This window comes from Pseudomonas gingeri, assembly GCF_013385425.1.
GTDB classification, from domain to species: Bacteria; Pseudomonadota; Gammaproteobacteria; order Pseudomonadales; family Pseudomonadaceae; genus Aquipseudomonas; species Aquipseudomonas gingeri_D.
Genome location: NZ_JACAQA010000002.1, coordinates 1 through 57,489 on the forward strand (window position 1 = coordinate 1; position 57,489 = coordinate 57,489).

The following is a 57,489-nucleotide window of genomic DNA, read 5'->3' on the forward strand; positions in this document are numbered from 1 at the left end:
GAAAATCGGTGGCGATATTCACCTGCTGGTTGCAGGCCAGGGCGTGGGTGCCGTGGCTGAAGCTGCCGCGAAAATCGCTGGCGTGTCGAAAGTGCTGGTGGCTGACAACGCCGCCTACGCACATCAACTCCCCGAGAATATTGCCCCTCTGGTGGCAAACCTGGTGCTTGAACAACACACGATTTTCAGCCATGTCCTGGCTTCGGCCACGTCAAACGGCAAGAACATCCTGCCACGGGTTGCCGCGCAGTTGGACGTCGACCAGATCTCCGAGATCATCTCGGTGGAAAGCGCTGACACCTTCAAGCGTCCGATCTATGCCGGTAACGCCATTGCCACCGTGCAATCGAACGCCGCCGTCAAGGTCATCACCGTGCGTGCCACCGGTTTCAACCCGGTTGCCGCTGAAGGCGGTTTGGCCGCGGTTGAAGCCGTCGCCGCGGCTCATGATGCAGGCAAGTCGTCGTTCGTCTTTGAGTCGCTGGCCAAGTCCGACCGTCCTGAACTGACCGCTGCCAAGATTGTCGTTTCCGGCGGTCGTGGCATGCAGAACGGTGACAACTTCAAGCACCTATATACCCTGGCCGACAAGCTCGGTGCCGCGGTGGGTGCTTCCCGTGCTGCGGTCGACGCCGGTTTCGTACCGAACGACATGCAGGTCGGCCAGACCGGCAAAATCGTCGCGCCACAGCTGTACATCGCCGTCGGTATCTCCGGCGCGATCCAGCATTTGGCCGGTATGAAGGACTCCAAGGTGATCGTCGCGATCAACAAGGACGAAGACGCACCGATCTTCCAGGTGGCCGATTACGGTCTGGTGGCGGACTTGTTTGAGGCTATCCCTGAAATGGCCGCCCTGGCCTGATCACAGGCCGACAGGAGCAATGTGTATGAGCAATATAGATTTTTCGACCTGGATCGGCCGTCGTCAGGAAAGCCAGGATCGGATCAGCTTCAACCTGGTAAAACGCATAGCCGCGACTTTGGGCGAGGAGCCCCCCCTGCCGGGTGAACCGTTGCCGCCCTTGTGGCACTGGGCGTTCTTCCAGGAACCAGTTGTCGCAGGCGAACTGGGTCCTGACGGCCATCCAGCGCTCGGTGGTTTCCTGCCTCCGGCTCATAACCGTAATCGCATGTGGGCGGGTAGCCGACTGGAGTTTTACCAGCCATTACTGGTAGAGGCCAAGGTATCTTGCATCTCGACCATCACCCATGTTGAAGAAAAACACGGGCGTACCGGTTCCTTGCTGTTTGTCACCGTACGCCATGAGTATTTCCAGGACGGCCAGCGTGCCCTGCAGGATGAGCAGGACATCGTCTACCGGGAGCCCTCGCCACCCAAGCTCAGCGGCGCCGAAGCGCTGCCCGAAGGGCAGTGGCAGGAACCGGTCGAGCCCTCCCCGACCTTGCTGTTCCGCTACTCCGCGGTCACCTTCAATGGCCACCGCATTCACTATGACTGGCCTTACGTCACAGAGACTGAAGGTTATCCGGGCCTGGTGGTGCACGGCCCGTTGATCGCTACCCTGAACTTGCAGGCCTTTACCAAGGCGCACCCGACCGCACACCTGAAGCGCTTCAGTTTCAGAGGTGTACGCCCCCTCATTTCACCGCAACCTTTTGAGGTGGGCGGACGATTGCTCGACAGCGGCAAGGCGCAAGTCTGGGCAGGCAATCAGGACGGCACCGCACAGATCGGAGAAATCGAGTTCAGCGAGGAAGAAGCACCATGAGTACGTCGATTGTCCGCTCCGCCCTGTTTGTGCCGGCCACACGTCCAGAACGCATCCCCAAAGCCATCGCCAGCGGCGCGGACCGGGTCATTGTCGACTTGGAGGATGCCGTGCAGGAAACCCTCAAGGAGCAGGCCAGAGACAACCTGGAGCGTTTTCTGAGCGACAGCCCCGAAGTACGTATTCTGGTTCGTGTGAATGCCCCGGGGCACTGGGCGCATGCTGCGGATCTGGACCTGTGCCGACGCCATGCGGGTGTAATCGGTATCTTGCTGCCCAAAGCCGAAAGCGCGGCGCAAGTGCTCACTGCGGGCCAGACCGGCAAACCGATCTGGCCGATCATCGAGAGTGCCAGGGGCTTGGTTGCTCTCAGCTCCATTGCCAGCGTCCAAGGCGTTGAGCGCTTGTCGTTTGGCAGCCTCGATCTGGGACTGGACCTGAGTTTGACCACTGGCAGCCGTGCCGCAGAAGAAATCCTTGGCCAGGCCCGCTATGCCGTATTGCTGAACACTCGAGTGGCTGGACTCTCCCCGGCACTGGACGGCGTATTTCCGTCCATCCAGGACAGCGCAGGCCTGCACACCGCCGTCCAACTTGCCCGTGACATGGGCTTTGGTGGTGCGCTGTGTATCCATCCGACCCAGGTGACCATTATCCATCAGGCGCTGAAACCCAGTCGTGAGGAATTGGTTTGGGCACAACGCATCCTCGAGGCCGCCGGCTCAGGTGAAGGCGTCTTCGTACTGGATGGGCAAATGATCGATGCGCCGGTCATGGGCCGCGCGCAATCCATTCTGGCCCGCGCGACCTGATTCCACAGAGCCCCACGATATAGCCCAATGCAAGATTAATATTCATTTTAAGTATTACAAATCAATTTTATAGTGCGTTTAAATCTATTCAGTCTTTTTAAACAACTGCCTGAGTAATCGCCTTTGAAAAAAACAGTCCTTCTACCGCTGGGTCTCGCTCTGCTTGCGAACTGCTCACTGGCACTGGCCGGCTCCACCCTTGATCGAGTGACAAAAAAAGGCGAGCTCGTCGGTGTCTTGATGGAAAGCTACCCGCCCTTCTCCTTTCTCAACGATCAAAACCAGCTGGATGGTTTTGACGTCGATGTCGCCAAGGCCGTGGCACAGCGTCTTGGGGTGAAGCTGCATCTGGAAACCCCTTCATGGGATGTGATCGCGGCAGGCCACTGGAGCGGACGCTATGACATATGCGTCTGCTCGATGACCCCGAGCAAGGCACGCGCTGAAGTGTTTGATTTCCCGGTGGAGTATTACCAGTCGCCGGCGGTCATTGTGGTGAACGCCAAGAACAATGACATCGCCTCGGGCAAGGACCTCTCGGGCAAGAAAGTCGGCGTGATCAGCGCCTCGACCTACGAGGCCTACCTGAACAAGGATCTGGTGATCGAGGGTGCCGAGGACAAACCCCTGAAGTACCCATTCGATCAGGTCCAGGTCGCGCCCTACGACAATGAAACGGTGGCCTTCCAGGACCTCGCCCTGGGAACCGGCGTGCGTCTTGACGCCATGGTCACCAACCTCATCACCGCCCGCGAACGGATTGCCCAGGACCCTCGTTTCAAGATTGCCGGCGACACCTTGTATGCGGAACCCAACGTCGTGGCCGTCGAAAAAGGCGATGCGCAATGGAATGCCAAGATCACTCAGATCGTTGCCCAGCTTAAAGCCGACGGGACACTCAGCAAGATTTCGCAGAAGTGGATCGGTACCGATATCAGCCAATGACAGCCTTTGAGCCAACACCCACGCCCGTGACTTCGGCAAGCGAAAGCAAGCAGCGCCGCTGGCACCCTCTATTGAGTTTCCGGGCCCGGCTGTATCTGACCTGGGCGGTCATGCTCGGACTGTGCGTGCTGTTTTTCATGAGCTTCGATCTGAAGTTCTCGATCATTCTGGATAAATGGCCGAACCTGGTCGGCCTGCGCCTGGGACCGAACGGCTTTCTGCAGGGGGCGGCACTGACGTTGTTCCTGTGCTTCTGTTCGATCTGGCTGTCGCTGCTACTGGGCTTCGTGACGGCCTTGGCACGCTTGTCATCCAGCGCGGTAGCCTTCGGCGTGGCCAGTTTCTACGCCTCGTTTTTCCGCGGTACGCCCCTGCTGATCCAGATACTGCTGATCTACCTGGGCCTGCCGCAACTGGGTGTGGTGCCCGGGGCGATCAGCGCGGGCATCATTGCGCTTTCGCTGAACTACGGCGCCTACCTCAGCGAGATCTTTCGCGCGGGCATCATGGCCGTGGCACCCGGTCAGCGGGAAGCGGCAGCCGCCCTCGGCCTGCGCCCCACGGCGACCTTCCTGCACATCGTCCTGCCGCAAGCGATGCGCACGATCATTCCGCCGACCACCAGCCAGTTCATTTCCATGCTCAAGGACTCCTCGCTGATCTCGGTCATGGGCGTCTGGGAAGTGATGTTCCTGGCGCAGTCGTATGGCCGCTCCTCCTATCGCTATATCGAAATGCTCACCACCGCCGCAGTCATCTATTGGCTGCTCTCCATCGGTCTGGAGCTGATACAGGTACGCCTAGAGCGCCATTACGGCAAAGGGTTCAAGAACCAGCGGTGAGTCCACCCCTTCAACGACTTTTTCAGGAACGAAGATGTCCGATCCAAAACCTCTATTGTTTGCCCTCTACGAACAAGCCAGTGTCGGCTGCGGCGGTGCGCCAAGTCTCTGGACGCACCCGGCCGACGAACGCCTGGCCATCAACTCCCTGGGCTACTGGACAAACCTGGCGCGCATTGCCGACCAGGCCAACCTCGACATGCTGTTCTTCGGCGATGTGCTGGGCTTCTACGACGTCTTTGGCGGCAACGCCGATGCCGCGATGAAATGGGCCGTGGAGGCGCCGGCCAACGATCCGCTGATGATCATTCCGGCCCTGGCAGCGGTCACCGAGCATCTGGCCTTCGGTGTCACGGTCACCACCAGCTACGAACACCCCTTCACCCATGCCCGGCGCTTCAGCACCCTGGATCACCTGACCAACGGCCGCGTGGGCTGGAACATCGTGACCTCCTATCTCTCCAGTGCCGCGCGTAATTTCGGCCTGGAACAGATGATCAAACACGATGACCGCTATGAACGCGCCGAAGAGTTTCTCGATGTGGCGTACAAACTCTGGGAAGGCAGCTGGGCCGACGATGCCGTGGTGGCCGACAAGGCTCGCCAAGTGTATGCACGGGGTGACCGGGTACGACCGATCAATCACGTGGGCGAGCATTATCGAGTGGCCGGACCGCATCTGACCTCGCCGTCGCCACAGCGCACACCGCTGCTGATCCAGGCCGGCTGGTCGGGTCGGGGTCGTGAATTCGCGGCCAAGCATGCCGAGCTGATTTTCATCGCCAAATCCAACCCCCATGAAATTCGTCAGGGGCTGGAAGACATCTGGGCCAAGGCCCAGGCACGCGGCCGTGAGCGTGAGGATGTGAAGTCCCTGACCGTGCTGCGGATTGTCACCGCCAAAAGCGAGATTGAAGCCCAGCGCAAATATGATGTTTTGCAAAGCAACTACCATCTTCAGGCGCAACTGGTCAGCTATGCCGGCGACACCGGTATCGATATCAGCCGCTATGCCGACAGTGATGCACTGTCGACCCATACCGAAGGCTTGACGTCCTACGTCATGCACCCCGATGGCAGTGGCAAACCTTTGACGGCAGGCGACGTAAAACAGCGCTTTGCCAAGGTCACCCGCGGCAGCGACCTGATCCTGGTCGGCACCCCGCAACAGGTCGTCGACCGGATCGAGGAGCATGCACGTATCTCCGGCACCAGCGGCTACATGATCAATCCGTTGATCAGTCCCGGCTCGCTTGAAGACTTCGTGGAGTTGATCATTCCTGAATTGCAAAAGCGCGGCCTCTACAGAACCCAGCCCCATAGCGGAACCTTCCGGTCCAGGCTGAGGGAAGATGGCAGCAACCATTTACCCGACTCGGCCTACGGAGCATCATTTCGTTTCGGCAGGAAGCTCTAGGGCATAGGAAGGTACGACTCATGGCTAGCGACCCCGGACTCGAAGAACTGATGCGTGACCAACTTTCCATCGTGGAAGGATTGTCGGAAAAAGCCATGTTCGGGGGGCTGGCCTGGTTGATGAACGGCCATTTGTTGTGCGCCGCGCGGAATGACGGCGCGCTGATCCGGCTGGGCAAGGATTACGACCGAGAGGTACTGGCTATCAGCGGCATCACCCCGATGATCTCAAGAGGACGCATCATGGAGGGTTGGCTGCGCGTTGAATCGGAAACCTTCGCTGACGACTTGCTGGCACAGAAGCTTTTGGCAGAGGCTGTCGCGTTTGTCCGAACCCTTCCTCGGAAGAAATAAGCGTCCCGACCCACCACGCAAAGCAAGGACGGCTAAATTCGATCGATGCCCCATGCTCCTGCGCAGCGCGCTTGCGCAGTACCAGGCGCGTCGGCATAAGAAGGCTCAGAGACCTTACTGGTTGTCCTGGCGAAACGGTTCCTCAACACTCGCCACTGGAACCTGAAATGCCAAAGCTTGGAGCCATGGGTGGGCACCACGAGCGAAAGACCTCGGCCATCACACAGGCAGTAGCTACATTTTTGAGGTCTGGCCTGCCGAACGAGAACAACCTTGAGCGGTTAGCAAAATCATCCGCGCCCGACGAACGTCGCGCGGACTGATCTTATGCGCCGACTCAGTTCAATTTGTTCGTCTTCCCTGAGCACGATGCCCTGAGAGCTCATGTGATCACTAGTCATCCCAACATAGAAAAAGCGACTACTAGTATTTTCTTTACAATTTGTGGATCCTCACCACGAGAGATCTGTGACGAAGCATTACTTAACTGTGCATCGATATAGGCAGATGCAAACTCTGATGACATGTCTGCAGAAAACTCACATTTGGCCTTTGAACGTTCCACCCATTTCCAGTAAGCAGTTGATGCTTGCGCCTGAATGAAATCAATTTGTGCTCGTGCTGCTTCACCCAAGTGCGTGCGTGATTCGCGCATTTTTATCAAAAGGCATCCCTTTGGGATCTCCTGACTATCACTAACCGAGGTGGCAAATGACACTAAGTTGTCAAGCGCCTCTCGAAACGGCATTTCTGTATTTAACATCTGCAGCACAGGATCTAGCACCTGCTCCTGATATTTAAGAATAACAGCTTTCATCAAGCCATCTTCATTCCAAAATTCACGATAAAGACCTGGCTTCGATATATCACATCTTCTGCAAATTTCATTAAGGGATAAGTTGCCTATGCCCTCTTTCCAATAGGCATCCATTGCCACATCCAAAACGTGATCACGGTCCAGGGTCTTAGGTCGTCCCCTTGAAGGCTTTGTTGGATTTGAGCTCATTTCGTACCACCTGGTATTTTAACTTGACATGCGATGCCCTGCCACCTTATTGTACCAGTCGGTATTTAATTGACAAGCCACCAGGAAAGAAAATATGAGTGACGCACAAAAAAACGTAATCATCACAGGTAGCAGCAGTGGATTTGGCCTAAAAGCAGTGAAAGATTTTGCAGATAAGGGCTACCGAGTGTTCGCCACCATGCGTGGCACAGAAGGCAAGAACGCCGCAGTCAAGACCGAGCTGGAAGCGTATAGCAAGCTCATCCATGTTGTAGATATGGATGTCACCAGCGACGAATCCGTCAAAACAGCCATTGAAAGTTTGCTGGCTAAAGCGGGCAAGATTGATATTTTGATTAACAATGCAGGCGTAATGTACCTTGGCATTACGGAGGCATTTAGTATTGCCCAAGCCAGGGAACAGATGGAAACCAACTACTATGGCGCTATGCGCATTATACAGGCTGTCTTGCCCGCTATGCGGGAAGCCAAGTCCGGTCTGATCATTAACACCTCATCAATGGTCGGCCAGATTTCGGCGCCGTATTTCTCTACATACGCCGCCACCAAGCATGCTTTGGAAGGCTACGTCCAAGGCTTACGTTACGAAGTGGCGCCCTTCGGCATTGATATTGCCATCGTGCAACCAGGCCCGTTCCCTACAGGTCTAAGTGCAGGAGGGCAAGAGCCTTCCCGTATTGACGTGCTGGACAGCTATGGTGAATTAGCAAAGATACCTGCCGCTATGTTCGCAGAGTTCGCGAAATTTATGCAGTCTGACCAAGCACCAGATCCACAGTTGGTCGTAGATACTTATTTAGCGCTAGCAGATATGCCTGCTGGCAAACGCCCTACACGCACAGCGGTCGGCATGGTTTGGGGTGTTGATGAAATTAACGCTGCCAAGCAACCCATTCAAGACCGTGTTTTAAAAGAAATGCAACTAGAAAATATTTTAGGCGGTGCTGACGTCTAATCTCCAGTATCAGGGCAAGCTGTTTCTTGCCCTGTATCAGCCATATTACAATCGCATTCTTCCTCGGGAGGCGTTCAGTAGCAGTTCTAAGGCAAGATGACTCGGCAATGGCACACCTATAGAGAGCTCGTAAAGAGCAAGGTTGGACAAGGTCGCTGGCATCCATTTCGCCTTATGGGATTAGCCGTTCAGCCATAAGACAGACCTAGAACCGAGTCCGTGGTCAAACCCGCGACCACAGACTCGTTGTCAGATTGCGGCCCTCTGCACGCACCTCTCCGCGATTGGTTTGCCAGATCCCTCACGGGCAAATGCGGAGAAAAAGCGCAGGTCTTCCCAATCAAGCAAATTGAACCCCAGGCAGAGGCATGGGGGGACCGACGCACGAGGATAGCGATCAAAAGTTCGCCGGTGTGTTGGCGCTGATGATCTCGGCTTCATCCTGGCCGATGTTGCGAAAGCTATGGGGGAGCGTCGTCGGAAAGTAATACCCGTCCCCGGCCGTCAGCACGCTGATCTTGCCGTCCACCGTCAGCTCAATCGTGCCGCGCGTGACCAACCCGCACTCCTCGCCGATGGCATGCACGATCGGCTCTGCCCCTGAGCCTGCCCCGGGGGCGTACTGCTCGCGCAACATGCGCATTTGCCGACCAGGCACCTGGGCACCGACCAGCAGCAACCTGAGTCCGTCACGGCCCAGATCAGGTTGTTCGTTGGCGCGGAAGATATAGCGCTGCTCCTCCACGGGCTGATCGAAGGAGAAGAAGTCCGCCAAGGTCATGGGAAACCCTTCGAGGAGTTTTTTCAACGAACTGACCGAGGGGCTCACGCGATTTAATTCGATCAACGAAATCGTTCCATTGGCCAGGCCACTGCGCCTGGCCAGCTCCCGCTGGGATATCTTGTAACTTTCTCGTACAAGCTTGAGTCGTGAACCGGTATCCATGACAGCCCTATTCAGAACCTGAGGGTTGCGAGGGGCGGCCTGCTGGTGTCGTACGAAAATATTTCCGCGCCCCCAAATTGTCGCCTGATTAGACCATGTTTGCAGGCGCGGAACCTAGCCGCCCGACTCATGTCATGGTTCGACGAACGGCATGCGCAGACGCTAAAGCCCGGCGCTTTCGTCAGGATTGTTGGGGTTTGCTCTCTTCCTGCCACAATAAGTCGGTGTCTTTGAACCTGTAGCGCTGGACAGGCACACGCGTACAGATCCGGTCCTTCTGCAACGGATCACTCAGGTCCACGAGTTTGGGTGTTATATGGACATTCAAGACCGGCACATAGAACAGCTTCACCTTGGGGGTCAAGAGCGAATGACTGTTCTGTTCAACAACAACGCCAATGCGGCCACTTTTCAGTTGAACAAGCGACCCCACGGGATAAATACCCACGCACTTCAAGAAAGCTCGAAATACTTCATCGTCAAAGTGCCCTTCCCACGATGACATTTTCTGGACCGCAACGGCTGGATCCCAGCCCTCGTTATAAGCACGATCGGAGGTGATCGCGTCATAGACATCACAAACAGCGGCCATCCGGGAAAAGAGGCTGATCTGCTCACCGGCCAATTGATGCGGGTAGCCCTGGCCATCGAACCTTTCGTGATGGTGCAGGCATACATCCACAACCATTTCGCACACCTGCGAGGTGGCCGACAGTGTTTTTTCTCCTTCCAGAGGGTGGGTACGAACCAACTGCAATTCCTCGTCGGTCAATCGCCCGGGTTTGTTGAGGACGGCGCCAGGGATGGCCATTTTTCCAATATCGTGCAACAGGCCGGCGAGCCCCACTCTGCGGATCAATGCTTCAGGCAGGCCCAGTTGATTGCCCAAGGCGATCATCAGGGCGCAGACGGCAACCGAATGCATATAGGTGTAATCATCGAGACTTTTCAGACGAGCCAGGCTGATAAACGCGTCGGGGTGGCGTGAAATCGAACTGGAAATGTCATCGACAAGTGCACCGATGCTTTCCAGTTCCAGGGCACGGCCCATGCGCGCGTGCCTGAACATCTCAACCACGGCGGCGCGGGATTTTGCGCAGAGGCTCCTGGCGGCAACCAGCTCGTCGTTCATCGCTATTCGCGGGGGCTGCGGGGAACTGGAAGCGTCATGGGGAGAGGCTGAGGCTGATAAAACGCTGCTGTCTGGCGTTTCACTGGCGCACCCCATCACGCAATCAACTTCCAACTCGGAGTGAGTGGGTCGATCCCTCCAAAAAGGCCTTGCCTCGCTGTCGGGCGCCGCCTGACAGAACTCATGACATTTCAACATGACCTGCCCTCGTTGAATTTTATTCTATGGCACTTCTAACAGTATCAAAGCCGGGGTAGGTCATGCCTTTTCGCCCACCGCCGCTCTCTCGGTCGGGGCATCTCCTTGTCGGCGTACCGACATCTCGACTACCTGGGAAAGATACTGGCCCAACAATGGCACCCTCACCATCGGTGAATCCCTATTCCGGGATAGGAACAACGGAAACAGGCTAGGAAAATCCCTACACCACCGTGAAAATCCGCTTATCGACAAGCTGTAAATCATTATCGAATGTATATAGATGCGGGACAATTCGCGCCTGATAGTCAGGCAGGGTCGAGACGGGCAAAGCGGGCAAGCGCTACGACACCACGCACGCGCAAGACACGACATCGGGATCGACCTCAACAAGGCATTGTTGATTTAGCTCAATGATTTTCCGGTGCTCAGGCGTAGAAAAGATTGACGGGTTCTCGCGACCCTCCCCCGTGCATCAGCCAGAGGACACCCTCATGAGCGATTTGAGTCTGCGCAATACCATAATGGAAGAGCTTGAGTTCCACCCCGAAATCGACGCCGCCAATATTGGCGTGGCGGTGGACAACGGTGTTGTCACGCTCTCCGGTCATGTCAAAAGCTACGCTCAGAAAGTCAGCGCCGAACAGACGGTCAAAAGCGTCAGGGGCGTTCGCGCGGTGGCGGAAGAAATACAGGTACGGCTGGCCAAAGGCGCCGGCATGGACGACGACACCATCGCCAACCGCGCCTTGAATATCATCACCTGGAGCTCCGATATTGCCGAAGACGCCGTCAAGGTCATTGTGCAGAAAGGCTGGATCACCCTGGAAGGCGAAGTGGACTGGCAGTATCAGAAAGAAACCGCTGAACGGGCCGTGCGCAAGCTGTCCGGTGTGCTGGGTGTGAACAACCAGATCACCCTGCGCGCGCGGGTGGACGTTGTCGATATCCAGCAACGCATCGAAGAAGCCCTCAAGCGCAATGCCGAGCTCGATGCCAAGGGCATTCACGTCGAGGTCGATGGCGATGTCGTGAAGCTCGAAGGCAAGGTTCATCTATGGCGTGAACGCCAGTTGGCCGCCCGGGCAGCCTGGTCGGTGCCCGGCGTGAGAAAAGTACAGGATCACTTGCTGATTGCCTGATTCAATCGCCCGGAGGACAGCCATGCCGGATGCAGTCGTTCACTTGAGCCGTGTCAGCATCGAGTTCAGCCAGGAATGTGGCGTCCCGGTGGTTGGATGCTTATGGGCAACCCCATGAACAACATGGCCGGCTTCTCGAACCTGGGGGTCATCGTGTCAGTACGGGGCAGCGTCGTCGATATTCACTTCGAGTCCCTGCTTCCGCCGATACACTCGCTGTTGCATGCCGGAGTGGACGGCAAGGTTTTTATTGAAGTCTTTGCCCAACTCGATGCACAACGGGTGCGTGGCATCGCCCTGACCCCCACCCAGGGACTCGCCCGGGGTATGCCGGTCGCGGATAGTGGCGGGCCGCTATTGGCCCCCATTGGCAAGGAAATCCTGTCACGGATGTTCGATGTCTTCGGCAACGCCATCGACCGGCTGCCGGCACCCGAGGTGGATTGGCGCAGCGTGCATTGCCCACCGCCCCCGCTCGCGCACCGTACGACCCAATCCGAAGTGTTCGAGACCGGCGTGAAAATCATTGACGTCCTGATGCCACTGGAACGTGGCGGCAAGGCCGGGTTGTTTGGCGGTGCGGGAGTCGGCAAGACAGTGCTGCTGACCGAGATGATCCACAATATGGTCGGCCAGCACGAAGGGGTCAGCATCTTCTGTGGCATTGGCGAGCGCTGTCGCGAGGGCGAAGAGCTTTATCGCGACATGAAGTCGGCCGGCGTGCTCGACAACATGGTGATGGTGTTCGGCCAGATGAACGAGCCACCGGGTGCCCGCTTCCGGGTCGGCCATGTGGCGCTGACCATGGCCGAGTATTTCCGCGACGATGAACACCGTGACGTGCTGTTGCTGGTCGACAACATCTTCCGCTTCATTCAAGCCGGCATGGAAATCTCCGGGCTGATGGGGCAGATGCCCGCCCGCCTGGGCTATCAGCCGACCCTGGGGACCGAGCTGGCCCAACTGCAAGACCGTATCGCCAATACCGACTCCGGTGCCATCACCTCGATCCAGGCGGTGTACGTCCCGGCGGACGACTTCACCGATCCGGCCGCGATGCACACCTTCTCGCACCTGTCGGCGTCCATCGTGCTTTCGCGCAAACGGGCCAGCGAGGGGCTCTATCCCGCCATAGATCCACTACAGTCAAACTCGAAGATGGCGACGCCCGGGGTTATCGGCACGCGACATTACGCACTGGCCCAGGAGATCCGCCGCACGCTGGCGCAATATGCCGATCTCAAGGACATCATCGCCATGCTCGGCCTCGAACAATTGTCGAGCGAAGACCGCAATGTGGTGGCGCGTGCACGCCGGCTGGAGCGTTTTCTCACCCAGCCGTTTTTCACCACGGAACAGTTCACCGGCATGCAGGGCAAGCTGGTCAGCCTCAAGGACGCCCTTGACGGCTGCGAGCGTATCCTGCGAGACGAGTTCAAGGATGTGCCGGAGGCGGCGTTGTACATGATTGGCCGTATCGACGAAGCCATGGACAAGCACGTCCCGGAGGTGGGAAATGCCGTCAACCCGCATGCATCTTAAGATTCTGCTGCCCTTCAAGGTCTTCGCCGAGGAGCACGAGGTCCTGCGCATCGTTGCCGAATCACTCAGTGGCGCCTTTGGCCTGCTGCCCAACCGGCTCGACTGCGCCGCGGCCCTGGTGCCGGGCATCCTGACCTATGAAACGAGGGAGGGAGGCGAAGTCTGCCTGGCGGTCGACGAAGGCGTGCTGGTTAAAACCGGTGGCGAAGTCCTGGTGTGCGTGCGCGATGCGATCGGCAATATGGACCTTGCGCAGCTGCGCCAGGTGATCGAACGGGAGTTCCTCAGCCGGCACGAGCAAGAGCAAAGCGTTCGCTCGGCCTTGGCTAAACTGGAAAGCAGCTTCATTCGCCGCTTCGCCGCCCTGCATCATGAGTGACGACGAGAAAAAGCCGACACCCGGCGAAAAGGCCTTCAGCCAGCAAGTCGGCAGCAAGGCGGCCCGCAAACTCAAGGCTCAACGCCATAGGACGCGGACCGTCTGGTCAGGCCTGGGGATGATGGGGCTGATCGGCTGGTCGGTGGTGATTCCCACCCTGCTCGGCGCGGCCGCCGGCCTGTGGCTGGATGACCGCTACCCGGGCGGGCGCTCATGGACGCTGGCACTCATGGCCGCCGGCCTGGTGCTGGGCTGTTTCAATGCCTGGCATTGGGTCGCCAAGGAAGAGCGCGAAATACACGAACAGGAGACCGATGACGATGAATGAACTAAACCTCTTGGCGCCCCTGCTGGCCGGTGTGGTGCTGGGTGTCGTGTTTTTTGGCGGCCTGTGGTGGACGGTTCGGCGGGCGATGGCGTCGCCGTGGGTCGGGCTGTGGTTTTTTGCCAGCCTGCTGGTGCGTACAACCATCGTGCTGGTGGGCCTCTACCTGGCCTGCGGCGACACCTGGCAACGCTGGCTGGCCGCCTTGTCCGGCTTTGTCGTGGCACGCCTGCTCATTATGCGGCTCTCGCGCCCGGCAGTGGTGAACCTGGAGGGTGACCATGCACCTTAGTCCGGACGACATCGTGCTGTGGCAATACGGCCTGTTCAAGATCAACGCGACCATCGCCTTCACCTGGGGCCTGATGCTGGTGCTGACACTGGGTTCCCATCTGATCACCCGACGTCTGGCGACAGGGCTGGAGCGCAGCCGCTGGCAGAATCTGCTGGAAATTGTCGTGACCGGCATCGTCACGCAGATCGGCGAAGTCGGCCTGGTCCAGCCGCGCAAATACCTGGGGTTTCTCGGCACCCTGTTCCTTTTCGTGGGAACGGCCAGCCTCTTCACCATCGTGCCCGGCTACGAGCCACCAACCGGCTCCCTGTCGACCACCGCGGCACTGGCTATTTGCGTGTTTATCGCCGTGCCGTTGTTCGGTATCGCCGAAAGCGGCCTGGCTGAATACCTGAACGCCTACCTGAAACCGACGGTGATCATGCTGCCGTTCAATATCGTCAGCGAATTGTCGCGCACCCTGGCACTGGCGGCCCGGCTGTTCGGCAACATGATGAGCGGCACGATGATCCTGGCCATCCTGCTGACCATCACCCCCTTCATCTTTCCCGTGCTCCTGAGTGCCCTGGGACTCTTGACCGGCATGGTCCAGGCCTACATTTTCAGCATCCTGGCGGCGGTCTACATCGCCGCGGCAACCCGCTCGCGCAAATCACCCAGAACCCCTGAACCTGCCTCAACCACATGACCCCCCCGGAAGGCGTGACCATGGACAGCATGACAATTATCGCAGTGGCTTCGATCATTACCTCGGGCCTGACCATCGCCATCGGCAGTATCGGCCCGGCGCTCGGCGAAGGTCGCGCGGTGGCCACCGCGCTCAGCGCCCTGGCGCAACAACCCGACGCATCGGCCACCATTACCCGCACCCTGTTTGTCGGCCTGGCGATGGTCGAGTCGGTGGCCATCTATTGCTTCGTCGTCTCGATGATCCTGATTTTCGCCAATCCATTCTGGAGCCACGCCATCGCCCAGGTCGCTGGAAAGTAGATCATGCTTATCGACTGGTTCACTGTCGGCGCACAGATCCTCAACTTCCTGATTCTGGTCTGGTTGCTCAAGCGCTTTCTCTATCGTCCGATACTCAACGCCATCGACGCCCGTGAACAGCGTATCGCCAGGGAACTGGCGGAGGCCGATGCGAAAAAAGCCGAGGCCGGACAGGAGCGTGAAGCATTCCAGCGCAAGAACGCCGACTTCGACAGGGAACGCGCGGCATTGCTCAGCCAGGCAACCGACGCGGCGAACAACGAGCGCCAGCGTCTGCTGGATGCCGCACGCCAGGAAGCCATCAACCTGGGCGCCCGGCAACAGGACAGCCTGCGCAGTGAGGCCCAGGCCCTGCACCAGGAAATCTTTCGCCGTACGCAACAGGAGGTCTTCAGCATTGCGCGCAAGGCATTGAGCGATTTGTCCGGCGTGACGCTGGAAGAGCAAATGGTCGCCACTTTCATAAAGCGCCTGCAGACCCTAGGTTCAGATGAAAAGCAAAAGCTGGCCGGCGCCCTGCGGAACAAGGCCCTGCCGATAGTCGTGCGTAGCACCTTCGAGCTATCGGCGGCGCATCGCGCCAGCCTCGAAGCGGAACTCCAGGCACTGCTCGGAAGCGCCACCCAGGCCCGTTTCGAAACGGCTCCGGAGCTGGTCAGCGGCATCGAGCTGTGCACCGACGGACAAAAGGTGGCGTGGAGCATCGCGCACTACCTGACGGAGTTGGAAAGCAGCGTCGGCGATCTGCTCGCGGTCAATACCCCGGCCAAGGTTCTCTCCGACAAGGAAGCCCCCCATGCCCGATGAACGGCTGGAGAATGTCCTGGAGCAGACCTTTGCCCGCATACGGGAGGCGACCGAGGCGTTTGTGCCGCCGCTGGCCCCCCGAGAGATCGGGCAGGTGCGCAGCGTCGCTCCGGGGATCGCCAAGGTGAGCGGCCTGCCCGGTGTCGGTTTCGAGGAGGTGCTGATATTTCCGCACGGGATCAAGGGCATCGCCTTCAATATCGACGAAGATGAAATCGGCGTGGTCCTGCTCGGCGACTACTGGGAGCTGCAGGCCGGCGACCCGGTCGAGCGTGGCGGGCATGTCGTCGATGTGCCGGTCGGGGAGGCACTGCTGGGACGTACCATCGATCCGACAGGACGCCCCCTGGATGGCCTCGCGCCGCTACCGCCAGGACCGCGCCTGCCGCTGGAACGACCGGCCGCGCCGATCATGGACCGGGCTCCGGTCAGCGTGCCGCTGCAAACCGGCATCAAAGTGATCGATGCGCTGATTCCGGTCGGGCGTGGGCAACGGGAACTGATTCTCGGCGATCGGCAGACCGGCAAGACGACCATTGCGCTCGATACCATCATCAATCAGCGCGACAAGAACGTCATTTGTGTCTATTGCGCCATTGGCCAACGTGCTTCCGGCGTCGCCAAACTTATCGACACGCTACGGGAAAAGGGCGCCCTGCCCTACACCGTGGTGATCGTCAGCGAGGGCAACAACGCCCCCGGGCTGGCCTATATCGCCCCCTACGCCGCAACCAGCATTGCCGAGTACTTCATGGAACAGGGCCGCGACGTGCTGGTGGTCTACGACGACCTGACCCAGCACGCGCAAGCCTATCGGGAGCTGTCACTGCTGCTGCGCCGGCCCCCTGGGCGTGAAGCCTTTCCTGGCGATATTTTCTATATCCATTCGCGTCTGCTCGAACGCAGCACCCATCTGCGTCCGGAACTCGGCGGGGGTTCGCTGACCGCCTTGCCGATCATCGAAACCGCCGCCCAGGACATTTCCGCTTATATTCCGACCAATCTGATTTCCATCACCGACGGCCAGATCTATCTGTCGCCTTCACTTTTTGAACTCGGGGTGTTGCCGGCGGTGGATGTCGGCAAATCGGTTTCACGGGTCGGTGGCAAGGCGCAAAGCGCCGCCTACCGGGCCGTCGCCGGCGACCTGAAACTGGCCTACGCCCAGTTCGAGGAACTCGAGACCTTCGCCCGCTTTGGCGCCCGCCTCGATGAGGCCACCCGCAAGCTGATCGAGCATGGCCGGCGTATTCGCGCCTGCCTCAAGCAGCAGGAGTTCTCCCCCTTGTCGACCTCCGTGCAAATCACCGTTTTACTGGCCTTGACCGCGGGACTGTTCGATCCGGTACCGCTGACCCGGATGGCGGATGCCGAGCAGGCCGTCCGGGCCGCGGCCGCCACGCTTCCCGCCGCGCTCGGCGCGAGCCTGGCAGGCACCGATAAACTGAGCGATGCCGACAAACAGCTGATGACCGAACTCGCCAGGCAGGCCGTGGCGCAATTCCTGGCGACGCCCGATAACCCGGTGTCGTCATGAGCGACACCGGCGCCAGCCTGCGGCGCAAGATCGCCAGTGCCGGCGATCTCGAATCCGTGGTGCGCACGATGAAAGCGATGGCGGCGTCGAACATCAGTCAATATGAGAACGCCGTGCGCTCGCTGGAGGACTATGACCGAACGGTGCAACTCGGCCTGCTGGCCTGTTTCCGCCAGCGCCAATCCGGCGCTTTGGGCCAGCGCAAACAGCAGGACCCGGGGACGGTCTGCGCGGTGGTGTTCGGCTCCGATCAGGGACTGGTCGGCCAGTTCAACGATGCGCTCGCCGAGTTTGTGCTTGAAACACTGGATCCACTGCCAAACAGAAAAATGCTCTGGGTGGTGGGCGAGCGTATCCAATCACGCCTTGCCGACAGTCCATTGAACACTTCCAGCCGCTTTATCCTGCCGAACGCTATCGTCGAGATCACACCCCTGGTCAGCCAGATTCTGCTTGAGCTTGAAAGCCAGCGTGAACGGGGCGAAATCGGCCAGGTCTACCTTTTTCACAACAGACCAAAACCTGGGGCACTCTACGAATCGGTCAGCCAGCGCATGCTGCCATTGGACGATGCCTGGCAACGCCAGCTGGCCAGCAGGCCCTGGCCCACCAATAACCTTCCCGAAGTACAGCAAAACGGCGAGCAGGTTTCGCTCGCGTTTATTCGCGAGTATCTGTTTGTCTCGCTGTTCCGTAGCTGCGCGGAGTCATTGGCCAGCGAAAATGCCAGCCGTCTGGCGGCCATGCAGCGGGCGGAGAAAAACATCGGCGAACTGCTGAAAACCCTGGGGGACGATTTTCACCGACTGCGCCAGGACAGCATCGACGAAGAGCTGTTCGATGTGGTCTCCGGCTTCGAGGCCTATGACCACTGACCGGGCCTCAACGCTGCCAGGCGATCAGCGCATTTTCCGCCGGCAGAAAGGCCTCCGGGTGCCAGGCGCGAACCCGTGGGGTGTAATCCTCCAGGGGTCGCGTGACAGCCATCGAGAGGGAAAAGATATAACCGTGAACGGCGCCGGGAATCGGGCCGCTGGCGGTCATCGGCAGGCACAGCGCCGGGGACTCGTCGCGCAAGGCGGCACAGAGCTCCACCTTTACCCATTCCGGGGCGATCTCCCCCAGATAGACAGGCACGCTGATATGTAGCTGATCGCCGTCGCGATGTGCATCGAGCGTACCAAAATGTATGTTGTCCCACCCCGCGCTCAGCGCCTTCTGCCACGCCTGAAGCCCACGGGCGAGCCCGGCCTGGTCCTCGCGGCGGCGTCGGAACGCCTGAATCGCCGGTTGGTAAAAACGCTCCAGGTATTCGAGCAGCATGCGGTTACTGCTGAATTGCGGCCCCAGTTGCGACATGCTGGCCCGCATGCGTTGCACCCAGGCACGGGGAATGCCCTGGGTGTCGCGGGTGTAGAAGGACGGCACGACTGCGTCCTCGAGCAAGCGGTACAGGCACTCGGCATCGACCACATCGTCGCTGGGCCCGTCAGTGCCGATGGCCCAGCCGCAATCGGGCTGGTAGGCCTCCGCCCACCAGCCGTCGCGTTCGGACAGGTTCAATCCGCCATTGACCAACACCTTCATGCCGCTGGTACCGCAGGCTTCCCAGGGGCGTCGTGGTGTATTGATCCAGACATCGACGCCCTGTACCAGATGCTGGGCCAGTTCGAGGTCGTAATCCTCCAGGAACACCACGTGCCGGCGCAGACCAGGACGATGAACGAAGTCCATCCAGGCCTGGATCAATTGCTTGCCCTGCTCATCATCGGGATGGGCCTTACCCGCGATGATCAGCTGGACCGGACGCTGCTCATCGGTGAGCAGACGCGTCAGGCGATCCGGGTCATGCAGCAGCAGATTCGGGCGCTTGTAGTCGGTAAAGCGCCGGGCGAAACCGAGCGTGAGGCAATTGGGATCGAGCACCTGCGCGGCCTCTTCAACCTGCTGCACGGACTCGCCACGCTGCCCAAGATGCCAGGCCAGACGCTGACGCGCGTACTTCACCAGATCAAGGCGTTGCTCGCCGGCCATGGTCCACAGGGCCTGGTCGTCGCTGTCGGAAAGCGGCCCGGGGAGCGACTCCACGCTACCGAGCCAACGCTCCTTGCCGCAGCAGGTGGTCCACAGGTGATCGGACCAGACCGAGTCCCAGGAAGGCACATGGACGCCGTTGGTCACATGCCCCACGGGTACTTCCTGAAACGGCCAGCGTGGATACAGATCGCTGAACAGACGACGGCTGACCTCACCATGCAGGCGACTCACCCCATTGCACTGGGCACAGCCACGCAAGGCGAGAAAAGCCATGTTGAACGGCTCGTCGTCATCCAGCGGATCACGCCGACCCAATGCCAGCAGTTCGCGCAATGAAAGATCACAGTCTTCGAGGTAGGGACGCGCGTACTTGCCGATCAGCGCGGCGGGGAAGACATCAAAACCCGCCGCCACCGGCGTATGCGTGGTGAAGACATTCCCGGCACGCGTCGCCCACCAGGCTTCCCGGAACGAAACGCCCATCTTGTGCATGAAGCAGCGGGCCCGCTCCAGCACCAGCAGTGCGGCATGCCCCTCGTTCAGGTGGCACACGTCCACGTCGATCCCCAGGGCTTCGAGTACCGTCCAGCCGCCGATGCCGAGCACCACTTCCTGGAGCAAACGCATTTGCGAACCGCCGCCGTACAATTTGGAGGTGATCCCGCGGTCGCCGGCGCCATTGAGCAGATCGTTACTGTCCAGCAGATACAGGCGTGTACGTCCGACGATGGCCTGCCACACCCGCAAATGCAACGTGCGCCCCGGAAGTTGCAGCGCGACTTTCAGCCAGGCGCCGTCGCTGCCAATAGCCGGCTGGATCGGCAGGCTGGTCGGGTCGTTGTAGGGATAGGCCTCATGCTGTCGACCGGCCGAGTCGATGCTTTGCCGGAAATAACCTTCCTGGTAGAGCAAGCCCACTCCGACTACCGGGGCGCCCAGGTCGCTGGCCGTCTTGAGATAATCCCCGGCCAGTACACCGAGTCCGCCGGCGTAGAGTGGAAAGGCCTCGCTCAGGCCAAACTCCATGCTGAAGTATGCGATCCGCGCCGAATCGGCGGGCGCCGACTGCTGTGCATACCAGCCCGGCTCACCGAGATAACGCCGGTGCTCTTCGATGGCCTGTGTGAGTGTCTGCGAGAACGAGGTATCCCGACAGAGCGCCTCAAAACGCTGCGGCGACGCGTTCTGCAGAATCATCCAGGGATTATGGGTACGCTCCCATAGCATTGGATCGATCGCTTCCCAGAGACCGTCGAGTGCGTGATTCCAGGTCCAGCGCAGGTTGAGCGCAAGCTCGGTCAATATGAAGAGTTGCTCCGGCAACTCCCGTGGCGAGAACGCGTACACATCGACACCTCAATGCAATAGTCGTTGCCAGGCACTGATGGAGTGCAAGCACGAGCGCACACTATCGGAGTCGGAGGACTTTCCGGCTTGATCTACATCAAGTCGAATGGATCCCATGAGCGACTCGAGGGTTTGAGCCGCCCTGCGCGTCACCTGCGGGTCAAGGGCCTACCCTAGTACCCGATGACTCAGCCGTCTTGCCGTCCAGGCCACTGCGACTGCAATGGCCCCGGCGATCAGTCCCACGGTGGCCTGGATCAAATAGTTCTCCAGCCAATGCTTGATGGCCGGCTTGACGATCCATTCAGGTCCACCGTGGACCGCTTCCGCAATGAACGCCCCTCCGACAAAAAACATGGCGATGGTGCCCACCCACGACAGCAGTTTCATCAGCTTGGGCGCGGCCGATATCAGCCAGCCGCCCATCCGGTGAAGCGTTGCCGAGAAATGACCGGGGTGGGTGATCTTGCGCAGCCGCAGTCCGAGGTCATCCAGCCGAACGATGCCAGCCACTAGCCCGTACACACCAAACGTCACCAGCAAGGAGATCAACACAAGCGTTATCAACTGCTGCACGAAAGGCGCCTCAGCCACGACATTGAGGGTGATCACCACGATCTCGGCGCTCAGGACAAAGTCGGTCACGATGGCGCCTTTCACCTTCTTCGCCTCGTAGACCTTTGCCTCGGCTTCATTGAGCCTCTTTACCTTTCGTGCTTCATCCTGGCCGCCATGGGGACTCAACTTCTCGATAAGCGACTCGATACCTTCATAGCAGAGGTAGATCCCGCCAATCACCAGCAACCAATGGACCAGCGCAGGGGCCAGGTAATTGAGCCCCAGCGCCAGCGGGACAAGAATCGCCTTGTTGACCAGGGAGCCCTTGCACACGGCCCACACCACTGGCAGCTCACGATCCGCCTTGAGCTCAACCACCTTCTCCGCGTTCACCGCCAGATCATCCGTCAGAACACTGGCGGTTTTCTTCACGGCGACCTTGCTCATCACCGATATGTCGTCCAACAAGGTTGCGATGTCATCGAACAACGCGAAAAAACTGCTACCTGCCATGGTTTCAACTCCTGAACCTAACCTGCCTGGACGGCGGGCCAAGTATAAGGTTCAGGGGCGTGATGAAGCGCTTTTTCTTCAATGCCTCTATAGGAAAATGGACCTATCGGGCATGCCTGATCATGTCCGCGGCTTTTTCACCGATCATGATGCACACCGAGTTGGGGTTGCCTGAAATCAACGTCGGCATGATCGACGCATCGGCCACCCGCAGCCCGTCAATGCCATGCACCTTGAGATCCGGCCCCACCACCGCGTATTCATCCACGCCCATGCGGCAGGTGCCCGAAGGGTGCAACGCAGCATGGGCCTCTTCGTGACAGAACTTCTTCATGGCCTCTCGCGACCGGACGCCGGCGTCAGGCACATGACGCCGCGCGACATAGGGTTTGAAGGCCGCCTGAGCCATGATCGCTTCCCCCACCAGGCAACCGTCCACCAGGCTTTCAATGTCGTAAGGATCGGAGAAATAGTTGGGCACGATGCGTGGCGGCGACATCGGATCGGCAGAATGAAGCTCGACATAACCCCGGGACCTGGGTCGTATCTGCCCCAGGTTCAAGGTGCAGCCATTGCCACCCGGAACAGAATCAACCCCCTCTTCGATGCCGGCACCTACCACCATGAAATACTGGATGTCCGGATGCTTGGCCGCTTTATCGCCCCACCAGAAGGCACCGCCTTCAATCAGGTTGGAGGCCGCCGGACCTTGTCGGAACAGCGCGTACTGCAAGCCCGCCATGATTTTCCATAGCGGTTTTTTGTACTTGTCGTAGCTGTGGGGCCCGGTCAACTCATACACCAGGGACACTTCGATATGGTCCTGGAGGTTCTGCCCAACCCCGGGCAAATCCTTGACCACTTCGATGCCGTGCTTTTCAAGCTGGGCGGCCGGCCCGATACCGGACAACATCAACAGGCGCGGTGAGTTGATGGCACCGGAAGAGAGCACGATTTCCTTGTCGGCGTGCATCACGCGGCGCACACCCTTCTCGAGGTATTCCACGCCGACGGCCTTGTTGCCCTTCAGCAAAATACGCAGTACCCGACAACCCGTCTTGACCGTCAGGCTCTTGCGGCGTTTGGCAGGCGCCAGGTAGGCCACTGCCGCGCTGCTGCGAAAACCATTTTTCGCGGTGATCTGGTACAGCCCGCACCCTTCGGGTTTGCCCGAGTTGAAGTCTTCGTTGTACGGCAGGCCGTACTGCTGGCAAGCACGCAGCCAGACCTTGGTCAGGGGGTGGATATTGATCGGATCAGACACCCCCAGCGGCCCACCGACGCCATGGACCTCGTTGCAGAAGCGCTCGTTGTCTTCCGCCTTCTTGAAGTAGGGCAATACGTCGTTGTACCCCCAGCCGGCGGCTCCCTGCTCGACCCAACCGTCGTAGTCGGCGGGCACGCCGCGGATGTAGATCATCGCATTGACTGAACTGCCACCGCCCAGCACGCTGGCCTGAACCATGGTCGGCGCTTCAGTGCGATGCTGGTCCTCGGTGGGTTCCCAGGCATAGCGCTTGAGCAGCGGGCCCTGGGCCGTTTTGTAGTAGGCACCGGGGATATGGATATAGGGGCTGCGATCGCGAGGCCCTTCTTCAAAAAGAACAACGGATGCACAAGAGTCTTCGCTCAGACGCGATGCGACCGTGCAGCCGGTCGAACCGCCTCCGATCACGATGAAATCCACCATGACGACCTCAGTTATTTTTAGTGTTCAGTGGGTAGTGAAAAGGCTTTGATCAACCAACCAATCGGGTCAAAAGCGCCTTCAGCTCTCTGGCGACTTCGTAGCTGTTTTGCTGCTGCTGTTTTTTGCAGAACAACTCACAACTCCACCAGCCGACGTAACCGGTGGCTTTTACCGCTGCGGTCCACTCGGCAAGATCCAGCACTCCGCTGCCCGTGGGGACATCCCTGAGGACTTCTTCATTGGGAATACCGCCCTCGAAGGCGAGCGAGTCACAGACATGCACGCCGTAGATAACGTCCTTGTTCATCCCCGCAATGTCCTGTGGTGTGACACCGGAGGTAAAGCAATGCCAGTAATCGACAACCATCCTGACGTTATCGCGCTCGGTGCGATCGATCAGCTGCAACTGGTGTTCCAGGCTGTTCAAGGGCGTCCAGGACAAGGCCTCAAGGTAAAGCAGCAGATCGTACTGCCGGGCCAGATCGGCCAGCGTTGCAAGGTTCCTCGCGGTCAAGGTGTACTGCTCGGATTCATCTCGGCCCAGCAAACCGCTGTAGTGCTCACGCTTGGCGCCTCGCTGAAAATCCAGCACGGCCTGTACGTTGATCGGCCCGGTGAGCACTTGCACGCCTTTGGCGCCGGCCAGCTTGGCCAGTTGAAAAAGCCGCTCCGCTTCCTTCAACAGGTCATCACGTTCGGCGCCCTGACGTTCGATATCCCTCAGGTAACCGATACCCGGAACGTGGACTCCTTTGAGCAGCTCCTGAAGTTCACGCTCGGAATAACCGGCCTGCAGATACGCTTCCAGTTTGGCGCTGTTGATCTCCAGCGCATCGAAACCCACGGCCTGTGCAATGTCGATATCCATCGCCAGGGTCGAATGTTTTGCGACTGTGGAATGCAGGACCAGAATGTTCGTTTGGGTTGCCATATGACTCTCCTACCGTTGTTACTGATTGTAGAGAGATGGGGTTCAACAAGAGATTTCGCAGTCCGGGTAAATTCGCCGCAACCTGACGCAGTGGCTGCGTCAGGTTGGATCATTGGCGACCCGCCAGGCGGTCAGCCAGGCTGGCAACAGACAACGCGGCGGCATCCAGTCTTTCCTGGGGCAAGGTGCCCAGGGCAACAGCGGTGACGATGGCCCGAACCATCTGCGCCATCTCCGGCATTGCCTTGGCGGAAATCAGCAGCAGATCCGCGCCGGCATTCAATGCCGCCACCGCCACTTCGCCGAGGGACAACTGGCCGATGGTGGAGCGGTGGTCCAGGTCGATGGTCATGACCAAACCCTTGAACCCCAGTTCCTGGCGCAGCACGCCGATCAGCTCGGGGGAAAGGGAGGCGGCAGCGGGCGGCGTGCAGGCACTGAAAATCGCCGGTCCCATCATCACCGCGTCCGCCCCGGCCTCGACTCCGGCCTGAAACGCGGGCCAGTAACGACGTAGCTGCTCCATGGATTCACCGACCACGGCCTCTTCAGTCGATGGCTGGCGCAGCAACACCGGATGCCCGGGGAAGTGCTTCAGCGTGCTGGCCAACCCGGCCCGCCGCACGCCACGGACATAGGCGCCAACCATTGCCGCGGCCTGCTCGATATCATCGGACAGCGTACGTCCCGCCAACCAGACATTGGTGCCACCGACCACATCGGCCGTGGGCGACAGCAGCAGGTTCACCCCGGCGTTGCGCACCGCGGTTGCCACCTGAAAGCAGGCCTCTTCCAACTCGACACTGTCCATGGACCTGGCCAGATCGGGCTGCGGCAAAGCCGGAGTTACCCCTTGCAAGCGGTGAACGGCGGAAATATCGGCATCCGCCGCCAGCAGCAGAGGACCGCCCTGCTCGGTTGCCGTGCCGGTGAAGCGTTGCCACTTTTCCAGGGTTTCCGATTGCAGGCGAGTCGTGCTCATTTTTCCGCTGACGTACTCCTCGGCCGTCTCGCCAAACAGCAGGCTGCGCCCGCCATTGCCGAGAAACCGGCGCACGTCATCGCTCAGCTCCAGCTCGAGCAATACCGGAAACAGGACGCTGTAGGCCTTGCTTTCATTGGTGCTCATGATCAACCCCATGGGTGGCGATTGCGAGCTGGCGAACCTTGGCGGCGGCGTCCAACAGTACCTGGCGCTCCAGGATGCCATCCTGCACGGCCATGACAATCGCATCGGCGATAGCGTCCAGACCGGACTCACTGGAGACCAGCAACAGATGCGCCCCGGCCACCAATGAAGCGACGGCGGTGTCAGTGATGGAATTGCCCCGCAGAATGGACACCGCGTCGAGGTCATCGGAAATGATCAGCCCACCGAAGCCAAGGGTGTCACGCAGCACACCAATAACCTTGGCCGAGGTTGAGGCCGAGTGATCAGGGTCGATGGCGGGGAACACCGCCGGCCCTGGCATCACCGCTTTCACACCGGTAGCGATGACTTCCTTGAAGACTTCGAGGTTGTCATGGAGCAACTCCAGAGGTCCCGGCACCGTGGCTTCAGCAATCGCCGGATCATGCTCAGTCACATAGTGCCCTGGGAAATGCTTGGCGGTGGCGATGACACCCGCGCGTTGCACCCCACGGATAAAAGCGCAGGACACCCGGCTGACCTCAACCGGGTCGGCGCCCAGGTGTCGATTGAGCAACCACGGGTTGGCACCGGTGACCACATCGACAATCGGTGCCAGGAACAGATTGAGACCCAGACCACGGGCCACGGTCGCCATCTCAAAGCAGCGCTGTTCGATGTCCTGGGCGCCGAGATCTTGAAGCTGTGTCCTGGAAGCGACAGCGGGTACCAAGTGGTGCAGGCGTTCAATCCCACCAAGCTCCTGGTCCACCGCAATCAGCACTGGCGCGCCGGCCAAGGCCGCCGCCTCCTGCACGACATTGATAAAGTCAGCCTGGGATTCGGCGGCCTTGCGCGCCGGGCTCATGTCTCGGCCGACATATTCATCCCGGGTTTCCCCCAGCAACAGGGAGACACCACCACGGCTCAGGTAACGGCGCACAGTGTCGTCCAGTTGCAAATCCCCGAATGCGGGGAGCAGTACCGAATACGCAGCGCGATGCAGTTCACTTGACATTGCTTTTCCTCAACAGCGTTAGGGTGAGCAGAATGCTCAACTTCGTGGATACGCGGGCGTGCCACGCATGGAATCAATCTGGAAAAGGCACCCAGGCACGCCGCCGATGGGACTCGACGCAGGCCTGGGACAACAGCACACCGCGCACGCCCTCCTGAATGTCCGGCAACGGCACACCGGTCGCGCTGCGCCAGCCCTTCCCGGCATCCAGGGCCTGGGCAAAGTCAGCGTAGAGAACGGCCAGCGCCTCCAGGTAGCCTTCAGTGTTACCCGCCGGCAAACTGGTGAAGGTCAAGGTCTGCGCCACGTTATCCCCCTGGCCACGCCGGTAGACACGGTCGGCACCATCGGTGGGTGTGAACAGCAAGGTTTCCGGCGACTCCTGGCACCACTCGAGCGAGGCCTTGCTGCCGATGACTTTGAAACGCAGGCCGTTACGATGACCCGGTGCCGCAAGGCTGGCCCATAACAAGCCATCCACGCCGCCTTCGAATTCCAGTTGCACCACGCAGGTATCGTCCAGCCCCCAATCGGGCACTACGGTGGTCAACTTCGCATTCAACTGCGTGCAGCGCCGTCCGGACAGGAACTCCAGCATATTGAAGGCATGGGTCCCGACATCGCCCAGGGCCCCGGTGGGGCCGGCTTTGCGAGGGTCACCGCGCCAGGCCAGGCTCTTGCTCAAACCCGTCACACCCGGTGCCAACCACTCCAGCAGGTATTCGACATACAGGAAGCGCACCTACCCCAACTCGCCGGCCTGGATACGGCTGCGGGCATCGCGAACCATGGGGTAGCCTTGATAGGTATAGGTCAGCGCAAAAAACGTATCGTGCCACGCGGCAATACTGGCCAGCTCCAAGGCTTCTTCTGGGTGGTTGACCAGGGGCTTGTCGCAGATCACCGGGACCCCCGACTCAAGGAACAACCGGCACGGCTCGAAATGCAGGTGATTGGGCGTGACGATAACCACCGCCTCAATGGGATCGGGCCGACGTGACTCGGCAGCCGCCATGGCCTCGAAAGACAGGTAGATACGGTCTGGCTCGAGGTTGAGCGCAGCCCCCGCCTCCCGGCATTTGTCCGCATCCGCGGAGAACGCTCCGGCGACGATGTCGAAGCGATTACACAGGCGCATCGCGGCACGGTGGTAACTGGCAAAGTAGGCGCCTTGCCCACCACCGACCATGCCGACCTTGAATCGCCTTTTCCCGGGAATATCACCGGTCAACCTTGCCATCGCTGAAACTCCACGGAGAGCCTGGAGCCGAGTATCAAGGGGGATGTTGTGTTTCTCCATTTCGCACACGGTCGATACCTGACGCGAACTGAAGCACCCCGCCACAACCCGCGGTGTTACCCACGAAAAATCAATCTGTTACTGACTGGGGTCGCGAGTAACCGGGAACATCCCGGCGAACGGATTTCGCCCCGAAAAACAGCAGCCCCTTGCGCATCAGCGTTGCCTGACAATGGGCAAAACCGCTTACAATCTGACGCATACACGGATGGATGAAAGTGCCCCGTGCCCACTATAAACCGGCATGAAACATGCTTTATCCATCACCAGGACGCTCAAGTGTTTGAGGAAGTTATGACGGTTAAGCAACAGGTTATTCGATAACCGCGCTATAACTTGCATAACTGGCGACTTAACCCAGCCCATCGAGAGAATAATGCCCCGTCGCGCAGACTCACCCACCCTGTCGTTAGCGGCCGCCACTTCGCACCCGGAGCGGCAGCAGGTACGCAGTGACTTGCAAGCCAATGTGCAAAAGAACCTGAGTACCCTGGTGGAGTCCTGCCGGTCCGTGGCCGACATGTGCCGCAAAGTTGATGTCAACCGCCAGCAGTTCAACAAGTACCTGGTGGGCCAACACGTCCCTTCACAAAAGATCCTTCAGAAAATCGGTCGCTATTTCATGATGGAAGCGGAAGATCTTTTCCGCCCGCCCGCCGAGTTCAAGAAGTTCTATGAAGGGTATGAAAACGAATTGCCGACAGACTTGCGTGCCTCGGAGCAATTCAATCATTTCCTGCCGTTGGCCAAACAGTCGGCTGACTTGCTCGAAGACTATCTGGGCGTCTATTACCGCTACCACAATTCATCGATCTACAAGGGCCGGATCCTGCGCTCGGTCACCTGCCTGTATCGCGCCGATTCGATGGTGCAGTACGTCACCGTAGAACGCTTTCCGTTGCGCGATGGCAGCGGCAAGATCGGCTATTCATTCACCTATCACGGGTTTTGCCTGCTGCTGGGCGACCGGTTGTTCATGGTGGATTTCGAAGGCAAGCAACGTAACGAGATGACGTTTTCAATCCTGACGCCACAACATCGTCGCCCGATCCGCTTCCTCTATGGACTGGTGACGGGGGTGGCTTCGTCCTCGTTCCGCCAGCCCTTCTCCACCCGCATGGCACTGGGGCTCGTGGACAAGGGCAAGATCCGCAAGCACCACTTGCGCAACGCCACCGCCGTACTGCCCAGCGATCAGTCCATCCCCCTGGAAGTGCGTGAATACATGACCGGCGACAACGCCACCATCGTCTGGGGCGGTCAGGACTGAGGCACTTGCAGGGCCGCTTCGTGGCCCTGCCGCACCGCCATCACCTCGACCAGCGACGGCCCCTTGCTGTTCAGCGCCTTGATCAGGGCGGGGTTGAGTTGCGAAGCGTATTCGACCCGCCAGGCTTCAAGGCCAAAGTTGCGGGCAATCCCGGCAAAATCCGGGGAGTAAGGCTTGCCGTCGGGCAAATTGAATTCACCGGCCCGATGCGGCGCCATGGGCAGCGCTTGTGCATCGCCCAGGTCACCACTGCTGTTGAAGACCAGGAACACCACCGGAATGCTGTGCATCATGCACACCGCCATCTCCTGCATTGACTGCAGGAAATCCCCGTTGCCCACGGCACACACCACCTGGCGCGCCGGCATGGCGAGCTTTGCCCCGATGGCCGCTGGCACCGCCCAGCCCAAGGTGTCGGGATTCCCGGCGCTGAGCTGCCGGCCCGGGTAGTGGAGAGGAAACATCTCGCGGACCATGGCCTGGATGCGCCCCCCACCGACCACCAGGAGCGCATCCCCTTCCAGCACCGAGCGCGGCGCGCGACCTTCGCGCAACACGACTGTTTTTCGCCGGATGACCTGGGGTTCCGCCCGCAAGGTGGCGGGCGGCAGGCGGGCGTCGATGGAGGCGTGCTGAACCGCCACGTCAATAGCCAGGCTGACGGGACCTGCGCGGTCGTTCAACATCGTATCGAACGCCTGGCGCAGGGCCTGGGGAAGTTGCTCGATCACCGACACCACGCCCTGCTCTTTCGTGTCGGCGGCGCCCGCCTCGACCCGGGCATCGCTGATGAGCAGCAGCGCCGAGGCGTCCTCCCGGGCAACCGCCAGGGCTCCCAGCGCTTTGGAAAGGCCCGTCGACCCCGTCAGCACGACGGCCATGGGACGGCCGCAGGCACGAAAGTAGCCATCGGCAAGATGGACGGCGCTGTGCACCTGCATGACGTGAATAAACGGAATATCGGTCCCCGGCGTCAGCAACGCCTCCAACAGCGCCCAGGAGCCGTCACCCGGCATCCCGGCCACATAGTCGACACCGTTCGCTTTCAGCGCTTTCGCAACAATCTGGCCACCAGTGAGTTTCACGCAACACTCCCGTCAAACAGGCGCCGGCCTCGGCGCGAATGCACCGCGCCTCGTCCAAGGATCGCCTCGGGAGTATTGGCCCGGAACAGGCCCGGCTCAATTTCGCACCCCAGGCAAAAGAGACGCAGGTTGACGCAACCGCCCACCCTTCCCACCCGCCTGGGGAGAACCATCGCCGGCAGGCGCCAGCTGCGCCGATTAGGTCACTTTGATGCGTCAGAGTGCGTCGCTTTTAAAAGGCCTGCGAAATTGAGTGCCCTGCCTGCCCAGCGAATACTCAATCCATGAAAACAACAAGCCGAGCCTATCAAGCGCTGGGCGCGCCGCTTCAGGCCTTGATGTTGCAAGCCAAGTACAAGCCCTGCGTCGCCCAGCCGAGGAAGAGTCAATCGGATCAGTTGAGGCCTCAACCGCCTCTCCAGCCGCAGGGAATCAATGCTGGCCATAACACTGCCGATCTACACCACCGCAGACAACAATTTGCACCCACCACCCTAGGCAGGAACTCGAAATGAAAAAAGAAAATGAGACGGGTTATGGTTTGACCGGCATTGGCCTGGACGCCCTCACCTTGAAACGGCGCACGTTTTTGCTGGGTGCCGCCGCCTCGGCGGCCGGGTTGTATATCGGCTCGTTCGCGCCGAGTGTGTTTGCCGCTACAGGTGGCCACCTGGAAATTCTCGGTTGGGAAGGTGAAACCGGTGAAGCTGAATTGGCCGATTGGCGCAAGCAGAGGGGTATCACTGTCCACTCCAGCTATGCCAGCAACCAGGACGACATCACCGCCCGACTGGCCGGCACCGATCCCGTGCAGCTTGACCTGACCATGTACGCCCTGGGCTACGAGAAGATCTATAAGGAAATGGGCCTGCTCAAGGCCATCGACACCTCGAAGGTTCCCAACTACTCGGCCGACAACACCCTGCCGTTGTTCTACAAAGGCAGCCGCTGGTACTGGGATGGCAAGCAATGGGGCATTCCGCTGCTGTGGGGCATGAACACCATCGTCTACAACCCCAAGAAGGTGAACAAACCGACCGAGTACAAGGATCTGCTGGACCCGAAACTCAAGGGCCGGCTGACCTTTGTCGATGACGGCACCTCGAACTGGTCACTGATCGCGACCATTGGCGGCTACGGCGACAAATACCCCAACCTGACCCATGCCGAGTTCAAGGACTGCTTCGAGAAACTCAAGCCTTACCGGGATCAGTGCCGCGTATTTGCCGCCTCTTCGGGCGATGCGGTGTCCCTGCTGGTATCGGGCGAAGTGGATGCGGTGTTCTCGGCGTCCGCCAATACCCCGAGCGAAACCATCAAGCGCGGCGTAACGACCGCACTCTCTGTCCCCCAGGAAGGGGCAGCCCTGTGGTGCGATGCCTTGTTCATTCCGAAAACCGCCAAGGACATCCCCCTGGCCCTGGATTTCATCAACAAGACACTGGAGGCCGAAACCCAGGCCAAGATGGCGACCACCATGTTCTCCGCCGTCGTCAATCCCAAGGCCATCCCCCTGCTCTCCGCCGAGCTGAGAAACACCTTCGACTACGAGCACCTGGACAGCTTCTTCGAGAAATCCAAACTCTACGGCCAGCCGCCGCTGAGCTCTGACCAGTATGTCACCTATGCTGAATGGATCGATCAGTGGGCCAACTTCAAAGGCTCGTTCTAGAGCTCTCGACGGAACAGTAGAGTGCGTGTTTTCGAACACGCTGCTCTCACGCCAAAGCGCCCTCGTTATCGAAAAAAAGCACAGGCAACCTCATCATGACCGTAGTCAACAACAGCGAACCCATCACCCTTGAAGGCAAGGATTCGAAGGCCCTCAACCCCATAAAAATCGATAAGAAAACCCTCAGCGGCTATTGGCTGGCATCGCCCCCGCTGCTCTTTCTGCTGGTGTTTTTCCTGGTGCCATCCGTGCTGCTGCTGGTTGCCAGTTTCTGGACCGCCAAGACCTTCAGCATGGAGCCCGCCGCGACGCTGGCCAACTATGTCAGGGCACTGGGCGCCAGCGGGTTCTATGAATCGCTGTGGATCGCCCTGCAAAACGGTTTCTGGACCGCCTTGCTCTCCACCGTCATCAGTGCCCCGGTGGCCTACTACATCGTTTATCGAACACGCTCCAATGCCGTGCTGTACCTGGCCCTGATCTCGTGGTTTTCCAGCTACCTGGTACGGGTCTATGCATGGCGCTCGATCCTGGGCACCAACGGGGTGATCAACTCGACGTTGCAGCACTTCGGCCTGATCGACCAACCGCTGGAATGGCTGGTGTTCAGCAAGTTCTCGGTGGTATTGACCCTGGTGCACATCATGCTGCCCTTCACCCTGTTGCTGCTGGTGTCGGGCCTGCGGGATATCAAGCGCGATTACCTGGAGGCCGCTGCCGACCTGGGCGCCAGCGGCGCCACCATCCTCTGGCGGGTGATCATGCCGATGGCGCACAAGAGCATTGTCAGTTCATTCATGTTCACTTTCGTCCTCGCCGCCAGTGACTACGTCACGCCGCAAATGCTCGGCGGCAGGGATGCGATGACCACCGGCCTGGTGATTGCCAACCAGTTTCGCTCGGTCGGCAACTGGCCGCTGGGTGCGGCGATGGCCTACCTGCTGCTGATTGTATTCATGCTGGTGTACGCGCTGCTGCTGGGCTTTTTGCGGGCTGCAAACCTGGCCCCCGGCAAGCGCTATCACGACTGAATGCCGCCCACCCAAAGGTAACTCGCCATGATTCGGTTATTCACTTACGTCTATATGCTGTTCCTCTATGCACCCATCGCGATTATCGCGCTGTTCAGCTTTCACTCATCCGCCTCGCTGTCGTTCCCCTTCGAAGGGTTCTCGACCCAGTGGTATGAGGCGCTGTTCAGCAGTTCGGACTTCATGACGGCACTGACCAACAGTGCCATCGTTGCCGTCAGTTCGGCCATCCTCACCACGCTGCTGGGCACGTTCTCGGCACTGGCGCTGATGCGCATGAAAGGTCGTGTGAAGGCCGTGTTCGCTTTTATGAACTTCGCGCCCATCACCTTGCCCGGGTTGTTCCTGGGGATCGCCCTGGTGATTTTCTTCTCGTTGATCGGCCTGCCCCGCTCACTGCTGACGGTGGTCATCGGTCATACGCTGTTCACCTTTCCGTTCTTCGTCGAATCGGTGCGCTCACGGCTGGAATACTTCGACCTGTCGTTCGAAGAGGCCGCCCGTGACCTCGGTGCCTCGCCCCTGAAGGCGTTCTGGCTGGTGACGCTGCCGATCATCGGCCCGACCATCGCCGGTGCCGCGATCCTGGCGGTGGCACTGTCCATGGACGAATTCCTGATCACCGTGTTCGTCACCGGCAGCGATACCACGTTGCCCCTGATGATTCTTTCGATGATGCGCCGCGCCGTCAGCCCCACCATCAATGCCGCCTCGGTATTCATGCTGGTGGTGACCATCGCCATTATCGCCATTGCCGGCCTGGTCATGACCTTGCGCCGTCGCCGCCTCGAACTTGAACGTGCTGAAACCGTAGAGTAATCACCATGACCAATAGCATTGAACTGACCGGAATTTCCAAAAGCTACGGCAACCTGACCGCCCTGGGCAAAGTCGACCTGACGGTCAAGCGCAACGAGATCCTGACCCTGCTCGGCCCCAGCGGCTGCGGCAAGACCACCCTGATGCGCATCATCGCCGGCTTCGAAGAGCCCACCACCGGCAAGGTGGTGATCGACGGCAAGGACTCCACGTCCCTGGCGCCGGAACACCGTCCGGTCAATATGGTGTTCCAGAAATACGCCCTGTTCCCTCACCTGGATGTGTTCGACAACGTGGCCTTCGGCCTGCGCCTGAAGAAAAAACCCAAGGACGAGATCAAGCGTGAAGTGAACAAGGCGCTGGAACTGGTGCAACTGGAGAGCTTCAAGAACCGCTGGATCTCCGAGCTCAGCGGCGGGCAGGCACAACGTGTGGCCCTGGCCCGCGCGCTGGTGAACCGGCCCGCCGTGCTGCTGCTGGACGAACCCCTGGCGGCCCTGGACTTGAAGATCCGCCACCATATGCTCAACGAGATCAAACGCATCCACGAAGAGACCTCGACCACCTTCGTCTATGTCACCCACGACCAGGACGAGGCAATGATCCTCTCGGACCGCGTGGTGCTGCTGAACAAGGGCGGCATCGAGCAGATCGGCGGGCCACAAGAGATGTACTGGTCGCCCCGCACCTTGTTCGCCGCGAAATTCTTCGGCGACACCAATATCGTCAATGGCACCTACCGGTCGGGTGATACCCGTGACGGCTATGTCGAGCTGCCGTTCGGGCGTTACGCCCATACCGCCAAGGCCAGCTTGGGGACCGGGCCGGTCAATGTGTCGATCCGCCCCGAGACCATCGGCCTTGAGCCGGCGCTCGGCGCCACGCTGGCCGACGGTGCCTTTGCCGGGAAAGTCAAAGACACCTCGTTCATCGGCAACCGGGTGATTTACCGAGTGGAAGTTGCCGGCGGCAGCTTCACCCTCAAATGCCAGCAACTGCCCACCCCCGGCACTCACGCACTGCCGCCGGGTACGGATGTGGCGCTCACCTGCAAACCCGAGAGCTTTGTGGTGCTACCCGCCTGAATGACAAGGGTTTGAACCTGACCTGAGCTCGACGCTGGAGCATGACCTGTTTAATCAGGGCATGCTCCAGCGTTTTTTTTCGAGCGATACTCCGCGTGTTCCATCAGGCAAAAAAAAGCTCCCCGGGTAGGGAGCCTGGAGCGATTGAAGGATTGCCCTCAAGCGGGCTTCTTGTAGCGACGAATACGGATATCCGCCTGTTCCTTGTGCCCGGCGAAGCCTTCCATACCGCACAAACGCGAGCAGTATTCGCCCACCAGCACTGAGGCCTCATCCGTCAGCACACGCTGGTAGGTGCAGGTCTTGATGAACTTGCCGACCCAAAGGCCACCGGTGTAACGCGCTGTGCCGGTGGTGGGCAGGGTGTGGTTGGTGCCGATGACCTTGTCGCCATAGGAAACGTTGGTGCGCTCACCGAGGAACAGCGCGCCGTAGTTGGTCATGTGCTCCAGGAAATACAGCGGATCCCTGGTCATGACCTGCACGTGCTCGGAAGCAATCCGGTCGGCTTCCTGCACCAGCTCATCCACCGTGTCGCACAGGATGATCTCGCCATAATCACGCCAGGCGACTGAAGCCACGGGAGCGGTGGAAAGGATGGCCAACTGGCGTTCTATTTCCGCCGGCAGGGTTTCCGCCAGCTCGGCGCTATTGGTCAGAAACACCGCGGGCGAGTTGATGCCGTGCTCAGCCTGGCCGAGCAAATCGGCGGCGATGATTTCGACATCGCTGCTGTCATCGGCAATCACCAGGGTTTCGGTGGGGCCGGCGATCAGGTCGATACCGATCTTGCCGAACAGTTGGCGCTTGGCTTCGGCGACATAGGCGTTGCCGGGGCCGACGATCATGTCCACCGCTTTGAACGTGTCGGTGCCCAAGGCAAAAGCGGCAATCGCCTGCACCCCGCCAACGCAATAGATTTCATCGGCCCCGGCCAGGTACATGGCGGTCACGATGGCCGGATGGGGCTTGCCGTCAAACGGCGGTGCGGCGGCGATCACACGTTTCACCCCCGCCACCTTGGCGGTCAGTACGCTCATATGGGCCGAGGCCAGCAACGGGTATTTCCCGCCCGGGATGTAGCAAGCCACCGAGTTCACCGGGATATTGCGGTGCCCGAGGATCACACCCGGCAGGGTTTCGACTTCGACGTCGTGCATGGAGGCCTTTTGCACTTCGGCAAAACGGCGAACCTGGGCCTGGGCGAACCTTATGTCGCCGATTTCCTGCTCCGAAAGACTCTCGACGCACGCGGCAATTTCCTCGTCAGTCAGCCGGAAAGAGACCGGCGACCAGTGATCGAACTTCTTCGAGTATTCACGCACGGCGGCGTCGCCGTTGCTGGCCACGTCGGCGATGATTTGCTCAACGGTAGCGCGGACTTGGGAAGCAATCTCGGCTTGGGCTTCAACCGGTTTGCTGGTTTTCAGGTATCGAATCATCAATGGGCTCCAGGTGGTTCTTGAGTGCATGCCAGACGCACTCGGCGTCAGCGATCATCTTTTCCCAGCCCCCTGCCCCGGGCAATTTCGCAGCCTCGTTATTGGTGACGCAACCTGACGCAGCACAGACGCAATGTTGAAGCGCTGCCAATGACGCATAAGTTATTCGTATAACTTTTTTTATGAAAAGCTGAAAACCCATGCTTCATTGGCACTACCTGCCGCCATTTGACCGATTAAACAGCCATAAAATCGCCATTAAAGAGCGTAATACCGGCTTGGGTGAAAAAAAACGACAGGGCCATTGACTTAGGAATACGGAGTGATAGTTTAAATAAACGGTTATACGTATAACCCAATAATCACACCCAACCCAAAGAGGTGACCAACCGTGAGTCGAGTCTTGTATCTGTTCGGGGGCTGGCCCGGCCATTACCCCTACGAAATCGCGGCATGGGCGCGGACCGTTTTCCAGGAGCTGGACTTCGATGTCGAAGAATCGACCGATATCTTCACCCTGGACAGGGACTTGACCGGTTATGACCTGATCGTGATCGGCTGGAACAACGCTGTCACCACCGAGACGTTGACCGCCTCCCAGGAAAACCGCCTGCTCGAAGCAATCGAAAGCGGCACCGGCCTGGTGGGCTGGCACGGGGCTGGCGCGGCCTTTCGCGCCAGCCTCAAGTACCACTGGGTGTTGGGCGGCTCCTTCCTTGAGCATCCGATGGGCGAAGGTTTCCCCCACCCGTACCAGGTCAATGTGATCGACCACAGCCACGAGGTGACTCAGGGCGTCGAGGATTTCGAAGTCCGCTCCGAGCAGTACTACATGCAGGTCGACCCGAACATCCAGGTGCTGGCCGAAACCACCTTCGACGGCAACCCGTTCCCCTGGCTCGAGGGCCATCGCAGCCCGGTGGCCTGGGTACGCCAGTGGGGCCTGGGGCGGGTGTTCTATCACTCCATCGGGCACGACACCAGCAACCTGGCCGACCCGAATATCCGCCGCCTGACCAAACAGGGCCTGAACTGGGCGACCCGCGGGCGCGCGGCCAGCACCGAACACACCGACGCAACCACCCCCGCTTCATCCAACCTAGGAGTCCTGTCATGACTAAATTGACCGGCAGCCAGATCGTGGCACAAACCCTGAAAAATTATGGCGTCGAGTACGTCGCCGGTATCCCTGGCCATGGCATCTGGACACTGACCGATGCCTTCCTCGAGGAAGACTCGAAGCTCAAGTTCATCCAGGTCTTCCACGAGCAGAGCGCGGTTCACCTCGCCGACGGTTACTACCGGGTCAGCGGCAAGCCGATGGCGGCCGTCACCTCCATCGGTGCCGGCGCGGCCAATACCGTGATCGGCATGGCCACCGCCTTCACCGACTCCACCAGCCTGATGCTGATCACCGGCGGGCCACCCACCCACATGCGCGGCCACGGGTTGTTGCAGGAGCTGGAACGCTACACCGACAACGACTTCCCGAAAATCGCCGAGGCCGTCACCAAGCGCCATTGGGTGGCCACCCGCGTCGAAGAGCTGCCGTTCATGATGCACCGCGCCTGGAGTGCGATGGTCACCGGGCGTCCGGGTCCGGTGCACCTGGAAATCCCGATGGATGTGCAGGCCGAAGCGGCTGAAGTGACCCTGCATGCCCTGGAAGAACGTACCCCTATCGGCAAAAGCTTCCCGGATCCTGCCGCTACGGCGCGGGCGGTGGAAGAGCTGAAAGCCAGCAAACGCCCGGTGCTGGTCATCGGCGGCGGGGTCATTACCGGTGAGGCCAGCGCTGAAATACTTGCCCTGGCCGAAGCCTGGAAAATCCCGGTCGTCACCACCTGGAACGGCAAGAGCGGTTTCCCGGAAGATCACCCGTTGTTCGCCGGCAGCGTTGGCCAGACCGGCACCCTGTGCGGCAACAAGGTCGCCTCCACCGCCGATGTGATCATCGCAGTGGGTTGCCGCTTTACCGACTGGTCGTCGTCCAGCTATGCCAAGGGCGTGACCTTTGCCATCCCGCCCTCGAAGTTGATCCATATCGACATCGATCCCCACGAGATCGGCAAGAACTATCCGGTGACCGTGGGTATTTGTGCCGACGCGAAACACGCGCTGGCCGCCATCGTGGAAGGTTTGAAAGGCCAGACGGTGGATCGCGAAGAGTACCTGAACGACCTGCGCGGCTATCAGGACGAGTGGGAAAGCAAACTGGCCGGCCGTCGTGACTCCGACCGTTTCCCGTTTACCTCGCAACGCCCGCTGGGCGCACTGCGCAAGATCTTCCCGCGCGACACCATCGTGGTCGTCGGCTCCGGCAACACCCAGGGCGCGGTCAAGCAGACCTTCCCGGTGTACACCCCACGCACGCACCTGACCTCCGGCGGTTTCTCGTCCATGGGCTGGGCGGTACCCGCCGCTATCGGCGCCAAGCTGGCCGCGCCGAACCAGCCGGTGGTGTGCATCCTCGGGGATGGCGATTTCCTGATGACCTCCCAGGAAATTGCCATCTGCGTCACCAACAACATTCCCGTGGTGTTCCTGATCCAGAACAACGCCGGCTACATGTCGATTCGCGGTGGCCAGCGCAAGCAGACCAGCCGTCATATCGGTACCGAGTTCAACCACCCGGACGGCACGCCCTACAGCCCGGACTTCAAGGCGGTCGGCGAAGCCTTCGGCCTGAAATCCTATCGCGTCGAGCGCCCTGAGGATCTTGAGCCGATCCTTCAGGAGGCCCTGGACCTGAACGTGCCGGTACTGATCGAAGTGCCGACCGACCGCGACGCCGCAGGCCCGTGGGTACCCGGCTGGTGGGACTTCCCGATTCCGGAATACATCACCGACGAACGCCAGGATGAATACTGGCAAATCCGTAACTCCGAACAACACCTGTAAACGCTGGAGCAGCTCAATATGAGTGATGCATTGATTTCGCATCATGCAGAGCTGAAACCACAACCGAGGGCGCCCCGCGCCCTCGACGTGGTGACACCTGATGCAGATGGCACTATCAACTGTGATGTGGTGATTATCGGTTCGGGCATGGGCGGTTCGACTTTCGCCCATGCCCTGCGCGACAGCGGGCTGGATATCGTGATCGTCGAACGCGGTGATTTCCTGCCCCGTGAGATCCAGAACTGGAGCGCCGAAGCCGTCTTCGGCCAAGGCCGCTACCGCAACGCCGAATCCTGGCTGGACCAGGCCAACCAGGCGTTTTCCCCCGGGGTGTTTTATTACGTCGGCGGCAACACCAAATTCTACGGCGCCATGCTCCCCCGGTTTCGCGAGGCGGACTTCGGCGAAATCCAGCATGCCGAAGGCCTGTCGCCGGCATGGCCCATCAGTTATGCCGAGTTCGAACCCTGGTACGCCGAAGCGGAGAAGCTCTACCGGGTGCATGGCCAGGCCGGCGCCGACCCCAGCGAACCCTGGCGCTCCGGCCCCTATCCGCAACCGGCGCTTGCCCATGACGCGGCCCTGGCTCCCCTGGCGCAACGTCTGCGGCTGTCCGGACTCACCCCCTTCGTGATGCCGGCGGCGGTGGACTATGGCGACGGCGGTGACTGCGTGTTGTGTTCAACCTGCGACGGCTACCCTTGCCTGCTCGATGCCAAGGCCGACGCCGAAGTCTCGGCGTTGAGGCCGGCCTTGCGCGGTGGCAGCGTCCGGCTGTTGACCCGTACCGCCATAAAACGCCTGAGCACCGCCGCCGACGGTCGCAGCGTCAGCGAGGCCCACGGCCAGCTCGACGGGCGCGATGTGACGCTGCGCGCCAAACGCTTCGTGCTGGCCTGCGGTGCGGTGAACAGTGCCGCGCTGTTGTTCAAGTCGGCCAGCCCCCAGCACCCGGAGGGCCTGGGCAACAGCTCGGGGCAACTGGGCCGCAACTACATGGTGCACAACAGCACCTTCATGCTGGCCGTGGACCCTCGGCGCAAGAACAAGGTCACCTTCCAGAAGACCCTGGCCGTCAACGACTGGTACAGCGCCGGCCCGCACAATGCGTTCCCTCTGGGGAACGTGCAAATGCTCGGTAAAATCCGCGAGCCGATGATCAGCGCCATGCGCCCCTGGTTGCCCAGGTTCGCCTCGCGCTACATCACCGACCACAGCGTCGACCTGTACCTGACCTCCGAGGACCTGCCGACCCAGGACAACCGTGTCACCTATGACAAGCAACGCGGCGCGATCAAGGTCCACTGGACGCCCAACAACCTCATGGCCCATGAGGGCCTGGTGAGCAAGACCAGTGATGTGCTGCGCAAGGCCGGCTACCCGCTGATCCTGAAAGCGCGCATGGGCATCGCCACCAACTCCCACCAGTGTGGCACCGCCGTGATGGGCAAGGACCCGACCACCAGCGTGCTGGACCTGAACTGCAAGCTGCATGACCTGGATAACGTCTGGGTGGTGGACAGCTCGTTCTTCCCGTCGTCGGCCGCGGTCAATCCGGCGCTGACCATCGCCGCCAATGCGCTGAGGGTCGCGGCGCATTTCAGCACTGGCCAATGAAAAAAGGCGGCGGTGTGAGGTTCACACCGCCGCCTTTGAGGGACTTACGCGTCTGACGGCCGCACCCTGAGGGTCGAGGTGCGCACCACCAGTTTGGTCGCGAAAATTTTCTGCTGGGGTTCCAGCGGCGTGTCAGCCGGGGCATTCAATTGCTCGGTCAAAAGACGCGCGGCGTAGACGCCCTTCTCCACCATGGGCTGGGCGATGGTGGTCAAGCCGAGCTGCACCGCCTCGGGAATGTCGTCGAAGCCGATCACCGAAAGGGTTTCCGGCACTTTGCGATTGAGCGCATGGGCGGTTTTCATGCAGGCGATTGCCATCACATCCGAACAGGCGACTACCGCCGTGACCTCATTGGACGTCAGCAGCGTGAACGCCGCCGTCTGCCCCGACGTCGAATCCAATCCACCGGCCTCGATCACGCTCAGGTCTTCAAAGGCCAGGCCGGCCGCATTGGCGGCTTCCACATAACCGGTAAGACGCTCACGAACAATGCGCTCACTGGCGCTTTTGAAGCGCTGCTGATCGATCGGGCCGCGATAACCGTCGGGGTTGAGGCGGTCGATGATCACGCCTATCTTGCGATGGCCCAGGTCCAGCATGTGCTGCATCTGCGCGCGGGCCGCGGCGCGATCGTCGATCCCGACAAAAAACGAGTTTTCCACCAGCGGTGAGTCGATCACCACAAAAGGAATGTTCTGTTTCACCACGGCCAACACCGCCGGGTGATCGTCGGGCAGGGTCGAGATAATCAAGCCGTCCACCAGCCCGCGCAAAGCCAGGCTGCCGTGGCTGGCGGCCTGGGCACGCCCGACCAGGCGGTTGTTATTGAGGGGGAACAACGTCAGCGCGACGTTTTCCAGCTCGCCCACTTCACTGATGCCACGCAACAAGGCAATGGTGCAGGGATCGGCGAAGGCCAGGGACAACTTGTCCATCATCATCAGACCGATGGCCCCGATCTTGCCGGAGCGCAGGCTGCGTCCCAGGACGTTGGGGCCTGGATAACCCAAGGAAGCGGCCACCTCAAGGATATGCTCGCGCTGGGCCGAGGACAGTTTGGAGGGGCGATTGTAGGCGTAAGACACCGCAGGCTGGGACACGCCCGCCGCCAGTGCTACGTCTTTCATTGAAACGGCTGCCATCGCTTGCTTCCCAATCTCTTTGAATACCTCGAAGGAGGCCCGTGAAAAAACTGCACTCAGTGTAACCGCTGCGGGGAAACCTTCGGAACCAATCGCGTGGCACTGCCCATGATCGCGAGCATCAACGCGGCCACCGCCAGGAGTGCCCAGGACAAGCTGGTCGCCTGGGCAAACGGCCCGATAACGGCCGGGCCCATGAGGATACCGAGGTAGCCGAGGCTGGTGGCCGCGGCAATCGCCAACTCTCCCGGCATGCTCTTTTGCGTACCCGCCAGGGACAGGTAGACCGGGGCAATGTTCGCCAGGCCGATGCCGATCACCGCAAAGCCCACCAGGTTCACCAGCCAGTTCGGCGCCAGCACGACCACCAGGAATCCGATGATCACAATCAGGCCGCCGCCGATCAGTACCACCCGCGAGCCGAGCTTGAGCAGGATCCGGTCACCCGTCAGACGTCCCAGCGCCATCATCACCGCGAAGGCCGCGTAGCCCAGGCCGCCAATGGAATGCTCGACGCCGCGCACCTGGGTCAGGAACACCGCGCTCCAGTCAAGAATGGCGCCTTCAGCCATAAAAGCGAACAAGCACAACACCCCCAGCACCAGGACTTTGCCCGTGGGCCTGACAAAGGCCGGACTGCCCTCGTCCCCACTGCGCCCGAGCATCTGCCGCCCGTAGGTCAGGACAAAGGCCGCCAGTGCCGCCATGACCGCCGCGCTGGCCTGCAACGGCGTGGCGCCGAGCCAGAGCAATGCGGTGATCCCCGCCGCACTGACAATCGTGCCCAGGCTGAACAAGCCATGAAACCCGGACATCAGCGAGCGACCGGTAGCCCGCTCAACCATCACCCCCTGGACATTCATCGTCACGTCGACCGAGCCACACCCGGCGCCGAACACGGTCAGGGCGAACATCAAGCCGACGAAGGAATCGGTCGTGGCCAGAATCGGCAATGTCAGTAGCACCAGGGCGATACCGACATGCATGGTAAAGCGGCAACCTTTCCGCGCGTTCAGAATGCCGGCGAGCGGCATCATCACCAGAGAACCGAGGCCCAGGCAGAGCAGCAACAGGCCCAGCGCCCCGTCATCGATCCCCGCGCGGCTTCGCGCATAGGGAACCAACGGGGCCCAGGTGCCCATGCACAGGCCCGACATCAAAAACGTCAACCGATAGGCCGACATGTGCGGCGTAGCGCACGGCACAACCCATTCTTGAGAGGACACGCAAACCCCTTGCTCGGACGAAATAAGTTATACGTATAACTCAAAATTTCAAATTAGGCCACCCACCCGGTGCTCGGTGGAGAGCGTAATCTGAAATCGTTGACACACTCTCCTCCTCACGCTTTATTTTTGAAAGTTATTCGTATAACTCAAATGATAAATATCCAGGTGCATAACCACCCGACAAAAATAAAAGGGACCCTGCAGCGCGATGAATACTCTTCAGCAAACACCGATCCCCCTGCGCATTCGCAAGGCGCGTATCGCCACCTTCCTCGGCTTCATGATGATCGGCGCCATGATGTACATCTGGTCCACCGGCGTGAGTGTGTTCGATGCGTGCCCCCAAGGCTGGCGCGGCCCGCTTGCGCCTCATCAGGAAAGAAACGGAATCCGACTGCTGAGAAAGTCGATCAGCACACTCAGCGCGCGCCATCGCCTTGATCGACGCTCCAGGCAATCAATGGGTTAGACGCACAATGGCTGGCAGGGTAGCGCCTAACAAGACAAGCGCCATGACGATATTGAAGACCAACGCCACATTCGCTCGCATCAGGAAACGTCGAAATACCACCCCACCCACCGCCCAGATCCCGACACAGGGAGTAGACACGACCGCCAGCAGCGCAGCGGTCATGAACACGTTCACAAGATGGTTCTCGAGGGGAATATAGGTGGCTGCCGCGCTGATCGATATGGCCCACGCCTTGGGATTGATCCACTGAAAAACCACCCCGCCGAAAAAACCCATGGGCGAGCGCTCCTCATCGCCGATCACCAACGGACCGCTGGAGGCAATCTTCCACGCGAGCCATAAAATGTAGGTCGCCCCCACGATGCTCAACGCGGTGTGGAACCCCGGAATGGCCTCGAACACCGCTCCGAGGCCCAGGCCCAGTATCACCAACTGGAGCGCCACACCTGCCACGATGCCCCACACGAGGGGCATCGTGCGCCAGACCCCTACCCGGGCACCCGATACGAGGACCATCGCATTATTCGGGCCCGGCGTGCCTGTCATCACGATGGCGAAAAGCAGAAAAGGGAAAAGAAACGCCATATCGCTCATATATTCATCTGTTGTATCAAGCCCATGAAGCGGAATATTCTATTGCTTAAATCACAGAATTTTCTTGTGAACTCACGAGCAAAAATCGGATCCATGCAACAAACAACAGCTTTAGACCGAATTGACGAAAGAATATTGTCCGAGCTTGCCAAGGACGCGCGCCAAACCAATGTGAAACTGGCTGAACGGGTCGGTCTGTCCCCCTCTGCTTGCTTGAGGCGGGTACAGGACCTGGAATCTGCCGGTATCATCACCGGATACCGGGCCGTTATCGATAGATCCCGCCTGGGGGCTGGCTTTGTGGTGTACATCACCGTAGGCCTTTCCAATCACACCAAGGAAAGCCTTCAGGCCTTCGAGCGCGCCATCGCTGGCGCTCCGGAAGTCGTGGAATGCCACACCATCACGGGCGCCATCGAGTACCTGCTGCGCGTAGAGGTTGCGGATATCAAGGCGTACAAGACATTTCATACCGACGTTCTCGGTACCTTGCCTCATGTATCGTCGATCACCAGCTACATCGTCATGGACTCGTCGAAGAACGAGCGGGCTTAACCCTCGTTAAAGTGAGCGGCGGCCTTCACATCAGATGAAAAAAAGGAAGCTCACTGTGGGATCTGGCCGAAGACCAGCACTCGACCCAGTTGATCCAGTCGTTCCTCGCGGCCGGTAAACCTGCCGCCCTCGTCTGCCACGCGCCCGACGTACTGCGTCATGTCAAGAAAGCGGATGGCCGTCCGCTGGTCGAGGGCAAGAAAGTCACTGGGCTCACCAATACCGAAGAAGAGGCCGTGGGCCTGACCAACGTGGTGCCGTTCCTGGTCGAGGACGTACTCAGGGCCCAGGGTGGCCTGTACTCGAAAGCCGACGATTGGACCTCTTATAGGGCTCCTGCATAGAAACACAAATCGGCGAGATTTCCCGGAGTGGGGCGGATGAAACGCGCCGGGCCATTGAACAGCCGTTGACCCTGCCCAAAACTACTTCAACCGCCCCGCCCCCTCCAGCCAACCTGGCGCGCCTTTCAGCAACCATTCGGTGGCCGCGGGATTGTGTTTGATGCGGCTATCGAGAAACGCCACACCGATTGCCTGAATCGCGGCCACTTGCTTGGGATCCGGGGCCGGTTCGCCCGCCATCGAACTATGGACGCCACCGCCGGGCTTGGCGCCACCGTGCTTGTGCCCTCTGCTCTTGGGAGCATCGCCGGACGGGTCGCTGCCCTTGTCGGCTTTTTTCGATGGTCGGTTGAACAGCTCGGTACCGGACAAGGTCTTGTGCGTCGCTTTGTTCAGCTCCAACTGAACGCTGCCGGCCACCGTCACCGACTCCCCCAGCACCTGTCGCTGGCGATAGGAACTGACCCAGTTGAACGGATCTTCATCCTCCTGACCGGTCATCGACAGCACGGGCGCCGACATCTGGGCGAACAGCCCTGGCCGAGCACCGGCTTCCACATAAGGACTGAGCAACAACAGCGCCTTGGGCTGAATCGCGACGCCCGACGTAGCGCCAGGTTCCAGCGCCCCGGCCAGTGCCTCAGCGGTCTGTGCCCCTAAATCAAAGCCGGCCACCACGACCTGGTCCCAGTCGATGGCCGCCAGTTGTGCGTCGCCTTTCGCCGCCCGGGCCCGAACCTCAGTCAGGACTTTCTGCAAGGTGGACAGCCTGTCGCGCAAGGCGGCGGCGGTGTAATGAGTGCTGGCCACGCCACGGAAGTCGCCATCCAACGCCTGCGCCGAGGCAAAAATCGACTGATCATAGGCGTGCCCTTGAACGGACAGCACCGCATAACCGGCTTGCGCCCAAGCCTTGCGCCACTCCACACCGCCCGAGGCCGGCTCACCCAACCCCGGCAAGTAGATAATCAACGGCAGGCGCTCATGGGTAGCCGGCGCCAACCAGGCCACATCCACCGATTGCTGATCGAGTTGCCAGATGGCGCCCCAACCGGTTGTTTCGTTGTGGGACGGTTGATAGGCGCTGGCCAGGTCTTTATTGACCAGCTCGGTGAATTCGATTCGCGGGTCTGGCGGATCGCCCGCGCAACCAGAGATCAATCCCAGGCTGCCCACTAAGGCGCCCACCGCTAGCCAGTAACGAGGTTGAAGGTTCATTCGATTCACAAAGTCGTCAAGATCAAGATGGCTAGCAGCGTAACCGAGCCTCTGGCGAACGAGACACAAGGGCAGGTAAAGAATGGGTAAAGGGTGGCGGGAGAAGCTGGGGGTCACGCGTCTGCGCTGCCGCTCCAGCCAAGAACCGATCCGCTGCCAGAAAAACACCCCATCAACGCCTGCAACCCCATCGGTTTGGCAAAATAGTAACCTTGGGCCTGTCCCGCGCCCATTTCACGCAGCAATTCGAGCGTCTCGGCGTCCTCGACCCCTTCGGCCACCACGCTCAGGTCCAGGGATTCGGCCATCCGCACAATCGCCCGGACAATCGCGCGACTGCGGGCACTGCTGGTCAGTTCGAGGATGAACGACTTGTCGATCTTCAAGCCGCTGAAACGGTATTGATGCACGTAGCTCAGGGATGAAAAGCCCGCACCGAAGTCATCGAGCACCACCGACATGCCGTTGTCGGCCAGCTGTTGCATGGTGCGTCGAGCCAGCGCCGGCTCCGCCACCAGGGCACCTTCGGTCAGTTCCAGGCAGATCCGCGACGGCGAGACCTGGTGCCGCGCCAGCAGTGCAAGCACATCGCTGGCGAAGTCCGGGCGCGTCATGCTGTAGCTCGAGCAATTGACGTGTACCGGTGGCCAATGGGCGTGCTGGGGCTGGGCGAGGATCACGGCAATGCTGCTCAGCATGTACAGGTCCAGTCGACCGATCAGGCGCAATCCCTCGAAGTCCGGCAGAAACTCGCCCGGCGCGACCACCCGCCCGCCCGGCTGATGCCAGCGGACCAGCGCTTCAAGGGCCAGCAGCTCACCGCTTTCGACACTGACAATCGGCTGGAAATACGGCAGCAGTTCATCCGTGCGCTTGAGGGCGTTGCGCAAGGCCCCTTCACGCTCGACCTGGTCCGAGACTTCGCGGCGCACTTCCTGATTGAACACCGCGTAGCTGTCGCGCCCGGCGCTCTTGACCCGGTACATCGCCGCATCGGCATCGCGCAGCAGGTCGGCCGGCTCCTGATGGAACTGGCTGTCGGCGCTGACAATACCGATACTGCAGGACGAAAAGACTTCATGGCCATTGATGAAAAACGGCAGGTCAAACGCCACCAGGATCCGTTCGGCAATGTCTATCACCCTGTCCAGCGGCGCCTCGGGAGCCAGTACCGAAAACTCATCACCGCCCAGGCGCGCCAGCATGTCGGAGTCACGCAGGCAACCGCGCAAACGGTCGGCGGCCTGCATCAGCAGCAGGTCGCCGAAATGATGGCCAAGGCTGTCATTGACCATCTTGAAACGGTCGAGGTCGATGAACATCACCGCCAGGTGCCCGCCTTCGCTATCGAATCGCGACCAGGCCTGGTTGAGGCGCTGTTGCAGGTAGGTACGGTTGGCTAGCCCGGTCAGCGCATCGTGGGAGTTTTCGTGTTGCAGCTTGGCATTGGCATGATCGAGTTCGCGGGTGCGGTTCTGCACCCGGGCTTCGAGCATGAGGTTGGCAGCGTGGATCGCTTCGGCGGCCGTGCGGCGCGACAGCGCGGTGTCGATGTGTCGCGACACGAACGTCAGCAACTCCTGGTCACGCAGGGTGTAGCATACCTGCGAGGTGTAGCTCTGTACGGCAAGCACGCCCCGCACCACATCGCCATCGAACAAGGGAATGCCCAGCCAGGAGTAGGCGCGGACAGACTCATGGGCCCTTTCGGTTTCACCGCTCGCCGACAAGCGCTCGGACTCGCCGGCATCGATCAGGCAGGGTCGACGCTGGCGGATAACGTACTCGGTCAAGCCCCGGCGCCCGCGCCGGGCCACCGGGTGGGTGGTCAGTCGCTCATCGACATAGTAAGGAAAGGTCACTTCGCCAGTCGCGTCGTCGAACAGCGCAATGTAGAAGTTCTGCGCGAACAGCAACTCGCCGACGATGCCATGCAGGGTTTGAAACAACTCGGCCATGTCGCCCGGCTGGCTCGACAGTTCGGCTATCTGGAACAACGCGCTCTGCAGGTGTTCGGCGCGCTCGCGATCAAGCACCTCCTGCCTCAAGGCATCGTTGAGTGCCGACAGCTCCAGGGTACGACGCATCACCGTCTCTTCCAGGTCCGCCCGGTGCAGGATCCGGTCCAATGCCATGGCCACGTGGCGGGCCACCACCAGAAACAGCGCGCGGTCTTCGGCACTGTAGATACGGGCCACGTCGTAGACCTGCATCGCCAGCATGCCAAACACTTCATCCGAGGCATTTTTCAAGGGTGCGCCCATCCAGAACTCGGGACGATCACCCACGCAGTGGAAACGGCCCTCGGCCTGGGCCGCGAGAATGCCGGCGGAGTCGATCAGCAGTGGCTGGCCGGTGGTCAACACCTGGCCGGTCAAGGACAGGTGCCCAGGGTCAAGGTATTCGTAGTTCTCGGCTTCAAGGGCATCCACGTCGATAATGTCGACGTAGTACGGGTAGTCGATCTTGCCACTGAGCGGGTCATACAGCGCGAGGTAGAAGTTCTCGGCGTCGATCAGGCTGGCCAGCAACTGGTGAACCCCCACCAGAAACACCGAACGGTCGCGGGTTGAACTGGCCAGGTAGGTAATCTCATACAACACACGCTGAGTGACCTGCGCACGGGCCAGGGTATTGGTCTGTACCTCAATGCCCAGGCGCTGGGCAAACTCGGCGAGCGCCGGTTCCGCGGCATCCTTGATGGGTGCGAGCAGCCAGCCCAGCACGTTTTCGCCTCTGCCCGTCGGCCAGCGGTGCAACTGGCGAGTCAGGCAAAAGGCGTCAAACGCTTCATGGGCGACGCTTGAGGGCCACTGCAGCGAGGGGTCGCCCTGCCCGACCCGGTGCATTTGTTCTCCGGCGCGGTAAACCACCCAGGCAGTGGTATGGGCCCAGTTGCGCGCTGAGTCCAGCAAGTCTTCGATCCTGTCCTCGTTGCCAACGTAGGCCATGCCAACCGTGCCCGGGGTCCCTTTTAGTTGAGAAGCGACAATATCGCAATCGTTCGATTGCAGCGGGGAGTCGGTCAATGGACGAACACTCATCAGCGCTCCCTGAGCCAAAAATTGAAGACACTCACTGATTACTAGCAATGTGCCTTCCAAGTAAAGCTTATAGCGCTTGTTTCAGACGTTTATTCGTTTGGGTGCCAACCGTGGCTGAAGCGCCTCCACGCAGATAGCATATTGCCTCTATTGGTTCGTTATGAGAATGACCGTCCGGCATGAGCTTTTTCAGAGCTGGCCGGTTGGGCCGCTCAGACCAACCTGGCGCCCAGCGCTTCAGTGAAAATGGGGGGATTGATCGGACCGGGTGACAGCGTGTTGACCCGTATCGGCGCCAACTCCAGGGCGAGGCCTTGGGCCAGCGCTTCCATTAGACGCGGACGCAGATTGTATCGACGCCCGTGAGTCCGTCTTCAGAACGATCAGTTGGGATTTGTGGCTGTCGATGTCGATCGACTCAGCGCCACCGACTCATTCGAAAACACCTGCGCATCGGTGAATTTCTCCACCTCGACCCGATGGGGAAAGATCTTCTTCTCGACGAAAAGATCATCCACCTGCTGCAACGCCTGCAGATCCCTCGCCTCTACCGGCAACAACGACTCATCCCCCCAACGGCGCAGCAACTGAGAAACCTCAAGGGGAATATCATTGGCCTTGGCAAACACCCGCGCGTACTCCTCGGGATTTTTCTGTGCCCATTCAAAAGCCTTGGCGAAACGCTGCAACACATCGCCCAACGCCCTGCGCTTGAGGGGATCGGCAAGCACTTCATCGGACGCGGTGATAAAGGTCAGCCCGGTATTGATCCCCTCCCCGCTGATCAGCACCCTGGCACCTTTCTGCTCGGCAAATGCCTGATAGACGCCGAAGGTGGCCCAGGCTTCGATCTTCCCGGCATTGAAGGCGGGTAACGCATCCGTGGGCAGGACAAAACCGACCTTGACGTCTTTCTCATCCACTCCGGCATTGGCCAGGGCACGAATCAGCAGGTACTGGGAAATGCTGCCACGGGCGGACGAGACCACCACATTGTGCCCTTTCAGGTCCGCGACGGTGTGAATCGGTGAATCGGGTGGCACCAGGATCGCAATGCCCCGGGATTGGCTGCGGCGTACGGCAACGATACGCAAGGCCGTGCCCCCCGTGGCCGCGGCCAGTACCGGCGTGTCACCGGCCGGGCCCAGGTCCACCGCGCCGGCGCGCAAGGCTTCGAACAGCGGCGCGGCGCCCTGGAAGTTGGCCCATTCAACCTTGTAGTCGATGCCTTCCAGGGCGTGGGCCGCTTCTACCACCGTGCGCAAACCCTTGGCCTGATCACCCAGGATCAAGGTCACGCCCGATAAATCAGACTGGGTTTTCGGGGCCTCGGCCGCTTTATCACAGCCCCCCAGCAACAACGCGGCCGCCACCAGCATCAACAGTCTCAACTCAACCATGGGCAAACCGCCGCACGCCACTGGCAGCCGCTTGCCCCACCGCCGCCGGGACGTCCACTTCAACCCCGAGAAGACTCAGCAAGCGTGCCCGGATCGCCTGGAAGCCGTCCTGACCCGTGTCCCGCGCCCGAGGCAGATCGATGGTCAGTTGCTCGGCAATCTTGCCATGGGCCAGGACGATCACGCGGTCGGCCAGCAAAATCGCCTCATCAACGTCGTGGGTGACCAGCAGCACGGCTGGCGTATGCTTGCGCCACAGTTCGATAATCAGCCGATGCATCTTGATCCGGGTCAAGGCGTCCAGCGCGGCGAAAGGTTCATCCAGCAACAGCAGCTTGGGTTCGCGCACCAGACCACGGGCCAACGCCACGCGCTGGGCCTCCCCACCGGAGAGCGTCGCCGGGTAGGCGTCCAGTCGATGGGCCAGCCCTACCTCCGTCAACGCCTGCACCGCGCGTTCCCTGGCATCGGGAATGCGCAGTCCGAGGATCACGTTTTTCCAGGCCCGCTTCCAGGGCATCAGCCGCGGCTCCTGAAACACGGCCGCCCGGGCCTTGGGCACGCGCAACTGGCCGCTGTCGATGCTGTCCAGCCCGGCCAGGCTGCGCAGCAAGGTGGTCTTGCCGGAGCCGCTGGCGCCCAGCAGTGCGACAAACTCGCCGGGGGCGATGTCCAGGTCCAGGCCGTCGATGACCCGTTGCTGACCGAACTGGCGCACCACATTGCGCAACTGTACCGGTGCCGCCAAGGATTCGATATTCGACATGTCAGTTCCTCACGAAAGATGGGCGCCAGGCCAGGGCGAAACGTTCCAGGGTGCGGATCAGCCCATCGATCAGCAGGCCGAGGACGCTGTAGATCAACAGGCAAATCACAATCACGTCGGTGCGCATGAAGTCCCGCGCATCGCTGGCCAGGAAGCCGATACCGGCGGTGGTGTTGATTTGCTCGACGAACACCAGGGCCAGCCAGGAAATCCCCAGGGAATAGCGCAGGCCGACAAAAAAAGAAGGCAACGAACCCGGCAGGATCACATGCCAGATCAACTCGCGGCGATTGAGCCCCAGGGTGTTGGCGGCCTCGATCAACTTGGGGTCGATGTTGCGGATACCGGAAAACAGGTTGAGGTAGACCGGGAAGGTGGTGCCGGTGACGATCAGCGCGATCTTGGTGAACTCGCCGATGCCGAACCAGAGGATGAACAACGGCACCAGGGCCAGGGAGGGAATGGTGCGCAGCATCTGCATCGGCGAATCGAGGATCACCTCGCCACGCTTGGACAGGCCGGTGATCAGCGCCGCCGCCACACCGATGCTGACGCCAATGCCCAGCCCCAGCAGCGCCCGTTGCAGGGATACCAGCAGGTGCTTGCCCAACTCGCCGGAAACGATCATCGCCCACAAGGTACCGCCGATCTGCGACGGCGCGGCGATGATCCGTTGCGGGATCAGCCCCAGCTCGGAGGCCAACTCCCATACCAGCAGCAACACGATCGGGCTGACCAACCGCAATAACACCTCGGGGGTGCGCCAGTTGCGCAACCAGGGGGGCACCAGTCGTGACACACCTTCAGGCTCGCCCTGGAAGCGAGCCGCCTTGTCGACGGAAAACGAGCTGGCATTCAGGGGTTTTTCATTCATCGGGCTTCCGTCCTCACAAAAAACACGGCCAGGAGCGCCGTTGCAGCTTCATGCTAGTCGCATAAAAAACCTCAGTGAAATTCTTTTTGGGAATAACCTAATATGATTAAAAATAAGACATAAAATCAAAACAATAAATTATTTGCATAATAAAGCCAGCCTCGCCGCCCACGCCGACCTCGACCAACAAAATGCACATTTCTGATAAATATCATTTATTAAAATTCTACAAATTAATAATTAACTTAGAACAAAACGGCATTTTACAGCCCCGCCCCCGCCCCCTACTTTCGACCCCTACAGAGCGCCCCTACCCACAAGGAACTGAGCATGAGCATTGAATTTATCGGCTACATCGGCGGCCACCACGCTTCGGAGATCCATCCCCGCAGTGGCCCGACCTTGCAACCCGACTACGTGGAAACCGTCGCTCGCGCCCACGAAGCGGCCGGCTTCGACCGTGCCCTGGTAGCCTTCCACTCCAACAGCCCGGACAGCACGCTCATTGCCTCCCACGCGGCCAGCGTGACCAAAAAACTGCAGTTCCTGATTGCCCATCGGCCCGGTTTTGCCCAGCCGACCCTGGCCGCTCGACAGTTCGCCACCCTGGACGTGTTCAACGGCGGGCGTACCGCCGTTCACATCATCACTGGCGGCGACGATCGCGAACTTCGGGCCGACGGCAGCCATATCGACAAGGACGAACGCTACGCCCGCACGGATGAATACCTGAGCGTGGTGCGCCAGGAATGGACCAGCGAGAAACCCTTTGCCCATGAAGGCACCTACTACCAGGTCGAGGGCGCGTATTCGACGGTGAAGTCGCCGCAACAGCCGCATATCCCGCTGTATTTTGGCGGTTCTTCAGCGGCTGCGATCGCCGTGGCCGGCAAGCATGCGGACGTGTATGCGCTATGGGGGGAAACCTACGAGCAAGTGCGGGAAGTGGTGGCCCGGGTACGGGCTGAAGCCGCCAAACACGGACGGACGATTCGCTTCAGTTTGTCGTTGCGGCCGATCCTGGCCGAAACCGAGGAGCTGGCGTGGCAGCGTGCGGAGCAGATCCTGCAACAGGCTACCGCCCTGGCCGAGCAGAACGGTTTTGTCCGGCGCGAACCACCGAACGAAGGGTCTCGTCGCCTGCTGGCGGCGGCGGCCCAGGGTTCGAGGCTGGATAGACGCTTGTGGACCGGGATTGCCGGACTGCTGGGGGCACAGGGTAATTCGACGTCACTGGTGGGCACGGCGGAACAAGTGGCAGAGGCCCTGCTCGACTATTACGACCTCGGTATCACCACCTTCCTGATTCGCGGCTTCGACCCCCTCAATGATGCCATCGACTATGGCAAGCGCCTGATCCCCCTGACCCGCCAGTTGGTGGCGGAACGCGAGCGGCAAGCGGCTGAAAAGGTCGCATAGAGCGGCCTTTTTGAAAGCGTCGGGTTCGACCTTTTGTACTCGGGTTGACCCCCTTGCAAAACCCACCTTTCCCTCTCGGGAAGGGTGGGCATCAACTCACCCATGACCGATCAATGCTTGTAGTCGGTATCGGTACGTTCCAACTGCCGAATCAACGCATTCCAATGCCGTGCCACCCCCGGCCCTTCCCCGCTCTTGAACACCTCGGCCTGCTTCTCAACCTTGGCCACCACCTCGGCCGGCGGAAAGATCAGTTCGGCATTCCCCGCCGCCTGCGCCGCGATCTGAATATTGCACGCCCGCTCCAGGCCCTGCAGTTGCTGGAACGCATGCTCGACACTGATCCCCGCCGTCAGCAAGCCATGGTTGCGCAGGATCATCACGCTCTTGTCCCCCAGGTCCGCCACCAGGCGCTCACGCTCATCCAGGTCCAGGGCCACGCCCTCATAGCCGTGGTAAGCCACTCGCCCGGAAAAGCCGATGGAGTGTTGGGAAATCGGCAACAACCCACCCTTCTGCGCAGACACCGCAATGCCGTCGCGGGTATGGGTGTGCAACACCGCTTGCAGGTCAGGACGGGCAGCATGGATGGCGCTGTGGATCACATAACCGGCGTAGTTGATGCCCAGCCCGGTCGGGTCATCGACAAGGGTGCCATCGATGTCGACCTTGACCAGGTTGGAGGCGCTGATTTCATCGAACAACAGCCCGAAGGCATTGATCAGGAAATGCTCCTCGGGCCCCGGCACCCGGGCGGAGAAATGGGTGTAGATGTGATCGGTCCACTTGTACAAGGCCGCCAGTCGATAGGCCGCAGCCAGCTTGACACGGACCTCCCACTCTTCTGCAGTGACCCGCAGTCGGACATTGTTCGAAACGCTGGATAACGGACTGACGCTGCTCATGGCAAAACTTCCTGGATGGCCTTAAGGACTTCCAGGCAAGCCTATGGGATGGAAAAAAATAATAAAAAGCACATTTTAATCTAAGCTAATTATTATTTTTTTTCATATCCAGCAGCGCAATCATGCGGCGTTTCTGACTTTGTGCAACGACGCCGCCACCCGTTTGCCAAAGGCATCCACCGGCCCTTGCAGGTTGCCGAGGAAGTGCGGGTAGATCAGCCACAGGTCCATCACCGGCTTGAAATCCTTGAGGGGCATGACCGCCAGTTGCTCGCGATGGACGCTGCGTTCCAGCAACGGCCGCGGCACTAGGCCCAGCCCCAGGCCGTCAGCCACCAAGCCCAACTGCAACTCGGTACCGAAGGTTTCCAGGTTGACCCGCAAGGCCAGGCCCTGGTCCGACAGGGTGCGTTGCAGCCCGGCCCGGAAGCCGCAGCCATCGGGATTGAGAATCCAGCCGTTCTGGTAGACATCCGCCAGCTTGCACGGGCGCTTGGGCAACTGGGCCTTGGCGCACACCACCACCAGTTCCATCTTGCCGATGGATTCACCGATGATGTTGTCCGGGAAGATCTTGCCCGCCGGAAACAGCGCCGCCGCCGCGTCCAGTTCACCGCGCTCGATCTTGCCGACCAACTGGCTGCCCCAGCCCGTGGCCACCTGGGCGCGCAGATCGGGGTATTCGGTGCGCAGGTGCTTGAGGGCGTCCAGCAGCACCACGTCACCGATGGTTTGCGGCACACCCAGGCGCAACAACCCGGTGGGCGGTGCATCGGTGGCCACCAACTCGCGCAATGCATCCATCTCCCGCAGGATCAGACGGCACTGTTCATACACCCGGGTTCCGATCAGCGTAGGCTTGAGAGGCTTGGTGTTACGGTCGAACAACTCCACTCCGAGCGCCTGCTCGAAGTTCTGCACGCGACGGGTGATCGCCGGCTGGGTCAGTTGCAACGACTCGGCGGCATGGCTGATGGACTGGCAACGAATCACTTCGACAAAGGCATCGATATCGTCAATTTTCATTTGGGCCGCACATAGAGAACAGTCATTAAGATGTGTGAAAAGCATAGTTACATAAACGCCGCCTGGATAGCCCACCCGCCCCATCGATAACGCCTAACGCTATTCAAACCGGTTCTAAATTACTTTCAGCTATAACCTAATCATTAAAAAATAGCATATTAACTATAAACATTATGCTTAGATAACCCATCACCACGAACCACCCACGATGGAACTGCCATGACCCAGGCCCGACACCCGGAGAGACTCAGAGCATTTATAGGCGCCCTGGCGGAATTGATCGACGGCAACCCTCGCGAAGGCGATCTGCTGCACCGCGGCGGCAAGCTGTTGGCGCAACTGGTCAGCCATGATGACTGGCTGCCGGACGAATTTGCCCAGCCCAGCCCCGAGCGCTATCAGCAATTTCTGCTGCATGCCGATTCGCGGCAGCGTTTCAGCATCGTCAGTTTCGTGTGGGGGCCAGGGCAAAGCACGCCGATTCATGATCATCGGGTGTGGGGGCTGATCGGCATGCTGCGTGGCGCCGAGTATTCCCAAGGGTTCGAACGCAACACCGACGGCACGTTGAGCGCCGAGGGCAAGCCGATCCGGCTGGAACCGGGCCAGGTCGAGGCCGTCTCGCCGAAGATCGGTGACATCCATCAAGTCAGCAATGCCTTTGCTGACCAGGTGTCCATCAGCATCCATGTCTACGGCGCCAATATCGGTGCCGTGCGCCGTGCGGTGTATCAGCCCGACGGCAGCGAGAAATTGTTTATTTCCGGTTATTCCAACGCCTTTCTCCCGAACATCTGGGATTTGTCCAAAGAGAGCCCTGCCCAATGAGCACTGTATCGAACCGCACCTTCGCCCAGATTCGCCAGGCCCTGTTGGACCATGAAGAAGTCGCCCTCGTCGATGTACGCGAGGAAGCACCTTTCGCCGAATCCCACCCTCTGTTCGCCGCCAATATCCCGCTGTCCAAACTGGAACTGGAGGTTTACTCGCGCATCCCCCGCCGCGATACCCAGGTGACGGTCTACGACAACGGCGAAGGCCTGGCGAAGATCGCCGCCGAGCGCTTGCAGGCGCTCGGCTATACCCGGGTCAGCCTGCTGGCGGGCGGTCTTGATGGTTGGCGCCGCGCCGGTGGCGAGCTGTTTATCGACGTCAACGTGCCCAGCAAGGCCTTCGGCGAGCTGGTGGAAAGCCGCCGCCACACCCCGTCCCTGGCGGCGGAAGAAGTCCAGGCGCTGCTCGACAGCGAGGCCGATGTGGTGGTGCTCGATGCCCGGCGTTTTGATGAGTACCAGACCATGAGTATTCCCACTGGCATCAGCGTCCCCGGCGCCGAGCTGGTGTTACGCGCCCGCGAGCTGGCGCCGGATCCGGCCACCCATATAATCGTCAACTGCGCCGGGCGCACCCGCAGCATCATCGGCACCCAGTCGCTGATCAATGCCGGCATCGCCAATCGGGTATTCGCCCTGCGCAACGGCACCATCGGCTGGACCCTCGCCGGCCAGACGCTGCAGCACGGTCAGTCGCGACGCTTCGCCCCCACCTCGGAAGAACATCGCCAGGTCGCCGCCCAGGAAGCTCGCCGCGTTGCCGACAAGGCCCGCGTGGGCCGCGCCACCCTGGCCGACCTGCAAGGCTGGCAGCAGCAAACGGCGCGCACCACCTACCTGTTC

At 60.2% G+C, this 57,489-nt stretch carries 54 protein-coding genes and 2 pseudogenes (1 of these 56 only partly in view); 32 read left to right on the forward strand and 24 right to left on the reverse strand.

The annotated features are described in order from the left end of the window. The 7 genes from HX830_RS00525 to HX830_RS00555 form a co-directional block, all read left to right on the forward strand. Positions 1-865, forward strand: an 865-nt coding sequence (locus HX830_RS00525) for an electron transfer flavoprotein subunit alpha/FixB family protein (protein ID WP_177098626.1), incomplete at its 5' end; no start/stop codon positions are given. Positions 866-890: 25 nt separating this feature from the next. Further along, positions 891-1,733 (forward strand): FAS1-like dehydratase domain-containing protein, encoded by an 843-nt coding sequence (locus HX830_RS00530; protein WP_177098627.1) that lies wholly within the window; start codon positions 891-893, stop codon positions 1,731-1,733. Then, entirely contained in the window at positions 1,730-2,545 is an 816-nt protein-coding gene (locus HX830_RS00535; RefSeq protein WP_177098628.1) for an HpcH/HpaI aldolase/citrate lyase family protein, read from the forward strand. Before HX830_RS00530 ends, HX830_RS00535 begins: the two co-directional genes overlap by 4 nt. A 123-nt stretch (positions 2,546-2,668) precedes the next feature. Next, positions 2,669-3,490 carry a transporter substrate-binding domain-containing protein gene (locus HX830_RS00540; RefSeq protein ID WP_177098629.1) on the forward strand — a complete coding sequence of 274 codons (822 nt, stop codon included), beginning with the start codon at positions 2,669-2,671 and terminating at the stop codon, positions 3,488-3,490. Further along, a complete protein-coding gene (locus HX830_RS00545) occupies positions 3,487-4,332 on the forward strand; it encodes an amino acid ABC transporter permease (RefSeq protein ID WP_177098630.1) in 846 nt (281 codons plus the stop codon). Before HX830_RS00540 ends, HX830_RS00545 begins: the two co-directional genes overlap by 4 nt. Before the next feature lie 34 nt (positions 4,333-4,366). Beyond that, positions 4,367-5,749, forward strand: coding sequence for an LLM class flavin-dependent oxidoreductase (locus tag HX830_RS00550; protein ID WP_152740790.1), 1,383 nt, complete (start codon positions 4,367-4,369; stop codon positions 5,747-5,749). 20 nt (positions 5,750-5,769) lie between these two features. Further along, positions 5,770-6,102, forward strand: a complete 333-nt coding sequence (locus tag HX830_RS00555; RefSeq protein WP_177098631.1) for a TfoX/Sxy family protein — start codon at positions 5,770-5,772, stop codon at positions 6,100-6,102. A gap of 258 nt (positions 6,103-6,360) precedes the next feature. Here the strand turns inward: HX830_RS00555 and HX830_RS00560 are convergent. Both HX830_RS00560 and HX830_RS00565 read right to left on the reverse strand, forming a co-directional pair. Then, positions 6,361-6,488 (reverse strand): annotated as a pseudogene (locus tag HX830_RS00560) (IS630 family transposase); the annotation flags it as partial. An 11-nt stretch (positions 6,489-6,499) separates the two neighbouring features. After that, entirely contained in the window at positions 6,500-7,108 is a 609-nt protein-coding gene (locus HX830_RS00565; RefSeq protein ID WP_103498181.1) for a TetR/AcrR family transcriptional regulator, read from the reverse strand. A 94-nt stretch (positions 7,109-7,202) separates the two neighbouring features. Between HX830_RS00565 and HX830_RS00570 the strand changes: the two genes are divergently transcribed. After that, positions 7,203-8,084: an SDR family oxidoreductase gene (locus HX830_RS00570; protein ID WP_177098632.1), complete on the forward strand. Its 882-nt coding sequence runs from the start codon at positions 7,203-7,205 to the stop codon at positions 8,082-8,084. Positions 8,085-8,481: 397 nt separating this feature from the next. On the opposite strand, the gene HX830_RS00575 is transcribed toward HX830_RS00570, so the two are convergent. Continuing rightward, positions 8,482-9,030 carry a cupin domain-containing protein gene (locus tag HX830_RS00575; protein WP_103498179.1) on the reverse strand — a complete coding sequence of 183 codons (549 nt, stop codon included), beginning with the start codon at positions 9,028-9,030 and terminating at the stop codon, positions 8,482-8,484. Between the two features lie 181 nt (positions 9,031-9,211). Then, a complete protein-coding gene (locus HX830_RS00580; protein WP_371317463.1) occupies positions 9,212-10,162 on the reverse strand; it encodes an HD-GYP domain-containing protein in 951 nt (316 codons plus the stop codon). A 692-nt stretch (positions 10,163-10,854) separates the two neighbouring features. Here HX830_RS00580 and HX830_RS00585 point away from each other — a divergent pair. The 10 genes from HX830_RS00585 to HX830_RS00630 all read left to right on the forward strand — a co-directional run bounded on the left by HX830_RS00585 (position 10,855) and on the right by HX830_RS00630 (position 18,252). Then, on the forward strand, positions 10,855-11,502 hold the full coding sequence (locus HX830_RS00585) for a BON domain-containing protein (protein ID WP_103498175.1): 648 nt from the start codon (positions 10,855-10,857) through the stop codon (positions 11,500-11,502). Positions 11,503-11,625: 123 nt separating this feature from the next. After that, complete coding sequence (gene atpD / locus HX830_RS00590; protein WP_256350377.1) at positions 11,626-13,044, forward strand: F0F1 ATP synthase subunit beta; 1,419 nt, start codon at positions 11,626-11,628, stop codon at positions 13,042-13,044. Then, a complete protein-coding gene (locus HX830_RS00595) occupies positions 13,034-13,423 on the forward strand; it encodes a F0F1 ATP synthase subunit epsilon (RefSeq protein WP_152740889.1) in 390 nt (129 codons plus the stop codon). Before atpD ends, HX830_RS00595 begins: the two co-directional genes overlap by 11 nt. Then, the gene (locus HX830_RS00600) at positions 13,416-13,751 is read left to right on the forward strand and encodes an AtpZ/AtpI family protein (RefSeq protein ID WP_177098634.1); all 336 of its coding nucleotides are present in this window, start codon (positions 13,416-13,418) and stop codon (positions 13,749-13,751) included. Before HX830_RS00595 ends, HX830_RS00600 begins: the two co-directional genes overlap by 8 nt. Then, complete coding sequence (locus tag HX830_RS00605) at positions 13,744-14,040, forward strand: ATP synthase subunit I (protein WP_152740783.1); 297 nt, start codon at positions 13,744-13,746, stop codon at positions 14,038-14,040. Before HX830_RS00600 ends, HX830_RS00605 begins: the two co-directional genes overlap by 8 nt. Beyond that, complete coding sequence (locus HX830_RS00610) at positions 14,030-14,731, forward strand: F0F1 ATP synthase subunit A (protein WP_103498171.1); 702 nt, start codon at positions 14,030-14,032, stop codon at positions 14,729-14,731. Before HX830_RS00605 ends, HX830_RS00610 begins: the two co-directional genes overlap by 11 nt. Positions 14,732-14,751: 20 nt before the next feature. Continuing rightward, positions 14,752-15,033 (forward strand): F0F1 ATP synthase subunit C, encoded by a 282-nt coding sequence (locus HX830_RS00615; RefSeq protein ID WP_100943204.1) that lies wholly within the window; start codon positions 14,752-14,754, stop codon positions 15,031-15,033. A gap of 3 nt (positions 15,034-15,036) precedes the next feature. Beyond that, positions 15,037-15,840 carry a F0F1 ATP synthase subunit B family protein gene (locus HX830_RS00620; protein WP_177098635.1) on the forward strand — a complete coding sequence of 268 codons (804 nt, stop codon included), beginning with the start codon at positions 15,037-15,039 and terminating at the stop codon, positions 15,838-15,840. Then, on the forward strand, positions 15,830-17,377 hold the full coding sequence (locus tag HX830_RS00625) for an alternate F1F0 ATPase, F1 subunit alpha (RefSeq protein ID WP_177098636.1): 1,548 nt from the start codon (positions 15,830-15,832) through the stop codon (positions 17,375-17,377). Before HX830_RS00620 ends, HX830_RS00625 begins: the two co-directional genes overlap by 11 nt. Further along, the gene (locus HX830_RS00630; RefSeq protein WP_152740780.1) at positions 17,374-18,252 is read left to right on the forward strand and encodes a F0F1 ATP synthase subunit gamma; all 879 of its coding nucleotides are present in this window, start codon (positions 17,374-17,376) and stop codon (positions 18,250-18,252) included. The genes HX830_RS00625 and HX830_RS00630 overlap by 4 nt, the downstream gene beginning before the upstream one ends. A 7-nt stretch (positions 18,253-18,259) precedes the next feature. Here the strand turns inward: HX830_RS00630 and glgP are convergent, their stop codons facing one another. The 8 genes from glgP to HX830_RS31970 all read right to left on the reverse strand — a co-directional run bounded on the left by glgP (position 18,260) and on the right by HX830_RS31970 (position 27,840). Next, positions 18,260-20,761, reverse strand: coding sequence for an alpha-glucan family phosphorylase (glgP, locus tag HX830_RS00635; RefSeq protein ID WP_177098637.1), 2,502 nt, complete (start codon positions 20,759-20,761; stop codon positions 18,260-18,262). 168 nt (positions 20,762-20,929) lie between these two features. After that, positions 20,930-21,832, reverse strand: a complete 903-nt coding sequence (locus tag HX830_RS00640) for a DUF808 domain-containing protein (RefSeq protein WP_177098638.1) — start codon at positions 21,830-21,832, stop codon at positions 20,930-20,932. Positions 21,833-21,935: 103 nt separating this feature from the next. Beyond that, a complete protein-coding gene (locus HX830_RS00645) occupies positions 21,936-23,522 on the reverse strand; it encodes a GMC family oxidoreductase (protein ID WP_177098639.1) in 1,587 nt (528 codons plus the stop codon). Positions 23,523-23,571: 49 nt separating this feature from the next. After that, the gene (locus HX830_RS00650; protein WP_177098640.1) at positions 23,572-24,453 is read right to left on the reverse strand and encodes a sugar phosphate isomerase/epimerase family protein; all 882 of its coding nucleotides are present in this window, start codon (positions 24,451-24,453) and stop codon (positions 23,572-23,574) included. Between the two features lie 109 nt (positions 24,454-24,562). Next, the gene (locus tag HX830_RS00655) at positions 24,563-25,582 is read right to left on the reverse strand and encodes a glycoside hydrolase family 3 N-terminal domain-containing protein (protein WP_177098641.1); all 1,020 of its coding nucleotides are present in this window, start codon (positions 25,580-25,582) and stop codon (positions 24,563-24,565) included. Then, complete coding sequence (locus HX830_RS00660) at positions 25,569-26,600, reverse strand: glycoside hydrolase family 3 N-terminal domain-containing protein (protein ID WP_177098642.1); 1,032 nt, start codon at positions 26,598-26,600, stop codon at positions 25,569-25,571. Before HX830_RS00660 ends, HX830_RS00655 begins: the two co-directional genes overlap by 14 nt. Positions 26,601-26,673: 73 nt before the next feature. Then, entirely contained in the window at positions 26,674-27,342 is a 669-nt protein-coding gene (locus HX830_RS31965; protein WP_371317464.1) for a Gfo/Idh/MocA family oxidoreductase, read from the reverse strand. After that, positions 27,343-27,840: a Gfo/Idh/MocA family protein gene (locus HX830_RS31970; protein ID WP_256350364.1), complete on the reverse strand. Its 498-nt coding sequence runs from the start codon at positions 27,838-27,840 to the stop codon at positions 27,343-27,345. Between the two features lie 463 nt (positions 27,841-28,303). Here HX830_RS31970 and HX830_RS00670 point away from each other — a divergent pair, with 463 nt between their 5' ends. After that, positions 28,304-29,170, forward strand: coding sequence for a helix-turn-helix transcriptional regulator (locus HX830_RS00670; protein ID WP_177098884.1), 867 nt, complete (start codon positions 28,304-28,306; stop codon positions 29,168-29,170). On the opposite strand, the gene HX830_RS32365 is transcribed toward HX830_RS00670, so the two are convergent. Then, positions 29,161-30,255, reverse strand: a complete 1,095-nt coding sequence (locus HX830_RS32365) for a thiamine pyrophosphate-dependent enzyme (RefSeq protein WP_177098643.1) — start codon at positions 30,253-30,255, stop codon at positions 29,161-29,163. The two genes, HX830_RS00670 and HX830_RS32365, sit on opposite strands and share 10 nt — an antisense overlap. A 511-nt stretch (positions 30,256-30,766) precedes the next feature. On the opposite strand from HX830_RS32365, the gene HX830_RS00680 reads away from it, so the two are divergent. The 4 genes from HX830_RS00680 (at position 30,767) to HX830_RS00695 (ending at position 34,862) form a co-directional block, all read left to right on the forward strand. Next, positions 30,767-31,927 (forward strand): ABC transporter substrate-binding protein, encoded by a 1,161-nt coding sequence (locus tag HX830_RS00680; RefSeq protein ID WP_177098644.1) that lies wholly within the window; start codon positions 30,767-30,769, stop codon positions 31,925-31,927. 95 nt (positions 31,928-32,022) lie between these two features. Then, on the forward strand, positions 32,023-32,958 hold the full coding sequence (locus HX830_RS00685) for an ABC transporter permease (protein ID WP_177098645.1): 936 nt from the start codon (positions 32,023-32,025) through the stop codon (positions 32,956-32,958). A 27-nt stretch (positions 32,959-32,985) separates the two neighbouring features. Further along, entirely contained in the window at positions 32,986-33,777 is a 792-nt protein-coding gene (locus HX830_RS00690) for an ABC transporter permease (RefSeq protein ID WP_177098646.1), read from the forward strand. A 5-nt stretch (positions 33,778-33,782) separates the two neighbouring features. Beyond that, positions 33,783-34,862: an ABC transporter ATP-binding protein gene (locus tag HX830_RS00695; protein WP_177098647.1), complete on the forward strand. Its 1,080-nt coding sequence runs from the start codon at positions 33,783-33,785 to the stop codon at positions 34,860-34,862. A gap of 158 nt (positions 34,863-35,020) precedes the next feature. Here HX830_RS00695 and hisD read toward each other — a convergent pair whose 3' ends face one another. Next, the gene (gene hisD / locus HX830_RS00700) at positions 35,021-36,304 is read right to left on the reverse strand and encodes a histidinol dehydrogenase (protein ID WP_177098648.1); all 1,284 of its coding nucleotides are present in this window, start codon (positions 36,302-36,304) and stop codon (positions 35,021-35,023) included. A 391-nt stretch (positions 36,305-36,695) separates the two neighbouring features. Between hisD and HX830_RS00705 the strand changes: the two genes are divergently transcribed. Genes HX830_RS00705 through HX830_RS00715 form a run of 3 tightly spaced genes read left to right on the forward strand, consistent with a single transcriptional unit; the run spans position 36,696 to position 40,822 of the window. After that, on the forward strand, positions 36,696-37,421 hold the full coding sequence (locus tag HX830_RS00705) for a ThuA domain-containing protein (protein WP_177098649.1): 726 nt from the start codon (positions 36,696-36,698) through the stop codon (positions 37,419-37,421). Further along, positions 37,418-39,205: a thiamine pyrophosphate-binding protein gene (locus HX830_RS00710; RefSeq protein WP_177098650.1), complete on the forward strand. Its 1,788-nt coding sequence runs from the start codon at positions 37,418-37,420 to the stop codon at positions 39,203-39,205. Before HX830_RS00705 ends, HX830_RS00710 begins: the two co-directional genes overlap by 4 nt. A gap of 18 nt (positions 39,206-39,223) precedes the next feature. Further along, a complete protein-coding gene (locus HX830_RS00715; protein ID WP_177098651.1) occupies positions 39,224-40,822 on the forward strand; it encodes a GMC oxidoreductase in 1,599 nt (532 codons plus the stop codon). Positions 40,823-40,866: 44 nt separating this feature from the next. Here HX830_RS00715 and HX830_RS00720 read toward each other — a convergent pair whose 3' ends face one another. Then, entirely contained in the window at positions 40,867-41,967 is a 1,101-nt protein-coding gene (locus tag HX830_RS00720; protein WP_177098652.1) for a LacI family DNA-binding transcriptional regulator, read from the reverse strand. A 56-nt stretch (positions 41,968-42,023) separates the two neighbouring features. Then, positions 42,024-43,151 (reverse strand): MFS transporter, encoded by a 1,128-nt coding sequence (locus HX830_RS00725; protein ID WP_177098885.1) that lies wholly within the window; start codon positions 43,149-43,151, stop codon positions 42,024-42,026. Between the two features lie 253 nt (positions 43,152-43,404). On the opposite strand from HX830_RS00725, the gene HX830_RS00730 reads away from it, so the two are divergent. Further along, the gene (locus tag HX830_RS00730) at positions 43,405-43,665 is read left to right on the forward strand and encodes a hypothetical protein (RefSeq protein ID WP_177098624.1); all 261 of its coding nucleotides are present in this window, start codon (positions 43,405-43,407) and stop codon (positions 43,663-43,665) included. Here the strand turns inward: HX830_RS00730 and HX830_RS00735 are convergent. Next, positions 43,654-44,262, reverse strand: a complete 609-nt coding sequence (locus HX830_RS00735; protein WP_177098653.1) for a LysE family translocator — start codon at positions 44,260-44,262, stop codon at positions 43,654-43,656. The genes HX830_RS00730 and HX830_RS00735 overlap by 12 nt on opposite strands. Before the next feature lie 24 nt (positions 44,263-44,286). On the opposite strand from HX830_RS00735, the gene HX830_RS00740 reads away from it, so the two are divergent. Together HX830_RS00740 and HX830_RS00745 are read left to right on the forward strand one after the other, a co-directional pair. After that, positions 44,287-44,817: an Lrp/AsnC family transcriptional regulator gene (locus tag HX830_RS00740; protein WP_248764389.1), complete on the forward strand. Its 531-nt coding sequence runs from the start codon at positions 44,287-44,289 to the stop codon at positions 44,815-44,817. 53 nt (positions 44,818-44,870) lie between these two features. Beyond that, a pseudogene (locus HX830_RS00745) lies at positions 44,871-45,146 on the forward strand (type 1 glutamine amidotransferase domain-containing protein); the annotation flags it as partial. A gap of 96 nt (positions 45,147-45,242) precedes the next feature. Here the strand turns inward: HX830_RS00745 and HX830_RS00750 are convergent. The 5 genes from HX830_RS00750 to HX830_RS00770 all read right to left on the reverse strand — a co-directional run bounded on the left by HX830_RS00750 (position 45,243) and on the right by HX830_RS00770 (position 52,463). Continuing rightward, entirely contained in the window at positions 45,243-46,379 is a 1,137-nt protein-coding gene (locus HX830_RS00750; RefSeq protein WP_177098654.1) for an alpha/beta hydrolase, read from the reverse strand. Positions 46,380-46,492: 113 nt separating this feature from the next. Further along, positions 46,493-49,423 (reverse strand): EAL domain-containing protein, encoded by a 2,931-nt coding sequence (locus HX830_RS00755; protein ID WP_103498415.1) that lies wholly within the window; start codon positions 49,421-49,423, stop codon positions 46,493-46,495. A gap of 383 nt (positions 49,424-49,806) precedes the next feature. Continuing rightward, positions 49,807-50,823, reverse strand: coding sequence for an ABC transporter substrate-binding protein (locus tag HX830_RS00760; protein ID WP_177098655.1), 1,017 nt, complete (start codon positions 50,821-50,823; stop codon positions 49,807-49,809). Further along, positions 50,816-51,589, reverse strand: a complete 774-nt coding sequence (locus HX830_RS00765; protein ID WP_152740776.1) for an ABC transporter ATP-binding protein — start codon at positions 51,587-51,589, stop codon at positions 50,816-50,818. The genes HX830_RS00760 and HX830_RS00765 overlap by 8 nt, the downstream gene beginning before the upstream one ends. A gap of 1 nt (position 51,590) precedes the next feature. Then, complete coding sequence (locus tag HX830_RS00770) at positions 51,591-52,463, reverse strand: ABC transporter permease (RefSeq protein WP_177098656.1); 873 nt, start codon at positions 52,461-52,463, stop codon at positions 51,591-51,593. 330 nt (positions 52,464-52,793) lie between these two features. Between HX830_RS00770 and HX830_RS00775 the strand changes: the two genes are divergently transcribed. Beyond that, positions 52,794-53,882 carry an LLM class flavin-dependent oxidoreductase gene (locus HX830_RS00775; RefSeq protein ID WP_177098657.1) on the forward strand — a complete coding sequence of 363 codons (1,089 nt, stop codon included), beginning with the start codon at positions 52,794-52,796 and terminating at the stop codon, positions 53,880-53,882. Between the two features lie 110 nt (positions 53,883-53,992). On the opposite strand, the gene HX830_RS00780 is transcribed toward HX830_RS00775, so the two are convergent. Together HX830_RS00780 and HX830_RS00785 are read right to left on the reverse strand one after the other, a co-directional pair. Then, complete coding sequence (locus HX830_RS00780) at positions 53,993-54,787, reverse strand: class II aldolase/adducin family protein (RefSeq protein ID WP_177098658.1); 795 nt, start codon at positions 54,785-54,787, stop codon at positions 53,993-53,995. 120 nt (positions 54,788-54,907) lie between these two features. Then, positions 54,908-55,813, reverse strand: coding sequence for a LysR family transcriptional regulator (locus HX830_RS00785; RefSeq protein ID WP_103498421.1), 906 nt, complete (start codon positions 55,811-55,813; stop codon positions 54,908-54,910). A gap of 219 nt (positions 55,814-56,032) precedes the next feature. Here HX830_RS00785 and HX830_RS00790 point away from each other — a divergent pair, with 219 nt between their 5' ends. Next, on the forward strand, positions 56,033-56,641 hold the full coding sequence (locus HX830_RS00790; RefSeq protein WP_103498422.1) for a cysteine dioxygenase: 609 nt from the start codon (positions 56,033-56,035) through the stop codon (positions 56,639-56,641). Next, positions 56,638-57,489, forward strand: the 5' portion of a protein-coding gene (locus HX830_RS00795; RefSeq protein WP_177098659.1) for a rhodanese homology domain-containing protein. It continues 732 nt past the right edge of the window; only the first 852 of its 1,584 coding nucleotides appear in the window; the start codon lies at positions 56,638-56,640; its stop codon lies off the right edge, out of view. The genes HX830_RS00790 and HX830_RS00795 overlap by 4 nt, the downstream gene beginning before the upstream one ends.

Coding starts and splice junctions, on each gene's coding strand:
- HX830_RS00685 (WP_177098645.1), top strand. CDS start 32,023: ATGACCGTAGTCAACAACAGCGAACCCATCACCCTTGAAGGCAAGGAT.
- HX830_RS00625 (WP_177098636.1), top strand. CDS start 15,830: ATGCCCGATGAACGGCTGGAGAATGTCCTGGAGCAGACCTTTGCCCGC.
- HX830_RS00660 (WP_177098642.1), bottom strand. CDS start 26,600: ATGTCAAGTGAACTGCATCGCGCTGCGTATTCGGTACTGCTCCCCGCA.
- HX830_RS00555 (WP_177098631.1), top strand. CDS start 5,770: ATGGCTAGCGACCCCGGACTCGAAGAACTGATGCGTGACCAACTTTCC.
- HX830_RS00710 (WP_177098650.1), top strand. CDS start 37,418: ATGACTAAATTGACCGGCAGCCAGATCGTGGCACAAACCCTGAAAAAT.
- HX830_RS00690 (WP_177098646.1), top strand. CDS start 32,986: ATGATTCGGTTATTCACTTACGTCTATATGCTGTTCCTCTATGCACCC.
- HX830_RS00535 (WP_177098628.1), top strand. CDS start 1,730: ATGAGTACGTCGATTGTCCGCTCCGCCCTGTTTGTGCCGGCCACACGT.
- HX830_RS00765 (WP_152740776.1), bottom strand. CDS start 51,589: ATGTCGAATATCGAATCCTTGGCGGCACCGGTACAGTTGCGCAATGTG.
- HX830_RS00770 (WP_177098656.1), bottom strand. CDS start 52,463: ATGAATGAAAAACCCCTGAATGCCAGCTCGTTTTCCGTCGACAAGGCG.
- HX830_RS00725 (WP_177098885.1), bottom strand. CDS start 43,151: ATGTCGGCCTATCGGTTGACGTTTTTGATGTCGGGCCTGTGCATGGGC.
- HX830_RS00785 (WP_103498421.1), bottom strand. CDS start 55,813: ATGAAAATTGACGATATCGATGCCTTTGTCGAAGTGATTCGTTGCCAG.
- HX830_RS00615 (WP_100943204.1), top strand. CDS start 14,752: ATGGACAGCATGACAATTATCGCAGTGGCTTCGATCATTACCTCGGGC.
- HX830_RS00530 (WP_177098627.1), top strand. CDS start 891: ATGAGCAATATAGATTTTTCGACCTGGATCGGCCGTCGTCAGGAAAGC.
- HX830_RS00755 (WP_103498415.1), bottom strand. CDS start 49,423: ATGAGTGTTCGTCCATTGACCGACTCCCCGCTGCAATCGAACGATTGC.
- HX830_RS00600 (WP_177098634.1), top strand. CDS start 13,416: ATGAGTGACGACGAGAAAAAGCCGACACCCGGCGAAAAGGCCTTCAGC.
- HX830_RS00750 (WP_177098654.1), bottom strand. CDS start 46,379: ATGAACCTTCAACCTCGTTACTGGCTAGCGGTGGGCGCCTTAGTGGGC.
- HX830_RS00655 (WP_177098641.1), bottom strand. CDS start 25,582: ATGAGCACCAATGAAAGCAAGGCCTACAGCGTCCTGTTTCCGGTATTG.
- HX830_RS00630 (WP_152740780.1), top strand. CDS start 17,374: ATGAGCGACACCGGCGCCAGCCTGCGGCGCAAGATCGCCAGTGCCGGC.
- HX830_RS00790 (WP_103498422.1), top strand. CDS start 56,033: ATGACCCAGGCCCGACACCCGGAGAGACTCAGAGCATTTATAGGCGCC.
- HX830_RS00720 (WP_177098652.1), bottom strand. CDS start 41,967: ATGGCAGCCGTTTCAATGAAAGACGTAGCACTGGCGGCGGGCGTGTCC.
- HX830_RS00610 (WP_103498171.1), top strand. CDS start 14,030: ATGCACCTTAGTCCGGACGACATCGTGCTGTGGCAATACGGCCTGTTC.
- HX830_RS00565 (WP_103498181.1), bottom strand. CDS start 7,108: ATGAGCTCAAATCCAACAAAGCCTTCAAGGGGACGACCTAAGACCCTG.
- HX830_RS00580 (WP_371317463.1), bottom strand. CDS start 10,162: ATGAACGACGAGCTGGTTGCCGCCAGGAGCCTCTGCGCAAAATCCCGC.
- HX830_RS00775 (WP_177098657.1), top strand. CDS start 52,794: ATGAGCATTGAATTTATCGGCTACATCGGCGGCCACCACGCTTCGGAG.
- HX830_RS00605 (WP_152740783.1), top strand. CDS start 13,744: ATGAATGAACTAAACCTCTTGGCGCCCCTGCTGGCCGGTGTGGTGCTG.
- HX830_RS00780 (WP_177098658.1), bottom strand. CDS start 54,787: ATGAGCAGCGTCAGTCCGTTATCCAGCGTTTCGAACAATGTCCGACTG.
- HX830_RS00650 (WP_177098640.1), bottom strand. CDS start 24,453: ATGGCAACCCAAACGAACATTCTGGTCCTGCATTCCACAGTCGCAAAA.
- HX830_RS00735 (WP_177098653.1), bottom strand. CDS start 44,262: ATGAGCGATATGGCGTTTCTTTTCCCTTTTCTGCTTTTCGCCATCGTG.
- HX830_RS00730 (WP_177098624.1), top strand. CDS start 43,405: ATGAATACTCTTCAGCAAACACCGATCCCCCTGCGCATTCGCAAGGCG.
- HX830_RS00570 (WP_177098632.1), top strand. CDS start 7,203: ATGAGTGACGCACAAAAAAACGTAATCATCACAGGTAGCAGCAGTGGA.
- HX830_RS00760 (WP_177098655.1), bottom strand. CDS start 50,823: ATGGTTGAGTTGAGACTGTTGATGCTGGTGGCGGCCGCGTTGTTGCTG.
- HX830_RS00680 (WP_177098644.1), top strand. CDS start 30,767: ATGAAAAAAGAAAATGAGACGGGTTATGGTTTGACCGGCATTGGCCTG.
- atpD (WP_256350377.1), top strand. CDS start 11,626: ATGGCCGGCTTCTCGAACCTGGGGGTCATCGTGTCAGTACGGGGCAGC.
- HX830_RS00740 (WP_248764389.1), top strand. CDS start 44,287: ATGAAGCGGAATATTCTATTGCTTAAATCACAGAATTTTCTTGTGAAC.
- hisD (WP_177098648.1), bottom strand. CDS start 36,304: ATGATTCGATACCTGAAAACCAGCAAACCGGTTGAAGCCCAAGCCGAG.
- HX830_RS00595 (WP_152740889.1), top strand. CDS start 13,034: ATGCATCTTAAGATTCTGCTGCCCTTCAAGGTCTTCGCCGAGGAGCAC.
- HX830_RS00575 (WP_103498179.1), bottom strand. CDS start 9,030: ATGGATACCGGTTCACGACTCAAGCTTGTACGAGAAAGTTACAAGATA.
- HX830_RS00585 (WP_103498175.1), top strand. CDS start 10,855: ATGAGCGATTTGAGTCTGCGCAATACCATAATGGAAGAGCTTGAGTTC.
- HX830_RS00620 (WP_177098635.1), top strand. CDS start 15,037: ATGCTTATCGACTGGTTCACTGTCGGCGCACAGATCCTCAACTTCCTG.
- HX830_RS31970 (WP_256350364.1), bottom strand. CDS start 27,840: ATGGCAAGGTTGACCGGTGATATTCCCGGGAAAAGGCGATTCAAGGTC.
- HX830_RS00645 (WP_177098639.1), bottom strand. CDS start 23,522: ATGGTGGATTTCATCGTGATCGGAGGCGGTTCGACCGGCTGCACGGTC.
- HX830_RS00550 (WP_152740790.1), top strand. CDS start 4,367: ATGTCCGATCCAAAACCTCTATTGTTTGCCCTCTACGAACAAGCCAGT.
- HX830_RS00695 (WP_177098647.1), top strand. CDS start 33,783: ATGACCAATAGCATTGAACTGACCGGAATTTCCAAAAGCTACGGCAAC.
- HX830_RS00640 (WP_177098638.1), bottom strand. CDS start 21,832: ATGGCAGGTAGCAGTTTTTTCGCGTTGTTCGATGACATCGCAACCTTG.
- HX830_RS00545 (WP_177098630.1), top strand. CDS start 3,487: ATGACAGCCTTTGAGCCAACACCCACGCCCGTGACTTCGGCAAGCGAA.
- HX830_RS00715 (WP_177098651.1), top strand. CDS start 39,224: ATGAGTGATGCATTGATTTCGCATCATGCAGAGCTGAAACCACAACCG.